Origin of the sequence: Bifidobacterium felsineum, from assembly GCF_002802915.1 — a bacterium.
In the GTDB taxonomy this organism is placed as follows: Bacteria; Actinomycetota; Actinomycetes; order Actinomycetales; family Bifidobacteriaceae; genus Bifidobacterium; species Bifidobacterium felsineum.
In genome coordinates, this window is sequence record NZ_PEBJ01000004.1 from 57,672 (window position 1) to 115,342 (window position 57,671).

Here is a 57,671-nt window from a genome sequence, read left to right on the forward strand (position 1 = left end):
ATCTCACTGTTCGCATTCTTCTGCTCGTTCATTCCCGTGGTGTGCATTTTCATCGCCACGAGGAAGCGCAACGTCACCGATCGTGCATTCCTGATGCTCAACGGCGCGGGATTCAATCTTGGCTGCTTCTGCTTCCCGGTCGTGCAATCATTCTGGGGAGCGGGAGCCGTAGTGCCAGCCGCTATGTTCGATATCGGCAACTGCATTATGGTGGCCGCCGGCACCAATGTGCTCACCCAACAACTGCTGCATATCCAACCCGGCAAGACACTGGCCGAGCAGCACGCCGGCTCAGCGCCAACGCTACCGTACGAAAAGCCCAAGGATCGCGACGCCAAACGACTGGCCCGCCACGCACTTGTGCGCACCATCGCCAAAAGCTTCTTCGGGTCTGTGCCATTCGACACCTATCTGCTGATGATTGCGCTCACGATTGTGAACGTAAAAATTCCGGGATGGATCGCCACCCTCTGCGAGCCTCTCAGTGGCGCAAACGCTCTGATGTCGATGCTGATGGTGGGCATGCTTATGGATCTGCCTCAATCCAAGCACGATGTGCGCGAGGTGTTGGCCGTAGTGGCTTGGCGACTGCCGTTCAGCATCGTCTTCGCCCTTGCCGCATGGTTCCTGCTGCCATTCAGCGCATCCATCCGAGCCGTGGCGGTGATTGCCAGCCTCGCCCCGATCGCCATCTTCTCTACACTGTTCACCGATAAAGTGCTCGGCAACGCCAAACTTGCCGGATTCTCGCTGGCGCTGACGGCGATCATCGCGCTGGTGCTTATGGCTATCGCGCATGCGTTGATGGGCGTGTAAGCATATTCAACTCTGCTCTTCCTTTCGTGCGCACCATCGAAACAGGGGTCTGGTACTTGTCAAAACCGGCAAATACCAGACCCCTGCATAAGCAAATTCAGTCAATCATCGATTCAATAGCTTATGCGCCAAACGGCTCACCGCGCACATGAACGGATTGACGTTCAACGTGAACTCTCCTGGCAGCTCTTCGACATAACCATTGAATCCCTGCTTGAATTCCAGCACACCGCGGCCTTCATCGTCAGGATTATCGAATACGCCGGAGATGCCGTAGAAGTTATAGCGGGTGATGCCCAATTCCAAGCATTGCGTCATTGCCACATGCTGAATCAATGCAGAAGCATAGAACGGCTTATATTTTTCGATGCTTCCCGAGAATAGGTACACGCGCTCCTGCGGATGATCCACGAACATGGATGCCGCTGCGGGGAGGACATCCCCATCCTTCGCGAACTCAGCGGCCTCGGCCAAACGCTTTTCAGCTGCCGCCAGATTGCGCTGCTCCTCACCCAACTGGCGTTCGGTCTTGGTCGTCGGATGCTCATCATATTTGGCCTGCAGATTGGCCACTTTCGCCTGCAATGCTTCACGCTTGTGCTCCATATCGGCCACATATTCAGCGATATGAATCTCAGCCAGCAAATAGTGGACATCATTGCCGAACGCATGCTTGAACTGATGGAAATACTGTTCATCACGGGCAGCGAAATTACGGCGATTCGCAGTCTGACGTTCGATCTCCGAAAACACGTTCAGCTCATCTTCGCCAATCTCGCGAACATGAACGCCCATTGAAGACGCTCGCTTCACGCTCCACTGAGTACGTTTGTCATATGACTTCAGCAATGCTTTCTCATCTGCGATACCCGTAAGATCCTTGACATACACCCAACGATTAATCACAGAACCATAGCCACGCGTAAAACCAGCATGCTGCCAGCCCAGAGCCTTGTAGTTCTTCACCAGAACATCATCAGCATCGGCGACTGGCTTGCCTTCGGAATCACGCTTGCAATATACAGTGCATGGCCAAGCCGTCACCTTGATGGCCTTATGTCTACGAGCCGAATCTCGAATAGCGTCGGTCATGGTTCTCAGCACATCGGAATCATCCGAATCACATAGCGGGCCAAGCCACACGGAGCCTTCCAGACCGAACCGGCTGCGCGTATATACGATTTCGGTCGCGCCAACTAGCTCTTCACCACGCCAAACACCCATATAATCGGCAATTCGGCCAGTGTTAGTCACGTGACGGGCCATATTGAGGGACTGCTGAAAATTACCTTGAGGATACGCGCGCGAGAACGAATCCAACTGTTCACCACTAATGGGCGAGTATCGAAGCGACCCATTATTGTTCGCTGTCATCGACATTGTCCTTTACTTATCTATCTTCACCATTGTTCGAATCGCATCCGATGTTAGGACCACGACCTACTTCAACAGTGCTTCAATCTCAGGCACCAAGGCCTTGAGCGCCTTGCCACGGTGCGAAATCGCGTTCTTTTCGGCCGGGGTCATTTCGGCGCTGGTCAGCGGTTCGCCTTCATGATCAGGCTCGATGCTGGCACGGCCAGCCGGCTGATCATTCGGCACGAACAGCGGATCATAGCCAAAACCATGCTCGCCGCGAGGCTTGCGAATGATGCGACCGACCATATCGCCAAGCTTGACTACTTCGGATTTGATGGCATAACGGCCAGCCACCGGGGCGCCCTGAGCTCCAGCAGCTGCCGACGCAGCCTGATCGCCGCCGGTCACATCGATGCCCGCCTCGGTATCTGGCACAACCAGTGCCGCCGCACAACGGAATCGAGCAGTGCGCTTATCGTCAGGAATATCTTCGATCTGGGCAAGCAGCAGCGCATTGTTGGCCTTGTCATGACCATGCGCGCCGGCCCAGCGAGCAGACAGGATGCCGGGAGCGTTGCCCATTACGTCCACGATCAAGCCGGAATCGTCGGCAATGGCAGGCAAACCGGTACGGCTGGCCACATCGCGTGCTTTGAGCAGCGCATTCTCCTCAAAAGTCACACCGGTTTCCACCGGGTCGGGCAGATGCAGGCTGCCGGCGGAGACCAGCTCGATGTTGGCGGCATCCGCGCCTAGATCCTCTTCAAGGATGCGGCGGATTTCCACCAGCTTGCCTTCGTTATGCGTGGCGACGACGAGTTTCATTGGGTGTTCTCCTTGTGCAATTCGCGAGTTCAGTCGGCGGTCAGTCCAGGGCCAGGGCGGCACGCTGGGCGGCCTGCAGTTCCTTGTTTCCCTTTTCGGCAAGGTCAAGCAGGGTACCGAGTTCGGCGCGGTTGAACGGGCGGTGTTCGGCGGTGCCCTGAATCTCGATAAACGTGCCGGAGCCGGTCATGGCCACATTCATATCGGTCATGGCCTGGCTGTCTTCGATGTACGGCAGGTCGAGCATCGGCGTGCCGTTGATCACGCCCACGGACACAGCGGAGACATAATCCTTCAGCACCTTGGCGGCGGACTTGATGTGATGGTTTTTCTCAGCCCAGTTGACCGCATCGACCAGCGCCACATATGCGCCAGTCACGGAAGCGGTACGGGTGCCGCCATCGGCCTGGAGCACGTCGCAGTCCAGCTGGATCTGGTTCTCGCCCAGCGCCTTCATATCGACGACGCCGCGCAGGCAACGGCCGATGAGTCGGCTGATTTCCATGGTGCGACCACCGAGTTTGCCCTTGACGGATTCGCGATCGGTACGCTCGGAGGTGGCACGCGGCAGCATCGCGTATTCGGCAGTGACCCAGCCGAGACCGGAGTCCTTGCGCCAACGCGGCACTCCCGGGGTGAAGGTGGCGGTGCACATTACGCGCGTGTTGCCGCATTCGATGAGCACTGAGCCTTCCGGGGCGTCGGTGAAGTGACGTGTGATGCGAACCGGGCGCAGCTCGTCCACAGCGCGACCGTCCGCACGAATAATCTGATGATTGGGAATCAAATCTTTAATTTCAGCCATGAGGCCCAGCATACGCCACCCGGTTCACGCATGAACTGCGCAGGCTGAGCGAACCATGCGAATCGTAAGACGCCTAGCCGAGCAGGGCTTTCCTGGGGAGCGCACGGTCAAACACCCACACCACAAAGGAGAGCACCACGAACGCGAGCGCCAGTTTGCCGCAGCTCATCGCGAATCCCTGCCAGCCCAGCGTGTTCAGGTTGATGAATTCGTATGGGTATGGGCTTCCGCCGGCAGCCGGCCCGGAGTTGGGCCACAGCGCGGCCCTTATCAGCACGAATGCCAGATACAGCGGGAAGTACAGCAGCCACGAGAACATGTAATGCCAGCGGAATCGGCGATGCGGATCGAACAGCAGAAAATCAATCACCGCCATAATCGGCGCGATTTTATGCAGCATCGTATTGGTCATGATGCCGATGACTTGCGGCACATAGGCAGGGTTGTCGGGCGGCATCAACAAGAACGCGACCAATGCGGTCACGATGGCGTACAGCGTGACGCAACCTTTGAGCCAAGCGGGCGGCTGTATGCCTTTGAGCAGCGTGGCCGCTCCAGCCCAGAGCATCACAATGCCGAGCACGAAGCCTGTTTGGAAGGTGAAATACACCCAATACTGCGGCTTGGACCAGGCCTCATACGTGCCCACGAAGCAGAATCCCGCAATGGCCAGCCGCCATAATGCCACAATGAATCTCATATTTTCTGAGTCTACCCACTGCGCCAGCCTCGCCGACGGGTATATCGTTGAGCCGATCATGCTGAATTCCCTGAAATGCGTCTGGCATGGTTGCCGCGCAGGACTACACTTATAGTCAGTTTTACCATTAGTAGGAAAACCAACCAGCAGGAAAGGCCCGATTCGATAATGGTCGATTATTCGCCGGCTCTGATGACCGACATGTACGAATACACAATGCTCGATGCCGCGCTTAAGGACGGCACCGCGAATCGCAAGTGCGTGTTTGAAGTGTTTACGCGCCACCTGCCCGAAGGCCGCCGTTATGGCGTGGTGGCTGGCACCGGCCGTATTCTGGATGAGCTTGAACGCTTCCACTTGGACGATGAGGACCTGAAGTTCCTCGCCGACCGCCATGTGGTGAGCCCTGAAACCATCAAGTGGCTGGAGAATTTCCGCTTCTCCGGTTCCATCAAGGGCTACCGCGAAGGCGAGATGTTCTTCCCGAACTCCCCGATTCTGCAGGTCGAGGGCACGTTCGGCGAATGCACACTGCTGGAGACGCTGATCCTGTCGATTCTTAACTATGATTCCGCCGTGGCTTCCGCCGCATCCCGCATGGTGTCCGCCGCCAAGGACCGCCCGTGCATGGATATGGGCGGCCGTCGCACCAACGAATGGGCTGCGGTTGCCGCCGCGCGCGCCGCAGTAGTGGGCGGCTTCAAGGGCACTGCAAACCTGCTCGCCGCGCAGCTCTATGGTTTGAAGGCCATCGGCACTGCCGCGCATTGCTTCACTTTGGTGCATGACTCCGAACGCGATGCGTTCGAATCGCAGATCGCCGCACTCGGCAAGAACACCACACTGCTGGTGGATACCTACAACATCGAGGAAGCCGTCAAGACCGCCGTCGAGGTGGCTGGTCCGGAACTCGGCGGCATTCGCATCGACTCTGGCGATTTGGCTGCGATGGCACAGCGCGTGCGCAATCAGTTGGATGCGCTGGGAGCCACGAACACCACGATTACCGTGACCAATGATCTGGATGAGTATGCACTGGCCGCACTACAGACCGCGCCTGTGGATTCCTATGGCGTGGGTACGATGCTGGTCACCGGTTCCGGCGCACCCACCTGCGCGATGGTGTACAAACTCACCGAACGCGAGGGAGCGGATGGCACGATGCAGCCCGTGGCCAAGAAGTCGAAGGATAAGGCCACGGTACCGGGCCGCAAGCTGGCGTATCGCTCGTATGAATATTCGCTCGCCGAAGCCGAGCATGTGATCTCGGGTTCCGAGGAAAAGCTCGCTGGATTCACGCCGGAACCGGAATGGAAGAACCTGTTGGTGAACTTCGTCGATCACGGCAAGGCCGACTCCCAGTGGCAGGGCCATGACGCCATCATGGCCGCACACGACTACCGCGCCAAGGCTTTGGCCGAGCTGCCGATCACCGCACAGAGCCTGATGAAGGGCGAGCCGGTGATTCCTACGGAAACCACAGTCCTGTGATTTCCGTAGGAATCCGTCGCGGCACAGCCGCTCCCCGGCCGCAACAACGGACAGGCTCCGCCTGAGCACTGTTAGCTCGCTATCGTTCGCACCTCGCCTACAAATAACCCACCGGGTTATTTGCTTTGCGGCTCGGCCATACAGACACCCCACTGGGCTGTCTGCTTAACGGTTCGGCTACTGAAACCACAGTTCTGTGATTTCCGTATGATTCAGCAATCAATCGAATAGACGCGGGTTTTGTAGTTCAGCCAATCCGGCAGGGGCTCACCCGCGTCTATCGCACGCTTGATATCGCCGTAATAATGGAGCTTACGCTGCACGTGGATGGCCGCCTCATTGAGCGCGCGGCGTTGCTCATCCAAGGCTTTACGCCGGGATTCCAAAAGCTCCAAAATCTCATTGATATGCTCCGGCTCATTGGACTCATATACGAAGAACTTCTTCAAATCATCAATGGTCATGCCAGCGTTTTTGAAGCAGCAAATCGCGCGCAGACGGTCAATATGGCAGTCCTCGTACACGCGCTGGCCGGTTTCCGTGCGCCCAACGTTGGTGAGCAATCCCTGATCCTCGTAGTAACGCAGCGTGGACGGCTGCATATGAAACTGTGTGGCCACTTGCCGAATCGTGTATGACATCTGCTTCTCCTTAGCTTTTGCGCAAAACATCTTGGCGACACGCCGACGTACCGCCGAACATTTGCATTCAAGTTCACTTGAACTGGAACCATAATAACCGATAACGAAACCACATGCCCCAAACAGGCATCGGAACAACGCGCCACAGGAGGCACCATGTTCGAACCAACCGCCACTTACCCCCCAAACCCGCATCGCTATGACACGATGACCTACAACCGTGCAGGAAACTCCGGTCTGAAGCTGCCGGCAGTCTCCCTCGGATTCTGGCACAACTTCGGCGACATCACGCCGTTCGAACAGATGAAATCGCTGGTGTTCACCGCGTTCGACAACGGCATCACCCACTTCGACCTGGCCAACAACTACGGCCCTGAACCCGGTCAGGCAGAGAAGAACTGCGGTCTGCTGCTCGCCAAGTATTTCAAGCATCACCGCGATGAACTGATCATCTCCACCAAGGCCGGCTACGAGATGTGGGCCGGACCATACGGCGACCTCGGCAGCCGCAAGTACCTGCTCGCCTCACTTGACCAGTCGCTCGAACGTCTCGGTCTTGATTACGTGGACATCTTCTACCATCACCACCCGGATCCGGAGACCCCGCTCGAGGAGACGATGGGCGCACTGGCCCAGGCCGTGAACTCCGGCAAGGCGCTGTACGTGGGCCTGTCCAACTACGACGGACCGACGATGGAGAAGGCCGCTGCAATCCTCAAGGAATTGCATGTGCCGTTCATCATCAACCAGAACAAGTACAACATCCTCGACCGCACGGTGGAACATAACGGTTTGAAGGAGACCGCATACAAGCTCGGCAAAGGCCTCATCACCTTCTGCCCGCTGGAGCAGGGCCTGTTGACCAACCGTTATCTGAACGGCATCCCCGCCGACAGCCGAATCGCCCACGATCCGCGATTCCTCAACGATTCCGCGCTCACCGACAAGCTGCACAAACAGGTGGTGGATCTGAACAATCTGGCGGCCGAACGCGGCCAGTCGCTTGCAGAGATGAGCCTGGCATGGCTGCTGCACGACGGCAAGGTGACTTCCGTGCTGGCCGGCGCTTCCAAGCCGCAGCAGATCCTGGACAACATCGGCGCGCTGAAGAACACGCATTTCAGCGACGAAGAGCTCAAGCTGATCGACGAAATCTCCGCTCGCTGAAACGCGCACGACCCCACGTAAGGCCGGGTTTTCAGCTCAACCAGCTGTAAATCCGGCAAAATACAGGCTGAAAAGGACGAAAACGCCAATTCGCAGCGCCAAATAGGACAAAGAACGCATTCAAAACGTCCATTTGGCGCTGCGAATTGAGGGAAACGTCCTTTTCGGCCCGTATTTCAGGCCATCATCTCGTCATAGATGCGCTTGCAATCCGGGCAGACCGGGTACTTGGACGGATCATGCTTCGGCACCCACACCTTGCCGCACAGAGCCACGACCGGGCGTCCGGTCGCGCGGGACTCGGCGATACGGTCGCGAGACACGTAATGCGCGAACCGATCGGCGTCACCGCCATCATCGCGGACCGGAGACTCCTCAACCTGCGGGCGCTCCAACACCGAAGTTCCCGCGGACTGATCCGGATTCCTCAGCGGCTCGGCATCATCGACAAAGCTTGCAAAGTTCACACTCAGGCTCATGACGTACTTCTTTCCTTGGCGTACTGTGGCAAACAGCGTCCGTCATCGACGGATATCCGCATTCCATCATAGATTCCCGCTGTTACTGGCTGACGATGTAGTCTAGAAGTCATGACTATCGCAGTATGCCCCGGCTCGTTCGACCCCGTAACCGCCGGCCACTTGGATGTAATCGAGCGCTCGGCGCGATTTTTCGATGAGGTTCACGTAGTGGTGGCTGTCAACGCCGCGAAAACACCGATGTTTTCCGAAGCCACCAGAGTCAATGTGATTCGCCATGCCTTGAAGGAGGCCGGCTGCACCAATGTGGCCGTCGCCTCGACCGAGGGGCTTATCACGGACTATTGCAAGAAGGTTGGCGCCAGCGTCATCGTCAAAGGTCTGCGCCAGAACGGTGATTACGAGGCCGAACTCGGCATGGCTTTGGTCAACCGCAAACTTGCCGGCATCGAAACATTGTTCCTGCCGGCCGACCCGATTCTTGAACATATCTCCAGTTCCATTGTCAAAGACGTGGCACGGCACGGCGGTGACGTGACGGGCATGGTGCCCGATTGCGTCGTTCCGATGCTGGCCGAGGCCTTGGCAGAGGAAAGTCAGAAGAAGGACTGATGACTAGATGACTATGAGTGACGACCACCCCACCGGATACGTTGACCTGACCAAGCCGGAGCAGACCCCGGCTGCAACCAGCGCAGCACCGCAGGAGTCTGACGCCGCAACTGGCGCGGCACCGGCAACGGCAAGCCAGGCCCCTCTGCCTCCCACTGAGGCTGCCTCCATTGTGATGCCGGCCGCCACTTCTCGCGCGCCGCATGCCGACCACCCTGAGACTGCGGCTCCGGCATCAGCCGGCGAGAATGCAGGTTCCGGTAAGTCGCGATTCAACATGGATGCGCTTCCTGATTTGCGCGAAACGCTGAACCCCGATTCTTCCACGGAAAAGAGCCGCGAGGAATTCACCACTGTGTATGACGTCATCGATCAGATTGACGCCATGCTCGCCGAAGCCAAAACCAGCTTTTTGACACCCGGCATGGTGCGCGTGGATCGCGAAGAGCTCACTGCGCAGCTCAACGAATTGAAGAAGCTGCTGCCAGTGCAGCTGGAGCGCGCTTCGGCCTTGATGCGCGAAGCTGAACGCCGCCTGGAATCGGCGCAGACACAGGCCAACGCCGTAGTGGCATCCGCGCAAAGCCGTGCGGCGGACATGATCAAGGAAGCCAACGAGCAGGCGCAATTCCTGGCCGGCCAGGAGAACGTGACCGAACTGGCCCGTCAGAAGGCCCGCACGATTCTGGAGCAGGCACAGAATAAGTCAGACCACCTGACCCAAGGCGCCGACCAGTACTGCACCACTGTGATGGAAGGCCTCTCCCAGCAGCTCACAAAGCTCAATCAGGACGTTCAGGCTGGGCTTAACGTACTGAATGAGCGCCAGCGCGCGGCATCCGAAAAGATGCCGAACATCACGCTGAATGATTATCCTGAAGCGCAGTAAGCAGTAACGTACAGCAGCACAGCACGAAAGGCATACAACCATATGGCACGAGTTGAGGATTCCCCGTGGGCGATTTCGGTGGCGCAGATCGCCTCCCGAGCCGGCCAGTCCAAGTCGGTTGACGCCGACTTCCCGGCACCGAGCGGCATCGGCGACAATATCGTCGGCATCAAGGAAGGCGCACCTGTCCACGTCACAGGCCAGTTCGATTCGATTGTGGATGGTCTGATTTTCACCGGCCGGCTCGTCGCACCGTTCGTCAGCGAATGCACCCGCTGTTTGAAACCGATTGACGAGGATTGGCCGGTGAATGTCACCGTGTTCTTCCCGTACGAATCCGCAGCGGACAAGAATACGGCTCGCGGAGGCAAGGGTAAGGGCGGCAAGGCCGCCAAGGATGAGGAAGTGGAGATCCTGGCCGGCGAGGATGAGTCCGAAGATACCTATCCGCTGCTGGAAAACGGCGCTTTTGCGGACATCGAGGCGATGATTCGCGACACGCTGGTGGAATCTCTGCCGCTGCAGCCGCTGTGCAAGCCGGATTGCAAGGGATTATGCTCCCAGTGCGGCGTGGATCTGAACGAAAATCCCGACCACCATCATGAGTCCACGGATATTCGTTTCGCCGGCCTGGCGGCGCTGAAAGCCCAGCTGGAGGCTGAACAAGGCAAGTAGTAAAGCCTGTACTACCTAAAAACAGGCGTGTTTGGTGTTTGTACGAGCCATGCGTTAAAATAACGGACGCTTAAGCTCAATTGTTCGAACGAAACAGAGGATACTCAAATGGCACTGCCTAAGTACAAGACCTCTCGCGCCAACACGCACTCGCGTCGCGCGAACTGGAAGGCCACCGCTGCTGCAACCGTGAACTGCCCGAACTGTGGCGCTCCGGCCCTGCCGCACATGGCTTGCCCGGCATGCGGCAACTACCGTGGCCGCACCTACCGCTCCGCCATCCAGCCGGCTCACACCAAGTGAACCCTGCGATAACGGCTTAATGAAGACCCTGCCATCGACGGGTGGCAGGGTCTTCGCATATCAATCATCGCGAAGGATTGCGCATCACTATGACTGGAACATCAACTGAAGCATCAGCCGAACATCATGTGCGAGTAAGCACTCAGGATGCCGACTACACGCCGGCCAGCGAATTGCTGGAGGCCCTAGGCACCACCATTAGCCCCGATCTGCTCGTGCAAGCTTTGACCCACCGCTCCTTCTCCCACGAAAACCCGGGCGCGCTCAACTACGAACGTCTCGAATTCCTAGGCGACGCCGTACTGGAGCTCGTCTCCACCGAAACATTGTTCAAAATCCACCCGGATATGACCGAAGGCCAGCTGGCCAAAATGCGCGCCAAGGCCGTTTCCGAGGACGCGCTGAGCGCCATCGCCAAAACCAAGCTCAAGGTCGGCCCCTACATTCTGCTGGGCCACGGCGAGGCCGAGCAGGGCGGCGCCGAGAAGAACTCCATTCTATGCGACATCGTCGAGTCGCTGATCGGCGCCACCTTCCTGGAGCACGGCATTGACGAGGCGCGCAAGGTGGTGCACCGACTGATCGACGATACGCTTGCCGAAGTGGCCACCGAAGGCCCGGCATTGGATTGGAAGACCTCCCTGACCGTCAAGGCGCATGAAATCGGCAAGCCAGAGCCGATTTACCACATGGAAGTCTCCGGCCCGGAATACGCCCAGGTGTTCACCGCCAAAGTCAGCCTTGGTGATAATGACCAGATCATCGGTATCGGCAAAGGCTCCAGCAAGCGCAAGGCGCAGCTGGCTGCCGCGGAAGCCGGCTGGAAGGCGCTTGACGCTCTCAAGAAGCGGACTAAGTAAGCCCGCTGTCAGCGATACGAATAGACTGATACCAACTAAATACCACAACATGAGCAGCGAGCCGCATGCTGAGCCACAAGCCCAGAAATCGGCCGGAATCAGATGAGCTCGACCCCGGCTCATTCCACTGCCGAGCGGTTCGACGCGGTTAATCGCGGTTAATTATGAGGTGAGAGGAATCATGGCTTTACCCACGCCTTTGCAGGCTTTCAGCGGTGTGCCCAAAACCACTGCGGCCACGGATAAGCAGACCATTGTCGACGGCGAAAAGATGACCGGTGCAGAGGCACTGGTTCGCTCGCTGGAGGACTTGGGCGTTGAAGATGTGTTCGGCATCCCCGGCGGCGCGATTCTGCCGGTCTACCATCAGATCAACGCCAACACGAAGTTCCGTTTCGTGCTGATGCGCCATGAGCAGGCCGCCGGCCATGCCGCCGAAGGCTATGCGATCGCCACTGGCAAGGTGGGCGTGTGCATTGTGACGTCCGGCCCGGGTGCCACCAACGTGGTCACCGCCATTGCGGACGCCAACATGGATTCCATACCGATGGTGGTCATCACCGGTCAGGTGGGCGTGAATGCCATCGGCACCGACGCCTTCCAGGAAGCCGATATCGTGGGTATCACCTACCCGGTGTCCAAGCATTCCTTCCTGGTGACCCGCGCTCAGGATATTCCGCGTGTGCTCTCCGAGGCCTACCACATCGCCAGCACCGGCCGCCCTGGCCCGGTTGTGGTCGATCTGACCAAGACCGCCCAGACCGGTGAGATGTATTATTCCTGGCCGCAGCGCATGATTCTGCCCGGCTACAATCCCACTACCAAGGCGCATGGCCGTGTGCTCTCGGATGCGGCGAAGCTGTTCTCCAAGTCCTATCGCCCGGTGCTGTATGTGGGCGGCGGCGCGGCCCGCTCCAACGCCGGCGCACAGGTCAAGGCTCTGGCCGATCTGACCGGCGCCCCTGTGGTCACCACCTTGCCTGCCCGCGGCATCATTCCGGACACTGATCCGAAGAACCTCGGCATGCTGGGTATGCACGGTACGATTGCAGCCACCGGCGCTGTGCAGCGCGCTGATCTTTTGGTGGCCATCGGTGCTCGCTTTGATGATCGCGTGACCGGTAAGCTTGATGCCTTCGCACCGACCGCGCGCGTGATTCACATTGATATCGATCCGGCTGAAATCGGCAAGAACCGTCAGCCTGACGTACCGATCGTGGGCGATGTTGCCACGGTACTCGATGATCTGATTCCGGAGATCGAACGTACGCAGGCCATTGTGGGCAAGCCGAACCTGAAGCCATGGTGGGATGCCATCGACGGCTGGCGTGAGAAGTACCCGATGACTTGGGATGAGCCTACCGATGGCTCCCTGGCTCCGCAGTGGGTGATCAAGCAACTGTCCGAGCTTGCGGATCCCTCCACCATCTGGGTCACCGGCGTGGGCCAGCACCAGATGTGGGCCTCCCAGTTCATCGATTTCGAGAACCAGCATTCCTGGATTTCCTCCGGCGGCCTCGGCACGATGGGATACGGCCTGCCGGCCGCCATCGGTGCTTCCGTGGGTTCCGCCCGCGAGTTCGACGGCAAGAAGCCGGTGTGGCTGATTGATGGCGATGGCTCATTCCAGATGACTTCCGAAGAGCTGGCCGCCGCATTCCTCGACCACGCTCCGGTGAAGATCGCAATCCTCAACAATTCCGTGTATGGCATGGTCCGCCAGTGGCAGACGCTGTTCTACAACCATCACTATTCACAGACCAACCTGAAGGATGGCGAGGCTCACGGCACCGAAGGCGAGGCACAGCTGACTGCCGGAGACGCTCCGCTCGAGGTTCCGGACTTCATCAAGCTGGCCGAGGCCTACGGCTGCGTTGGCATCCGCGCCTTTACCGAGGATGAGGCGATCGCCGCCATCAAGAAGGCCAACGAGATCAACGATCGCCCGGTGCTGATTGACTTCCGCGTGTGGAAGGACGCCATGGTCTGGCCGATGGTCGCCGCTGGCGCTTCTAACGACGAAGTGACCTATATGCCCGGTATCAAGCCGCTGATCGGCGGCACGCCGGCTCCGGGAACCGGTGCCGATGATGCCGATTCCGCTGACTCTGCTGTGAACGAGCACTGAGGGGAGAAGATTTACGATGGCCATTTATCCTGCATCCCAGCCGGGTTCTGAGCGTCATACCCTGTCCGTGCTGGTGGAGAACCGCCCGGGCGTGCTGGCTCGTATCGCCGGCCTGTTCGCCCGCCGTGCGTTCAACATCAATTCCCTATCCGTCTCCCCCACCGAGCGCCCGGATATCTCCCGCGTGACCGTGACTGCTGACGTGGAGGCTGTGCCACTGGAGCAGATCATCAAGCAGCTCAACAAGCTGCTGCATGTGCTGAAGATCGTGGAGCTGGATCCAAATTCCACCGTGGAGCGTGAACTGGTGCTCATCAAGGTGGCGGCGAACCAGTCCAACCGTTCCGACGTGCTCGAAATCGTGCGCCTGTTCCGCGTGCGCGTGGTGGATGTGAACCCTGAGTCGCTGACCATTGAGGCCACCGGCGCTGAGGGCAAGATCGACGCGTTGCTGGGTCTTTTGGAGCACTACGGCGTCATTGAGCTCGTGCGTTCCGGTGCCGTGGCCGTGACCCGCGGCCCGCGCGCCCTAAGCGAAAAGGTGATCGGCTCCGAAGTCACCGGTCGCTGATTCGGTCAGTCAGACACAGGCCAATACGAATCAATAACCTCACGAAACTTACGCCGACAAGGAATTAGCGTAAGTTTCGTGAGGTTTTTCTATTGTTTGATCTGCTTGCATTATGCATGCAGACTATGCTATCATAATGACAGCAACAAGGAGGTTCATCATGGCAACCCTGACCATTCGAAAGATTCCCGACGAACAAATTCACCAACTCAAAGAGGTGGCTGAAAAGAACAATCGCTCCATGGAATCTCAGGTTCGATCCATTCTCGAAGAATGGCTGGCCGGCACAGTCGCACACGAGATGACAAGAAAAACCAATTTCTATGATGAAATCCGCGAATTCATGGACCGTATAGATTTCGAAGGGCTCAAAGAAGGAGAGCTCTCATTGCCTGAGCGAAATCCCGATGATTCTCGGCCGCCAGTGTCTTTTAAAGAGTATTAGCCATGATTATCCTAGACACCAACGTCATCAGCGAAATCATCAAAAAGCAACCAGACGAACACGTTGCCGCTTGGCTAAAGAATCAGGATACAAGCAATTTGGCAACCACCGCCATTACCGTCGCCGAACTGTTAGCCGGGGTAAAACATATGACTGAAGGAAGAAGACGAAAGTACACAGACATAACCATCAAAATGGAGCTCATGACATTAGCGGATCGAACATTCGCGTTTGATACACAAGCAGCCACCAACTATGCTTCTGTTCTCATCAAACGCGAACATATGGGCAGGCCTACAAGCATTCAAGATGCCATGATTGCTGCGATTGCTCACTCCTGGGGAGCCGCTGTGGCCACTCGCAATACCAAGGATTTCGAAGGCACCGGCGTCGAACTCATCAATCCTTGGGAATACACCAAGTAATGCCTCGCTCAACGTACGCTAGCGAGCGCGTGTGGTCGCGCGCAGCCGCTCGCGACCACATCATTGCGTATTGAACCCTGCTCAGATGAGTCCCGGGCTGGCATTGTCGGCTTGGCTTATGCAGCCATCGACCAAAGGCTGATGCCGCTGGATATGCTGCAAGACTTCGCCAATCGGCAGAATCGATAGGCTATTCCCCGAAAAATGTACACTGAGTCGCTATCAGCGTACGTTTTTCAGGAAATAGCTGCGCGCTAGCCTAATTGTTCGGAGAGTTCCATCCACTCTGCAGTCAGGTCATCGGATTCAGTGTTGATGGCGTTGAGCTGCTCGTTGAGCTTGTTGAGGCCCTCGTAGTCGGACGGATCATGGGCGGCCATCTTCGCCTCGAGATCAGCCTTCTGCTCTTCAAGCTTGGCGAGCTTGCGCTCGATGGCATTCACGCGCTTGGATGCCTCATGGAAGGCCTTGCCGGTGAGCTTCGGCGTGGAATCCTCACCGTTATTGGCTCCCTCTGATGAGGGAGCTGTCTGCACAGCAGACTGAGGGAGAGAAGCAGAAGAATTGACGGCAGTCGCCTTGTTCTTTCCGGACTTCGCCGAACCGCTGCCCGTGCCCGCGAAACCGGGATTGTCAGCGGGCAATCCCTTGCCGTTCTTGATGTCCTCGACCATATCGAGGTAATCCTGCACGCCACCAGGCAGGTGACGCACTTTGCCGCCGAGCAGGGCGAACTGCTGGTCGGTGACGCGTTCGAGCAGATAGCGGTCATGGGAGACCACGATTAGCGTGCCCGGCCAGGTATCCAGCAGATCCTCCATCACGGCGAGCATATCGGTGTCCAGATCGTTGCCGGGCTCGTCCATGATGAGTACATTCGGTTCGTCAAGCAGAATCAGCAGCAGTTGCATGCGGCGCTTCTGGCCACCGGAGAGATCGCGGATCGGCGTCATGAGTTGGGCGGATTCGAAGCCGAGACGCTCCATCAGCTGGCCCGGCGTCACTTCCTTGCCGTCCACGATGTAGCTCGGCTTATAGCGGGAGAGCACTTCCTTGATCTTGTACTTGCCGAGCTTCTCCAGCTCATCGAGACGCTGCGAAAGCACCGCGAACTTCACCGTTTTGCCGATGTTCACATGGCCTGCGGTCGGAGTGAGCGTACCATCGATCAACTTGAGCAGCGTAGATTTGCCGGCACCATTCGCACCGACGATGCCGAAACGGTCGCCCGGGCCAATCAGCCACGTCACATCGTCCAAGATCTCACGGCCGGAAACCGTCACCTTGCGAGCTGCCGAGGTTGCGCTGTCTGCAGCAGTGTCATCATCCGCATCCGCTCCGCCGATGGTCTCGCCACCGGTGTTCATACGGCGAACCTCACGATCGTCAGTGAGCTGCGGATTAGTGCCCTCAGCCTCGGCCTTCTTGCGTGCTTCCTCCGCAGCCTCGACGGCTTCCGGCACGCCGGCATCCACCAGGCGCGGGTCGGTCATGTCGGTGACCGCCACCTCAACGGAACCGTGCAGCTGCGGCTCGGCGTACATGGCGTTGACCACGTCCACGCGGGAGGCGGATGCGGAAAGCGCCGCAACATCAGGGTCGATATCGGCCATGCCCTGCGGCTTTTCGAAGATCTGCGTTACATCGACCAGATCGACCACCTGCTTGCCAAGGCGGGAAGTGGCCATCTGCTTCAACTCAAGCGTGTTACGCATCGGCGGCACATCGGCGATCAACTCACGCGCGGCCTTCACATGGAATTTCTGTTTGGTGGAGCGGGCGCGAGCGCCGCGGGAGAGCCATGCGAGCTCCTTACGGGCCAGATTGCGACGCTTGGTTTCGCGCACGTCGGCCTGACGATCACGCTCCACACGCTGGAGCATGTATGCGGAATAGCCGCCCTCGAATGGTTCGATCACACCGTCGTGGACCTCCCACATCGATTCACAGACTTCGTCCAGGAACCAGCGATCGTGGGTGACGAGCAACAGCGCCCCCTGGCCTTTGGACCAACGGTTCTTCAGATGTTCGGCCAGCCAGTGGATGGTGACCACATCGAGATGGTTGGTGGGCTCGTCGAGCGCGAGGATGTCCCAATCCTTGAGCAGCAGGCGGGCCAAATCGGCGCGGCGGCGCTGACCACCGGACAGTGAGCCGACCTTGGCGTCAAGGCTCATGCCGCCGAGCAGCGCTTCGACGATTTCGCGAGAGGTATTATCGGATGCCCATTCGTAATCCGCGCGGCCTTCGAGAGCGGCTTCGCGAATGGTGGCGTTATCGTCAAGCGGATCGCGCTGGTCGAGCATACCGAACGTCAAACCGCCACGCTTGGTCACGCGGCCGGAATCCGGCTCTTGCGTACCGCGGAACAGGTGCAACAATGTGGACTTGCCGTCGCCATTTCGGCCGACGATGCCGATGCGGTCACCTTCGAAAACACCTTGTGTGACATCAGTAAAGATGGTTTTGGTGGCGAAAGCAAGCGAAACGTGTTCAAGTCCAATATCGTAAGTCGGCATGATTCACCAATGTAGCGTCATGCTTGCCCAGCGGCGGGCTTCTTACCGACGCAAACTACTTAGCCAGCGTTTGTGCGTACGAGTTGCAGCGGGCTGCGAAGCTGGAGAATACCTGCTCAGCGAGCGGCTGCAGCAGCGGATCATATTGGGCGAACTGCTCGCGCAGCTCGGATTTCGAGCCGCCGGCGGCCTTCAAATCCTTGACCATACTGGGCTCTTCCAGCCATTCATCCAGCAGAGAGCCGCACACTTCGAGATGGAATTGCAATCCCAACGCCGAGCCGAGGCGGAATGCCTGCACCTTAGTACCGGCCGAACGGGCGAGTAACTCGCCGCCTTCCGGCAATCCCACCACATCGTTATGCCAGTGCAGCACGTTCAGCTGCTTATCCCACATGGAGAAGTAATCATGCTTTTCCACGCGCTTGATTGGCGCGAAACCGATTTCAGGCGCATCGCCTTTGCGCAGCTGCGCGCCCAGCGCCGTCGCGATGATCTGATGGCCAAGGCACACGCCGAGCAGCGGTTTGCCGGAGGCCACGGCGGCTTTGGCGAGTTTGGCCTCGGTTTTGAGCCCTGGATACTTGTCGTAGTCGAGCGCGCCCATCGGCCCACCCATAATCACCACGCCTGCAAGTTCGCCGAAATCAGGGAGGTCGGGCTTCTTCTTTTTGGTGATGTTCATCGTCACCGTTTGGATGCCGAGATCCTCGAGGTTCGACAGGATACGCCCGGGGCGTTCCCACGGAACATGTTGCAAAATGAGCACTTGTGGTGTGACCATGACTCCCATTGTGGCACGAGCGTTTCCCGTTTACGTTAATTCGGTGGTGTCGGCTACGTATTATCGCGCGTGTATCCGCTTAGCATTCAGTCCATTTTTGTAGCTGATGCAGCCGCCATGTCTGGCTTGTTCCCTACGCTTGGAGGCTATGGGAAACAGCCAAGAACCGCATGATTTCAACATTTCCGTTATGCCTTCGAGCCTTACGCCCGTACACGTGGCCAAGGCCGCCGAGGGCTTGAACCTGTACGACACCGCTTCGCATCAGGTCAGCCACTTCGTGCCGCTCAAGCCCGGCCGCGTGGGCATCTACGTGTGTGGCGCCACCGTGCAGTCTTCCCCGCACATTGGTCATATTCGTGCTGCGGTGGCATTCGATGTGATTCGCCGCTGGTTCCTGAAGCTCGGCTATCAGGTGACGTTTGTGCGCAACGTGACCGATATCGACGACAAGATTCTTGACAAGGCCGCTGCGGCGGGCCAGCGCTGGTGGGCCCGCGCCTACTACTACGAGCGCGAATTCACTGAGGCGTACAACACGCTGGGCGTGCTGCCACCTACTGTTGAGCCGCGCGCGACCGGCCACATGTCGGACATGATCGATCTGATTCAGCGCATCATCGACAATGGCCACGGCTATGTTGTGCTGGATGATGAAGGCAAGCCCACCGGCAACGTGTACTTCGATGTGGCTTCCTGGCCGCATTACGGCGAGCTGACCCACCAGAAGCAGACCGCCGAGGTGGATGAGGCTGCAGCCGTGGCCGATCGCATGGGCCCGTCCGTGGATGCCACCGGTGCCGACAAGTACAACCCGGTCGATCCGGCCGACGCCTCGCCTGACAAGCATGATCCGCGCGACTTCGCCCTGTGGAAGGCCCCGAAGGACACCGATCCCGAGGACGCCCGCTGGTCCACGCCGTTCGGCGTTGGCCGCCCGGGCTGGCATATCGAATGCTCTGCCATGTCTCACCGTTATTTGGGCGATGGCTTCGATATTCACGGCGGCGGCTTGGATTTGCGCTTCCCGCATCACGAGAATGAGATGGCGCAGACCCGCGCTGCCGGCTACCCGTCCGCGGCTCGTTGGATGCATTCCGCTTGGGTGACCGCCAAGGGCGAGAAGATGTCGAAGTCGCTGGGCACCGGCCTGTCCGTGCCTTCCGTACTGGCTGAGCATTCCGCTTGGGTGGTTCGTTATGCCCTTGGTTCCATGCAGTACCGTTCAATGCTGGAATGGTCCGACCAGGCGCTGGTCGAAGCCCAAGCCGCATATGACCGTGTTTCGAACTTCATCGAGCGCGCAGGCGTGGTACTCGGCGAGCAGCCGACCCGCAACGAGGTCGTGGCCGTGTCCGCCGACGAACTGCCGGCTGATTTTGTGGCTGCGCTGAATGACGATATCAACGTTTCCGGCGCCACTGCCGCGATCTTCACCGCCATTCGCTCCGGCAATACGCTGCTTTCCAAGCTGGCCGACCGTGTGGATTCCGAGGCCGCCAAGGCCGAAGTGCGTGAAACTCTGGTTTCCGTGCGTGCCATGCTCGATACTTTGGGTTTGGATCCGCTGGCCGAGCCGTGGCTGTCCGATGGCGCTGCGGGCGGCGCTGGGGCCGGGGCCGGTGAATCTCCTGAGCACACGGCGCTTGAGGCGTTGATCTCCGAGCAGCTTGAGGCACGTCAGGCAGCACGCAAGGCGCGCGACTTCGCCAAGGCTGATGCGATTCGCGACGCACTGAGCGCCGCCGGCATCGCCATCGAGGACGGCCCACAGGGTTCTACGTGGAGCCTGAAGTAGTTTCCGGCGCTATCTTGTGGATGTCCTATGGCGGGACGTGGTACGTTGTCGCAAAATAAACGATTCTGCGACAACGTACCACCAGATTTTGCCACAACAGTGCGGCACCTCTCGTTTTTATGATGACGTACCACACTTTTTGGCTCAAGATGGAAAGCCACCAAAAAAACGAAGTGGTACGTCATCACACAATAAGCAATATTGCGATGACGTACCACAATAATCAATAAATCAACCAGCAATCAGTCGAATACGAAGTCCACATCGACGATATGCAGACGCTTGGTGAGTGCTTTCTCCAGCGAGCGCTTGCATCCCACGAGATTCGCCACGTCAATGGTCTCTCCAGTGCCGGCCAAGTACACATCGACCGTGTAGTTCATGCCGGTTTTGAAAATCAGCGTCTGCTCATATTCGGTATTGGCCGGCAAATGCTGCTGCGCGGTCGCTTCCACGAACGCATTGGTCTCGTCGTCATCATGGATGCCGCCGATTAGCTCGATGAATGCATCCTTCAGCACACTGAACGGCTCTTTGATGGTAAGCGCCACCAAGACCACGGTGATGAAGAAATCACCGGTGTAGTGCAGGAAGTCCAGCGGACCGCCAGCAGGCAGCACCATCAGGAATACCGCCACCGCACCGATGCCGAATGACATCGCGCCATCAACCAGCGTGCTTTTGCATTCCGCGGTGAGCATGGTGCTGGCGTTGCGAATCGCCCGGTTCTCCCGGCGGTAGTACATAAACAGGCCGAAGCAGATCAGCACGGTCACGACTTCATAAATCACTACCGGTCCGGTGACGATGCGTTCGCCGTCGCCAAGCACGAAGTAGTCGTAGGCCACTTGGCAGACGTCAATCAGCGAATACACCAGCAAGGACATGGTAAAGATGGCTTTGCAAATCGCGTAGATCGGCTCCAACGCGAACATGCCATTGGGGAACCGTTCAGTGGTGCGCACGGTTCGAGTGGAAAGATAGACCGCCACAAGACCCGAAAGCACGGATATGGCGGTGAAGGAGAAATCGAGAAACATGGCCTTCAGGCCGGTCATGAAGAACACGGCCATACCGGCGGCGACCTGAATGATGTTGACGACAATGCCAACAATCAGGGCTTTGCGTTCGATGGTTTTCGTTTGGGGCATCGGTGGTCCTTCCGTATTGCACGGCATGTCTGCGTTGGCCCGCTACTTCACTGGCCGATCTGAGAGCTTGAGCTCGCTCATGTCAGTCGGCTCGATTCGCGAGGGCGCACGGCAGTCTGCGTATAGGGCGGTGTCCAAGGATTTTCAAAACTGCATAAGCATTCCAAAAAACACTGGATTTTTGCCATTCCATAGTACCGGACACCCCTCGATCGGCATGGGACCAGTTGTGCCGTGAGCGGACGGATCTCCCGCCCTGTTTCCCGGCGCCTCCCCGAGCGTACTTTTGCACGAAAAGAACGTATACAAGCAATAAAAGGGCCTTTTAGCACCCGTTTCGCGCGAAAAGAACGTATGAGCGTCTCAAACAAGCCTATCTGCGTACTTTTCGCACGAAAAGTGTGTATGTATGCGCGGCAGGATTGCGGCACGGCGCAATTTCCCGCGTGACGGCTAGACTGTTGCCCATTATGGCAGCTTTTTCTTCTTTAACTGACAGGCTCTCGAATGCGTTCAAGCATTTGAAGAGCAAGGGCAAACTTTCCGAAGCGGACATCGACGGCACCATCCGCGAAATCCGCCGCGCACTGCTCGACGCCGATGTGGCGCTCGAAGTGGTCCGTTCGTTTACTGGCAAGGTGCGTGAGCGTGCGCTCGGCACCGAGGTTTCCGAGGCGCTGAATCCTGCACAGCAGGTGGTGAAGATCGTCAACGAAGAGCTCACCGATGTGCTCGGCCAGGGCGTGGATCGCCCGTTGAACTTCGCCAAGAACCCGCCGACGATTATCATGCTCGCTGGTCTTCAGGGCGCTGGTAAGACCACGCTGGCCGGCAAGCTCGGCTATTGGCTGAAGGATTCCGGCCATACGCCGCTGCTGGTGGCCGCCGATTTGCAGCGTCCGAATGCCGTGACCCAGCTGCAGGTGGTTGGCGAGCGCGCCGGTGTGCCGGTGTATGCGCCTGAGAAGGGCGTGCAGTCCGATGGCGGCGAGGCTGTCGCCGCTCCGGGCCAGGTGTCCGGCGACCCGGTGAAGGTGGCACGCGACTCCATCGCCTTCGCCAAGCAGAAGCTGTATGACACGGTGATCATCGATACCGCAGGTCGTTTGGGCGTTGACGAAGAGCTGATGAAGCAGGCCCGCGATATTCGCGACGCCGTGCAGCCGAACGAGATCTTGTTCGTCATCGACGCGATGATTGGCCAGGACGCCGTCAAGACCGCCAAGGCCTTCGATGAAGGCGTGGACTTCACCGGCGTGGTGCTCTCCAAGCTCGATGGCGACGCCCGCGGTGGTGCAGCCTTGTCCGTGGCGTCCGTGATCGGCAAGCCGATCCTGTTCGCCTCCACCGGCGAAGGCCTGAAGGACTTTGAGGTCTTCCACCCGGATCGTATGGCTTCCCGCATCCTCGACATGGGTGACATCATGACCCTGATCGAGCAGGCGCAGAAGCAGTTCGACGAGGAGGAGGCCCGCAAGGCCGCCGAGAAGATCTCCGAAGGCTCCTTCGGTCTCGATGACTTCCTCGCTCAGCTGCAGCAGGTGCGCAAGCTCGGTTCGATGAAGTCGCTGCTCGGCATGATTCCGGGCATGGCTCAGCATCGCAAGGAGCTGGAGCAGTTCGATGAGAAAGAAATCGACCGCACCGAGGCCATCATCCGCTCGATGACCCCGGCCGAGCGCCGCGATCCGTCGATCATCAACGGTTCTCGCCGCGCCCGCATCGCCTACGGTTCCGGCGTTACGGTTTCCCAGGTCAATGCTTTGCTGCAGCGCTTCGAGCAGGCCGCGAAAATGATGAAGCGCATGGCCAACCGCTCCGGCATGGGCGGCGGCATCCCAGGCTTCGGCGGCCCGGCCATGGGCGGCAACAAGAAGAAGGGCAAGGGCAAGAACAAGAAGAAGGGCGGCAGGTCCGGCAACCCGATGAAGCGCGAGGCCGAGGAGAAGGCATTGCGCGATAAGCTGGCCGGCAAGTCCTCCGGCTCCGGTTCCACCGGCGGCTCGGCGTTCGCCAAGAAGCCGCAGAATCCGGCCCTGCCCGCAGGCCTTGAGCAGATGATGAACAATGCCGAGGGCGACGGCATGGAACTGCCGCCGAATCTTGGTGGCGGCCTCAGCGGTCTGTTCGGTCGCTGATTCTCAGCTGATTCCCGGCTCCCTTCCACGGAGGGGAGCCTATTTTTGTACTTCAGTAATTCGGTACGTCAGTTCAGTACTTAAGGAGTTGATCCATGACTACATGGTTCGCGGTGGTAGTCATCCTCGCATGGCTATGGCTGGGATTGTCCGCGCTGCCGGCAGGGCTTGAAGCGCACATGCCAATGCCGTATATGATTGCGCTCACGCCATTCCTGTGGATTCCGCTGGTGGCTTTGGCTGGTGTGGCGGCATGGCAGCACCATTGGGGAGCTGTTTGCCTGTTGCTGGTCACTGCTCTGATGACCAGTTCCCAGCGCATCAGCTATTGGGGTACCGGGCTCAAGGCCACCGACTCAAAGCGTGAAACATCACGTGAAACAGACTGGGCTAACCATGAAACCTCCCGTGAAACATTGCCGAACCAGTTCACAGTGATGACATTGAACTGCCGATACGGGCGTGCGGACGCCAAGAGCATCGTGGCTGCAGTGCGCGAAAGCCGTATCGCTGTGTTGGCGCTGCAGGAAGTTTCCGACGATCTCATCTCCCGTTTGGATGCCGCGGGCATCGCTGATCTGCTCCCCTACCGTCAATCCGGCGAACCTCAGGACACGGATAATGGCGGCTACAATGTGCTGTTTTCCCGTTACGAACCGGCTGCGGCAGTACCGAATGTGGTGTCGATTCCTGCTGCCGACGTGCCGGCGATGACGCTGAAACTCGCCGATGATTCCGAGGCGGCTGCCAAGACCGACGATTCGCAAGCGCGACATTCCAACCGCACGGTCACATTCTGCTCGGCACATCCGAAGTCCCCGATGCGCGGCTGCGCTGATTGGTCCGCCGGAATCCTGGGACTCGGCGCACTGGCTCAGGCCTCATCCATCGGCGACCGCAATATCGCCGTGGTGCTGGGTGACTTGAACTCCAGCACCGATCATCCAAGCTTCCGCGCACTGCTCAAGGCCGGTTTCAAAGATGCGAGCCTGACCCAGGCAGCAGGCCCGACCCTGACTTTCCCCCGCTGGATCAAATGGCCGCGCATCGAACTGGATCATGTACTGTTCACCGCTGGACTGAAACCCTCCAACGTGAAGGCGTTCGAAATCAAAGACACCGACCATCTCGCCCTCACCGCCACGCTCACTGTGCGCTGATGCGACGCGACAAATTCAGGCGTGTTTCCCGTCCGGGGCTTGGCGCTATAATGGGCCAGTTATTCACGCGCGCGTGGCGCCCTCTACACCCCGCACCGTGAGGACACGTGGGTTCCGGCGAGCCGTGCCCCACACAGCACACCGAGAAACCACAAACCTAGCATTTACAAGGAGAGCCATTTTGGCAACCAAGATTCGTCTGAAGCGAATGGGCAAGAAGTTCTACGCCTTCTACCGCGTGGTGGTCGTTGATTCCCGCAAGAAGCGCGACGGCAAGGTCATCGAGGAGATCGGTACCTACAACCCGAACACCCAGCCCTCCACCATCGAGATCAAGTCTGAGCGTGCTCAGTACTGGCTCGGCGTCGGCGCTCAGCCGTCTGAGCCGGTCTTCAAGCTGCTGAACATCACTGGCGACTGGCAGAAGTTCAAGGGCCTCGAAGGTGCTGAAGGCACCCTGAAGACCGTTGAGGCTGGCCCGGACGCCGCTGCTCGCGTTGAGGCTGTGGAGAACGAAGCTCAGAAGCTGAAGGCTGCAAAGTCTGAAGCTGAAGCCAAGGCTAAGGCCGAGGCTGAAGCCGCTGCCGCCGCTGAGGAGGCCCCGGCCGAGGACGCCGCTGCTGAAGAAGCTCCGGCTGAAGCCTGATTCGAGAAAGGCTCGCAATGCTTGCACAGGCTGTGGAACACCTCATCAAGAACATCGTTGATTTTCCGGACGATGTTTCCGTCAAGTCCCATGAGAATGCGCGCGGCGAACTGCTTCGCGTGCGCGTGAATCCGGAGGACATTGGCCGTGTGATTGGCCGTTCCGGCCGCACCGCCAATGCGATTCGCACGGTGATTCAGGCACTGTCTGACCACAAGGTGCGCGTCGATATCATGGACGTCCGTCGATAAGGAATAGTTCACAGCATGGCACAGCAAGACATGCACGACGACCCTCAGCAGCTCGAGTTGCTGAGGGTCGCTCGTATTGGTAAGGCACAAGGCTTGAAGGGCGAGGTCACCGTTCGCCTGTACACCGACGATCCGGAATGGCGGTTTGAGCCGGGTTCCGTGCTCTACGATCAGAGCGGCGAAACCGAGTACGTCGTCGAGAACTCCCGCACGTTCAAGGACCGTTGGATCATCAAGTTCGAAGGTGCCGACGATCGTACCGCCGCCGAAGCGTTGAACGGCATCGAACTCTATGGCGAGGCCGATGACCCGGATGAGATGCTGGAGGCCGACGAATGGTATCCGAAGGACCTCATCGGTCTTGAGGCCCGTCTGGCTGAAGACAATGGCTTGGGGCTCCCGGCCGGCCAGGTGGTCGGCAAGGTGGTCGACGTGGTCGACTCCCCCGCCCAGTCATTGTTGAAGATTCGTTTGACTGAGCCGGTGGTGACCGGGCAGAACTCAAAGGGCGAGGATGTGGTCGAGAAGACCGCACTGGTCCCCTTCGTGGAGCAGCTGGTTCCTGACATCGACCTGGATGAGCAGTACCTCACGCTCGATCCGCCTGGCGGTCTGATTCCTGGACTATGAAAAGTAAGGCTGGAAGGAAGTGTTTTGATCACTTCCTTCCAGCCTTATTTTTCGGCGAAAAGGGCACGCCACCGCTGCAATGGTGTGCCCCGAATTATTTAGGCCGCAGGAAAATCTTCCTCGGCAATCATGCGCATCCAGATATTCAGATGCCAGTCCTGATCATTGGCCAGTGGATCGGCCTGATGCATGGCCCTCCCGTCCACATTGGAGGGGAACACGTACGCGCAGGTGGCAGAACCATCCTCTCCATAGTTCGCCATATTCGCTTCGAAAATGGCTTTGGCCAGCGCATCGGTTTCCTTGCTGCGATGCGATTGCGGCAGTCGCGCCAGTACCTCCGCAGTCAACGTGGACCAGTAATGCGGGAATACATCGCCAAATTGACGATTGATTCCGAACCAGTAACCATCCCAATGACGGATAGACACACCATAGAGACGCGAATCCGGTTGGGGGCCGCTGAACGAGAGCAGCCACTGCAAACGCTCCAATGCTCCATCCAGATATTCCACACGGCCGGTGATGCGGTGAGCCTCCAACAGCAGGCTCACCAACGGAGCGGTGATGGATTGCTCATAGGAGACCTCATGGTAAGGCAGATTGCTACCAAGCTTGAGGAAGTAATCGGCACTGGCCACCACACGGGAACGCAACCGTCCGGCATCCTCGCTTCGGCCCATGCCATCCAACACACGAGCCAGCGCGGCACTACTCTCGGCAAATTCAATGCTGAGGAAGTGCTCACCCCCGATTTCGGCCGCACGGTCGAGAATCTTCAGCGCCATGTCGATATCATGCTCATCGTGGGTCGCGTGGTAATGCTCAGTGTAGAAGCTCACCATCCACGGGCAGTCATAGAGACGGCCACCGAACTCGGATTTCGGCAATCCCGATCCGCGGCGAATTGCACCGGTTCCATCGATAAGCTCCGCTTCGGCGAAATCCCGCCAATGATCCGCTGCCTGCTGGGCCAGTTCACGCAAAGACTCATCCAAGAGCCCAAGGTTCAGCGAGCGCTGCAGCAGCACCGGCATCGCGATACGTTCGGAGCCGTCCGACCAGTCGTTCCAGCTGGCATCGATGAAATGCAGACCGTTGCGCACATCGGTGGCCACGATAGCTCCAGCAAGCGCACCTTCACGCTCACTGGCCACTTGATGCTTCAGAATGTAACGTGCACGGTCATTGACTGTGTCTCTGAGCGACTTGTGGAACAACACTTCCGTATGAGCGCGGGCGTCACCATCCACAAGCGCCAACTGATAGGTTCCTGCATGGTCTGCGGTAAGCGTGGCACCGGTTGGCGTTTTCTGCACGATAAGCCCGGCACTGATGGCCTCGACCGTACGATCAGTGGTCACGGTGACAGGTTGGCCGATGGTGGCGCTCATCGACGAGAATGCAGCCGGAGCGTCAGTATCATTCAGGAACGACTGCTCGTCCGCATACCATCCCAGTTCCCAAGACAGCACATAGGATTCGCCAGGTTCAAGAACAATGCTGGGCTGCCCGCCAAAAGAATCCGGATTGATGGCTCGGTCGGTGACTTGCAACACAATATGCCCACGAATATCCGAATAGGTGACTTGGTTACGCGATTGAATGGAGTAGGCATTAATCGCACCTTCGCGCACCACCAATCCAAGGCAATTGCCCTGCCCGTTCATCGGCTTGGCCAGCACCCAGCTCCAGTCGCCTCCTGCGAATATATGCGTATTCACGCATTCATGCAGAGATTTTGAGGCCCCCGGATACCGGTCGTTGAACGGTGTCTGAATGCCAAGACCAGTGATCACTACCGTCTGGTTGGTCACATTTCGCCATTCATAGCGCTCAACCAGTCGTTCGCCGCCAATGCGAGTCACGTCCAGAGCCAGACCGGTGCCGATAATGGCGAAAATCTGATGCTCTTCACCACCGGAGACCTCATACTGGTGCGGTTTGTTCCATTGTGCGCCACCTAATGAAGTGATGGCGTAGCCACTGCCCCAATACTGGTCTGAGGTATGCCATGAGACGCTGTCATCCAAAAGGTAATGGCGTTGAGGGTTATCGTCGTTGACGAAAGCCACTGGAGCTCCTGTTGCCTGATCGAGCAACACACGTCCGTTGCCCAATTTCAACGCGGTTCCAGCGTATCCAGTCACCAAGGAGGCAGCTTGGGCCTCCATCTTCGAACGTTCTATCGCAGCTTGCTGCGCTACGGTCAATGTTGCAGACATAACGAGCTATTCCTTTCAGCCCTTGACGGAGCCTGCGACAAGTCCGGATACGATCCACTTCTGGCAGAAGCAGAAGAAGATGAATACCGGGACCAACGCAATCACCGTAATGGTCATAAACAGCGGCCAATTGGTGGAGAATTGCTGTACGGCGTTGTATACCTGCAACACCACAGTCTGGTTTTCCGTGGAGCTCAGGAACACGCTCGGCAGAAGGAAGTCATTCCACGTACCCATCACCTGGAACACGACCACCGTGGTCAGAATCGGGGTTATGAGCGGCAGCACAATCCGGTAATAGATGCGCCAGGGGCCGGCACCATCGATTTTCGCGGCTTCAAACAGCTCCTGCGGCAGCGACTTCATGTATCCGACGATGAGGAAGTAGCAGAACACGCTGGAGCCCATGTACAGCACAATCAAGCCGAGCAGTGAATCCACAAGGCCGAAATCGGATTCCATGCGGTACAAGGGCAGCATGGTGGCCTGTGCTGGGATGGCGAAAGTGACCATCAGCACACCGCCGACGATGGCAGTGAATTTCGACTTCTTATAAATCACACCGAAGGCGGCCATGGAGCCGATAAGCACCTGCAGTGCCACAGCGACCACAGTGACGATCAACGTATTGATGAATGCACGGACGATGGTGCCGTCCGCAAAAGCTTCTTTATAGTTGTCGAATGTCCATTGTGCAGGGAATCCAAGCGGATTCTTAATCATATCGATTGAGGTTTTGAACGAGCTGATCAGCACGTAGTACAGCGGCACTGCGCAAATCAAGGCCAGCGCAAGAACCACGATGGTACGAACGATTTTCTTGGCGAGTTCACGCTGAGACGGTGTCATTGGAACCTCTTTTCCACGGCGTTAGCGATGCCGGTCTGCGCGGCGATGACAAGAATGCAGGCAAGAGTGAAGAGCACGGAGAGTGCGGAGCCTAGACCATATTGGCTTTGGCCGATACCCTTGAGAATGATGGCCTGAGACAGGGTGTTCGTGGAGTATCCGGGGCCGCCGCCGGTCAATGTGTACGGCAGATCGTAAATCTTCAGGCCACCGGTCATCAGCAGGAACATGGAGACCACGATGCCGGGGATAAGCTGCGGCAGCGTGATGTGGAAGAACTGCTGACGGCTGTTGGCTCCATCCACACGAGCCTGCTCGTACAGGTCAGCGGGAATGGTTTGCAGGTAGGCGAGATACAGGGTGGCATGCCAGCCGACTTGCATCCATACAGCTACGAAAATCACACAGAATCGAGCCCAATTATCGTCAGCCAGCCATGGCACATTCGGAATACCGAATACGGCGAGCACCTTGTTCATCACGCCGGAGCCGAGCGGAGAGAAAATGTACTGCCAGATCAGACCGATGATGGCCTGAGCCGGAACACCGAGGAAGAAGAACAGGGAGCGGGCGAAGCTGCGACCCCACATGGCTTTGTTCAGCGTTACCGCCAGCGGAATGGCAAAGCATGTGACCAGAAGTGTGGTGGCGAAGGCATACAGCAAGGTGAATCCAAGAGCGGAGAGCAGGGATGGATCCTTAAAGATCGCCACATAATTGCTTGCGCCGACAAAGTTGAATGTTGTGGAGTAGCCGTCGTAATCGGTGAGCGAATAGAAGAACGACTGTACCAGCGGAATAAGTGTCAGAATCGCGAAAACGATGATGATTGGCAGAAGGAACCAGAATGAGGATAGGTTTTCTGCCCAAAGGGATGACGATGCATGCTTGTGTTTCGTGGTTGCGGTGGAAGCATGCCCTATGGTTGCAGCGGTCATGGGAATCCTTTGGAAGCAAGACAAATGAATCGAAGAGGCCGTGCCTACCGCCGAATCGGCAATCGGCACGGCCTTACTGAAGGAGAGAGGAGATGAAGAAGAGAAATCGATACGATCAGTGGCTGGGATTTACTTCAACGTCGCCCACTTTGCGTCCAGAGCCTTGGCGGCGTCCTTGGCGGAAATCTGCCCCTGAACCAGCTTCTGCTGCTGAGCGATATCCTCAGTGGACATCACAGTCGGGGACTTCGGCCAGTTGACCCAGTAGAACTTGTTCTTCTTGAAGTAGTTATCGACAACATCCTTCAGGGCGTCTGGAGTCTCCGCAGTGTACTTGCTGGAGAGGGAGAGCGTGCCTGCGGCGGTGGTGAATGCCTTCAGGCCTTCTTCGCTGTTCAGGTAGGCGAGGAACTTCTTGGCTGCGGCCTTCTCCTGATCAGAAGCCTTGGCGGAGATGGCGAAGCCCTGATCAGGGCCACCATTGATCCACTGGCCATCTTCCTTGCTGTAAGCCGGGAACGGGGCAACACCGAAGTTGATGCCGGACTTCTCAAGATCAGGCAGATCCCATGGGCCTGAACGCATCACACCAAGGTTGCCGCTGACGAACTCCTGCTTGACTTGATCGGCAGACAAGCCAACGGACTTCTGCGGAATCACGCCAGCTTTGGCGGCATCTTCCCACTTCTTGAAGACCGGGGTCCAATCCTTGGCAAAGGTGGACTTGCCGTTCCAGATGTCTTCGTCCAGATCGCCGGTCTTGCCCTGTTCACCGTAGTAGCTGGCCAGCAGACCGGTGAAGGAGCCGGCAATCTGGGTATTGAAGTCTTCCAGGAATGCGGTGCTGCCGGAATCGTTAATCTTCTTGCCCATTTCGATGAATTCGTCCCATGTCTTCGGGAATTCATCGTATCCGGCCTTCTTCAGAATGTCCTTGTTGTAGAAGAATGCGCCCACCCATGCGGAGACGGGCATGCCGTAGGTCTTGCCATCCTGCTGGAACAGCGCGAAGTTGGTCTCATCAATGCCATCCAGGAAGTCCTCGCCGGTAAGGTCCATCGCAGCACCGGACTTCATGACATCGGTACGATTATCCATCGTCAGATTGAAGATGGTCGGCGGCTTGCCACCGGCAAGACGGGTTTGCAACGTGGAAATGTACTGGGCTGGATCCTGACCGTACTGAATATCGAGCTTGATATCCGGGTTCTTCTTCTCGAAGCCCTTGACGACTTCGCCGATCTGAGAATCTTTAAAGTATGAGTAGAACGTGATCTTGGTTTTGCCGGAGCCACCCGCGGTACCGGAACCACATGCCGCCATCGGCACCACCATAGCTGCCGCAGCCGTCAGCGCCACTGCCGTTTTCAGGGCAACCTTCTTTGTGAAACCCTTCATAACCTTTTCCTTTCAATCGGTTATACGCTTCAACATTGATGCGTATAAATAAAGATATCACCGATATCCGCAGTGGCAACTTCGGCGTGTTGAAGCGCATAAACTATAGTTCGGCACAATAAAAGGCGGCACATGACATGCCGCCTTGAGTATTACGACCCCAGCCGTCGGTCATGCCGCCGGCACAGGCCTTACGCCTTGCGTCTCTACGAGCGAACGGTGATCCTCGGAGCAACAAATCGCGAACCGGTCACCACTTGGCCATCGATCTGATCGAACAACATGGCCACCGCCTGACGAGACACCAAGTCAGGCACCGGATCGATGTTATCCACCGGAATGCGCAGCGTATCTTCAAAACCATCCACATACACTGCGACCAAATAGAAATCCTTGCCGGGGCGAATGCCCAATTCAACGCACAGCTCCAGCAGCGACTGCAACGCATGAGGGGTACGCACCGCCACACCACCGTGGCATTTCGCGATATCAAGCAGTATGTCTTTCACCGCCCATATGCCACGCCATCCCCGCTCGGGAGGTATGAATAGCTCAAACCCCACTCCGAGAACCTGAGCGACCACACGCGCTTCGCTGCCAAACAGCTTCGAGAAGGCGAAACGATCGGAACTCCTGCCCCAATCGCCGATCACCGCGATTTTATGCGCACCTTCCTCCACCAAACGATTGACCGCCAGCTGGGCTACGCGACGATAATCCACGTCAATACATGGCAGACCATAGGAATTTTCCGTGGTGCCAATCAGCACCACCGGTATCTTCAAATCAGCGATACCTTCCAGACGGTCGTCATGCCATTCGATATCGAACACCAGCACGCCATCCACCAAACCCTGACGAGCCATGCGCCGAAGGCCCTCGATACCTTCATCAGCCGGTACCAACATCACGCTGGATCCACGTTTGCGCGCCTCCTCCATAATCACCACAAGGAACGGCCGGAGCTCGGCGAGATCAGTGTTCTCGTCCATGCGCACCAGCACGCCGATAACCCCAACCTTGCCACCCGCAAGAGAACGAGCGTTGATATTGGGCACATAACCAAGCTCATCCATCGCCTCGCGAACGCGTTTTTTAGTGGCTTCGGAAATAGGACGGCTACCGCTCATCACATATGAGACCGTGGCTTGGGAGACCCCAGCTCGCTTGGCCACATCTTTCGCGGTAACCATACACACCCCACTGTTCACATCGATGGTTATTGAATAATTCAATAACCAGTTTATTGAAGCGCATAAACAAATATTGCAGGCAACACGCTTCATATAGATATTTCAAAGCCACTAATAGAGCAAAAGGGCGTGCTGAACCACTGTCAGCATACCCTTTTGCAGAAAAATAAACTATCCGAATCAGCCGAGCTTGGCGAGCTCTTCGGGGCTGAGCTCCAATTGGTCGGCCTTCAGGGAATCAAGGATGGTTTCGGGGCGGTGGGCGCCCGGAATCACGAACATGTGGTTGCCCTTGGCAAGTTCCCAAGCCAATACCACCTGCTGATAGCTCACGCCGTGGGCGGCGGCCACTTCGCGGAATGGGTCGAACTTGGACTCATCGTAAGGGTGGCGGTATCCGCCGAGCGGGCTCCAGCACACGAAGGCGAGACCGAGCTTGGCGCAGTAGTCGAGCGTGTCCTGAGTCTCCAGGTGAATCGGCGAGTACTGGTTCTGCACGGCCACCAACTTGTCACCCAAAATCGAACGTGCGATATCAATCTGCTCAATCGAGGCGTTGGATACGCCGGCCACTCGGGCCACACCCTCATCCACCAGCTGCTTCAGGGCTTCAATGGACTCGTTGTACGGCACTTCCGGATCATGGCGGTGCAGGTACAGCAGATCGATGGTATCCACGCCGAGCGCCATGGCGGACTGCTTGCCGTATTCGATTAGATGCTCGGGCTTACCGTCACGCGGCCACAACGGCTCGCCATTCTCACCCCACACGCGGCGCAGGCCGATCTTGGTGGCCACGGTGACTTCATTGCGAGGCCCCTTCCACGTGGCCAAAGCCTCGCGCACCAACTTCTCACCGGTCTGCTCCTCCTCGCCCGGCGTGTAGTAGGCCCAGGCGGTGTCGATGTGGCGGCAACCGGCATCCAATGAAGCATGCAGGGTTTCGAGGCCCACTTCATGACCACGATTGTTTTCGATGGTCAGCGGCATTTCACCGTGCCCAATGGCGGTGGTGGAGAACGGACCAAGATTACGGAACAATGCCATGATGACTCCTTCAATCTATGCGACGGATAATGCAGGTTCTACTGGTAACTATAAGCCGTAAGCTTCTTCTCACAAGCATTCCAATGTGAATATGTCAATGCGACATATTCCGTAACGGCCGCACAATATGCTTCACCACCCACGCTTTGGCCCGATGCAGCAGTCTGAACAACGGATCCATATGGCCACGCCACCGATAGCGCAACCCGGCGAATGCCATATAAACCTTTACATGGCGGCACAGCAATGCACAGTATGCCGCTATACATGACGAGATATAGGGTCGAATACGCGGCAGCAAATCATCCAACTCGGCCAATAGCCAGTTCACGCGTTGCGGGTACGCCTCTCTGCTTTCCTCTTTCCGCTGCCGATACACCGTTCCTATCAGTTTCAGGAACAGTTCCGTTAGAGTATTGGCATATCCCCGTAATATCGAGTCATATCCATGATCCAGATAAAAACGAATCTCCGTGAGATATACCTGCGCAAGGTCTAATTTGCGGACATCATTAATGGCGTGGGTTATGCCATCGGGATTATTGTCATAGCAATACAGCGATTTTCCCAATCCAACGACGATATTCGCTTCATGGAAGAAACGGAAAAACGTATACCGATCTTCATATAAAAGATTGTCGGGGAAACGCACTGTTCTGCATAAATCGATGCGATACAGACGATTCCAGGCGACTGTATATACGCTGTTGATAATGTCCGCATGATTAAGATATTCACGGCCATTGCACACGCCACCATACGGTAATGATTGCGATGTATTACCGCTCATTGAGACATTGGAATATCCGCAAATCACCATATCGGCTTGATACCGCACAGCGGCATCAACCATGCTGCCCACATATTCCGGCATAAGCCAATCATCGCTATCGACAAAACAAACAAACACCCCATGCGCGTGATCGACGCCGACATTCCGCGCGGCGGATAGCCCCTGATTACGCTGATGAATCACCTTGATGCGTGGATCACGAGCATCCAATGCATCGCACAGCCGCGATGAACCATCAGTTGATCCATCATCGATAAGAATGATTTCCAAGTGCTGATATGTCTGATGCAGAATACTGTTCACGCAACGGTCAAGCGTGCGCGCCACGTTGTAGACCGGCACAATGACACTGACCACCGGCGCGGCCGCGTCAGCATTGCAATACGTTCCTCCGTCAGCACCGTTACTCATGATCGCCCTTTCGCCATGCACAAACGCTGCTGAAGCATCGCAATCACACGACGGCGCTCATCAGAGCGAAGCAGAACAAGCCAATCGGCAACGGCAACAAGCGCCATGCACACCATGCTCATTACCGCAAACGTCACCCATCCGCGTACCGAAAACCATTGCCCCACAATCAACCGGAATAAGGCGGCCACCACCAAAGCCAACGCCGTGGCCCCGAATTGGCGAATATACAACGGAATAAAATATCCGCGTTGAAGCTCAAGACATCGAGCCGCATAGCCTGCCACGAATATCACATTCGTACCGATATCGAATACCGGTTGCATAACGGCAATCGCGATAATCGCCCATCGAGGAAGCAGCAGCGCAAAGCCACACATCGACATCAGGCAGAGCACCCCGGAGGCAAGCCATACCAACGAATAGGTACGTAGCTTATTGAGCATGAGCGGCAGATTCTGCAAGGTCATGGAGATGCCGGACGTAAGGAATCCGGCGGATGAACACACCATCAGCACATAGAGCAGCGAGTCATCCTGCCCCGGCTGCCAAAGCCGGAGAAAATCCCATCCCATAACCACCGTGGTCACAAAAGCGAGGTCGGCGAAAAATCCGCAGATATGCATGCAATACACTAATTCGCGAATCAGCAGATCGATGCGACGCTGCGCATAATATTGCATCTGCGGTGCCGAAAAAATATAAGAGATACGGCCTATAAGCCCATTCAGCACTGATGGAATTGTTTGCGCGACAGACAGCATGCCCATCAAATACGGGCCGGTGATGAGATTCGCAATGAGCAGTCGTACGCCGCTGCTCATGATCTGCTGCATTTTGATCACAACATTCCATATGCCGGCGGCAATCATTTCCGTTAACGGTTTCCAGGAAACGAAACGTATATTGAATTTCAGATCAGGCAGAATGCGGCGCTTACCGTACCAGGAGAGCACTGCAACCGTAAGGCTCATAACGCATCCGGCCACTCCAACATACACGATATTCGCCGGGAATAATCCAAACAATGCGAGCAGCATTGCCAGACGGGCAAGCGTGCCTATGAGATTAATCAGGCTGGTGATATACAACCTGTTGCCGATGAACATGGCCACGCCATACACGGAACTTACCGCGGAAACGACGAATACGAGAAGCGAGCAGGCAAACAATGCCTTGACATCACCAAGAAGAGCGGAGGGAATGCGGATGAACAGCTCCAACATGGTCAGCGGCGGAATCGTCACAGCGATTACCACTAAGGACATGGCTATATTTGCGATAATCGTCGATGAATAATAGCGCAACGCCTGCTTGGCATCGCCTCGATGGTAGGCGACGGTGATGAATCGCGAAGCGACTGAATTCAGGGCTATGGTCAGCAGAGACGCGTAATCCATAAGGCTATTGACCAGGCCCGTGAACCCGTAGGCCTCCACTCCCACTTTGGCGACCACATATGGAGGCAGCACCATTCCGATGGCGATACTCACGGCAAATGTGGCAATGGTAGCCGACATGTTCAGCATGGTCTGCCAATGAGTATTCTGGCCCGTCATGATTGCGCCTTACTTGGCAGAAGACCTAGCCGATGAATGCAGATAGTTCATCAGTTGCGCCACTGTTTCCTCATCGCTGTGCGCGATGGTCTTCAGATGCTCACTGATCTTCTCCCTCCGCTCCGGTGATGAGGCCAACGAAAGTATTGCTTCAGCGAAGGCCTCGGGATTCAATGGGCATAATACGCCGGTCACGCCATGTTCGATCTGTTCGCTCATTGCCGGTATATCCGTAGCGATTACCGGTTTATGCAGCACCAACGCCTCTTGCACGGCGAGCCCGAATCCTTCGCTTCTGGAAGGTTGCACATAGAGGTCCGCATGTTTGACATATGGCATGGGGTTTGCCATATCGCCGCACAGTATAAAGGAATCTTCCAGATGCAACCGATGTATTCTGCGTTCCAGCGGTTTTCTGTAGTATCCTCCTCCTATCACATACCAGGTGAAAGCAAGACCACGGTCACGCAGCAACGCTGCTGCATCAATCGCGATATCCAATCCTTTGATTTTGTCCAGTCTGGCAACGGTCACGATATGCAAATCATTCGCATCGCGCCACCGAGGCGTATATTGGGTTGCCCGTTGCCTAATGCCGTCCGCGTCAATGAGGTTGTACAGCACTTGGGTCTTATTGGCATATTGAGGCCATTTCGTATCGACGGCCTCTTTCAACTCATGTGAAACGCAGAATATGGTGTCGAAATCCGGAATTAAATCGCGAAATGCAAAGCCCAAACGGAGATGTGCATGAAGCCATATCGCTTTTAATGGAGCTGATAGAGACGATGCAACAGTCATCGATATGCCCGGTCCCGTAAAACCCAATACAGCATCAAAAGCATCCTGTGGCAGTCCCGTTACATGACGCATGGCATAGGCGTCTGACCACCACGATGGCCGAACGCCGAATAGCATTGCCGCTGCTTTAATGCAACGACGAATCAGTATGAAGGTCCGCGGCGTTGCCTGCCAATTGAGCCCGGACATCATGCCGGAAAACCATGTATCGGAGTGCAGGTAGTGTACTTGCACTCCCTCCGGTATCAGATCCCGAACTGCATGCTGCTCATCGGTGCATATGATCACATCAATCTTGTGACCATAGTCACGCAGGATTTTCAGCAGCCGGGACAAAGCGGATTCGGCGCCGCCTCTAACGTTCAGCGTGCAGCATACTGCGATACGCATGGCATCACCTTGTGCTGCATTGAAAGGGGCGCTAAGCGATACCCCCCCCCGATAGATTTGAACGTCACTGTTCATAACAACCACCATCCCGAATAAGGGGTAAGAAAATCATTATACCTTACCCCCCTTCAACCGTTATAGTACGGGGGTGTTAACAGTAATGGGTGCCCTCCCGTCAGAGAAGGCACCCATTACTTACTCTCGCGGCTTATGCGCGGTCTATCGGGTTACTTGCAATGCTGGCCGTGGAAGGCGGCCTTACTGGTCACCATACCCCCTTCGCGCTTGCGCCGAATGGCGACGAGCATCAGACCACCGCCAAGCAGAACCAATGCAAATGCCGCAATGGTCGCCGTATCGGAACCGGTATCAGACAGCGGTGGCGTGTAGGTGTTCTCGAATGCCGGAGCCGCATGGTTGAGGCCAAGCAGGCCGGAGGAATATGCAACCGCAGCGGTCAGCGTGCCGTTCAGATCGTCGACCACAGTGACCTTGGCTGTGTACACGGTCTTGTCGTACGAGATGCCTTGTGCATCGCCGGCGGTTTCGCGAATCGTGTACTGGTACTCTCCGGCCTTATCGAACGCAATCGGAGCGAAGGCGATGGTGCCGTGAGCGGTGTTCTTCACCTGCTGGAGCGTCTTGCCATCGGCGTCGCGCAGTTCGAACGTGAACTCGCCGTCCTTCAGAGCACGGCCCTTCAGCGTCTTGGTGGCGTTGAAGGTGAACTTGGCGGGAGCAGGCGTATAGACGTTGGCGAATACCGCGTCCTTATCGCTCACTTCAGTCAAGCCCGGCTGGCCAGTGCCGTCAGCAGGTGTAGTGCGCACGATCCGATGTGTGGCGCTCATCGTGCCGTCGTGGTTGTCCACCACGGTGACGGCGACCGCATAGACCGTATCGTCATAGGTCACGCCTCCCAGGTTGCCGGCAGCCTCGCGCACGGTGTACGCGTAGGTGCCAGGCTTGGCATAGGTGATCTTGCCGAATGCGATCTTGCCATCCTTGCCGTTCGTCACGGTCTCGACGCCGTTCTTCGCGCCTTCCGGCATCGGGGCACCAGCAGCACCTGCGAGGGCGAAGGTGAATTCGCCATCGTTCAGGTTGCGACCGGTCAGCGTCTTCGTGAAGTTGAAGGAGTCGGTCGCCTTGCCTGCGGCATAGGTGTTCGCAAAGTCGAACAACGCGCCTGAGGCTGGGTCGGTGGTGGCGCTCATCGTGCCATCGCCGTTGTCCTTGATGGTTACGGTGAAGGTGCGAGTGAGGTTGGCATCGTTGGTGACACCTGCCACCTTGCCGGATTCGGTGACTGTGTAGGTGAACTTGCGTTCGGCCTGACCGTTCAGGTCGGCGAACTTGTATGTCACCTTGCCGAAGTCAACATTGCCGGCTGCGTCATTAGTGACTTCCGCCTTGCCTGGCAGCGGAGCCGGCTTGGAGGAATCCGCGGCATCCACGCCGGTGAGGGCAAAGGTGAACTTGCCCTTGAGCTGGGCAAGCGTGGTGGCGTAGTCACCGGCATCGAGCAGCTTCACGCCCTTGAACTCAATCGGAGCGGAGTCCGTGGTGGTGTAGTTGTTCTCGAAGGTGAGACCGTTGTTCTGGTCAAGACCGTTTGTGGTGAGCGTGAGCTTGCCGTTGTGGTCCTTGTCTTCCACGTTCACAGTGAACGTGCTGGTGCGGGTCACGGCACTCACGCCACCGGGCAAATCGGTTTCGGATTCGACGACCGTGTACGTGTGGTTGCCGAGGTTGGCGAGCGTGTAGCTCAGCGGTTTGTCGAAGGTGATCTTGCCAGAGGCGTCATTGGTGCCAGTGGCGACTGGAGTACCAGTGGCATCAGTGCCTTCGTAGACGTTGAAGGTGAACACATCGTTGGCGGTCAGCGCACGACCTTCAAGTGTCTTGGTGCCGGTGAGCGTGAGCTGGGCCGCGGCGGCATACGCGTTCTCGAAGGAGAACAGCTTCGCTGCATCACCTGGCTCAGTGGTCACCTTGAGAGTGCCGGTACCGTTGTCGGTCACCGTGACTGCGAAGGTCTTGGTTGTGGCAGCATCATTGGTAACGCCATCCGCAGCGCCGCTTTCCGCAACCTCATAGGTGAAGGTCTTGGAACGGGTACCGTCGGCCGTCGGCGTGGCATTGGCCAAATCGGCAAGCGTGTAGTGCAGCGCGCCAAAGTTCACAGTGCCAGCCGTGGTGTTCTTCGTTACCAGCGAATCCTTAGTCTCAAGCTTTCCGGAATCGCCTGCAACGCGGATGGGAGCACCATCCTTGCCGGTGAGCGTGAACGAGAACCTGCCGCCGAATTCGGCCGTGTAGTCCTTATCGTCGTCGCCCTTCACCAGCTTCGTACCAGCGATGGCAATCGAACCGACTGCGTCATAGGAATTGGTGAATATGGCCACCGGATCGCCGCCGGCATTCACCGTCTTCGCACTTCCATTTTGCTGGGAGACCAATTCCATGACAACCGCGGAGTGCAGCTTCCCCTTGCCGTTATCGGTTACGGTGACCGTGGCACGATACCAGTCAGTGGAGTAGGAGATGCCAGACAGCGGATGCTCAGGCGTGACTTCGCTGATGTTGTACCTGTAGACGCCAGCCTTCTCGTAAGTCATTTGGCCGAAACCGAATGCATTACCATCAGTGACGTCATGCGTGAGTACACCATTCTGGGCACCGGCAGGCATTGGCACATCATTCTTGGTCACGCTCGTGCCGCTGTCGGTGAGCGTACCGTCCACTGCCTCGAGCTTGAACGTGAATGCATCACCGTTTCGCCAGTCGCGGCCTTCGAGCTGCTTCTGAGCACGCAGCTCGGCCGTGCCACGCGTAACAGTCGGTGACGGTGGCGTGTATGTGTTGGTGAACGCCGCGTCCTTGTCTTTCACCGGAGTGGAACCAGTTGCTGTTGTGCGCATGATTTGATGCGTGGCGCTCATCGTGCCGTCGTGGTTGTCCACCACGGTGACGGCAACGGCGTACACGGTATCGTCATAGGTCACGCCGTTCAGATTGCCGGCGACTTCACGCACGGTGTACGCGTAGGTGCCGGGCTTGGCATAGGTGATCTTGCCGAATGCGACCTTGCCATCCTTGCCGTTCGCGACGGTCTTCACACCATTCTCCGCACCTTCCGGCATCGGGGCACCAGCAGCGCCTGTGAGGGTGAACGAGAATTCACCGTCGTTCAGGTTGCGGCCGGTCAGCGTCTTCGTGAAGTTGAAGGAGTCGGTCGCAGTGCCGCCGGAGTATGTATTCGTGAAGGAGAACAGTGCTCCGGAAGCCGGGTCGGTTGTGGCGCTTAGGGTGCCATCGCCGTTGTCGTGCAGGGTCACGGTGAACGTGCACGTGGTCTTCGCGTCGTTCGTTACGCCCGCGACATCACCGGATTCGGTGACGACATACGTGAACGTGCGTTCGGCCTGTCCACCAAGATCGGCGAAGTGGTACACCATCTTGCCGAAGTCGACATTGCCGGCCTCATCGTTCTTCGCGGTCAGCTCGGTCTTATTTGCAGAGGTCTGCCCATCCTCGCTGAGCACATGAAGTGGCGCACCATCCTGCCCCTTGAGCGTGAAGGTGAACTTGCCCTTGAGCTGGGCGAGCGTGGTGGCGTAATCACCATCGTCGAGCAGCTTCACGCCCTTGAACTCAATCGGAGTGGAGTCCGTAGTGGCGTAGTTGTTCTCGAAGGTAAGGCTGTCGTCTGCGCCGAGACCAGACGCCTTCACATCCAGCGTGCCGTTGTGTTTCGTGTCTGCAACGTTCACGGTGAACGTGTGGGTACGGGTCACAGCGCTCACACCACCGGGCAGGTCGGTTTCGGATTCGATGACCGTGTATGTGTGGTTGCCGAGATCCTTGAGTGTGTAACTCAGCGGCTTGTCGAAAGTAATCTTGCCGGAGGCGTCATTGGTACCAGTGGCGACTGGAGTACCAGTGGCATCAGTGCCTTCGTAGACGTTGAACGTGAACTTGTCGTTCTCGTTCAGAGCACGGCCCGTGAGCTTCTTGATGCCGGTGAGCGTGAACTGGGCCGCAGCGGCATACGTGTTCTCAAAGGAGAACAATTTCGCTGCATTACCCGGCTCGGTGGTCACCTTGAGCGCTCCGGTACCATTGTCTGCCACGGTAACCGTGAAGGTCTTGGTCGCGGCAGCATCATTGGTAACGCCATTCGCAGTACCGCTTTCCGCAACCTCATAGGTGAAGGTCTTGGAACGTGTGCCGTTGGCGTCGGCAGCGGCATCCTTCAGATCAGTCAGCGTGTAGTGGAGGCTGCCGAAGGATACTGTACCGTCCGCATTGTTGGTAGCGGTCAGCTCGTTCTTGTTCTGAAGCTTGCCCGCATCCTCGACGCGAATCGGGGCACCATCCTTGCCAGTGAGCGTGAACGTGAACTTCTTCGCGAAGTTCGCGGTTTGGTCGCTGCCATCATCACCAGTGACCTTCTTGGCACCGGCGACAGCGGTCTGACCGTCTGCATCATTGTAGGTGTTGGTGATTCGAGCTAATGGCTCGCCATTCTGAGCCTTGGTTTCGACGGCCTTACCCTGTTTGGCGGCAGGATCGACCTTGGAAACCAGTTCCATGGCAACCTTGGAGCTCAGCTGACCCTTGCCATTATCGGTTACGGTGACCGTGGCACGGTAGAGATCGGTGGAGTAGGACACGCCGGGCAATGGATTGCCAGGCGTGACCTCGCTGATGTTGTACACATAGGTGCCGGCCTTGGTGTACGTGATATCGCCGAAGTTGAACTCATTGCCGTTAGTTACGGTCTTGGTAAGTTCTCCATTCGTCGCACCGGCAGGCATTGGAATGCCGGCCTTGGCCACATCAGCCTTGTTTGCAGCAATCTTGCCGCTGACGGCTTCGAGCTTGAAATCGAAGCTGTCAGAGCCATCCGTGGCCCAATCGCGACCGTCGAGCACCTTTTGCGCGTACAGGTCAGCCGTTGCAGGAGCTGGCGTGTACACGTTGTTGAAGGCGGCTTCCTCGGAGTCGGCGTCGGTGGATGTATTCGGATTGCCGTCACTAACCTTATAGCTGACCGCAAGAGAGCCCTTGCCCGTATCGGTTACGGTCACTTCGACTGTGCGAGTGGTGGCATCGTAGGTGATGCCATCCTTTGTGTAGCCTGCAGCAACCGGGTTACCGTCAGCATCCAGCTCGGCAACCGTATAGGTCAGGTTCCAAGTCTTGGTGGCGGCAGTGTAGATCGCATAACCATCGTTCACGGCTTGTGCAAGCGAGGCAGGCGTGTAGTTGATGCGGTCGAAGGTGATGTGACCAGCAGTGTCGCCACTGAGCGGGGCAATGTTCTTCTTGGTCTGGATTGGCGTGCCGGTAGCGTTACCGCCTTGGTACAGGCCGAAGCTGAACTTGCCAGCGGTGAGCTTTGGCGCGGCAACACCGTCTGCGGCAGTGAGCTTCTTGTGCAGCTGGAAGAACGTGTAGCCAGCTGGCGCATAGATGTTGGTGAAGGTTGACTTATCTGTAGCTGCCTTGTCCGAATCGGTCAGAGCATCGGCATTGTCATAAGCAGGGGTGGCAGTAAGCGTACCGTCACCATTGTCCTTCACCGTAACGGTCACATAACCGACGTGCTCGTCCTTCTGCGTTCCGGTCTTGACGTTGCCCGTCTCGGTGACCGCGAACTTGAAGGTTCCCGGCTTGGTGAAGCGAACGCCATCGAAGTTGAAAGCGGCAGGCTGACTATCCTGTGCCTTCGCAACAGTAGTTTCCAACTCGTCAGCAGACGGGTCCGAACCAAGGACAATGGAATCGTCCTTGAGACCGGCACGAGCAGCCTTAGCCTCGGTAGTATCGTCTTGTGCGGCGGCAAGACGGAACGTGAACGTCTCGTTCGAATCTATGTCGCGGCCGGTCAGCGTCTTCTGTCCAGCAATATTTGCCTCAACTGGAGCGAGCTCATAGGTGTTGGAGAACACCGGGCGGCCGCTATCAAGCTTGGAAGCATCGATCTTGCTACCGTTTTCGTCCAGCACGTTGACCTGGTATCCCAGTACCTGCTTGCCGTCCTTGTCGGTGGTCATGGCCACAGGAACCTGCACGATGTAGGTGGTGCGATCATAGGTCATGCCGTTCAACGTGGCGGTCTTGCCATCGGCACTTGGCACGGCACCAACCGGTACGTTTTCGTTCAGGATGTACGTGTAGGTCTTGCCGTCATCGCGAGCGCTGGTGAGCTTGATTTCAGGGAATGAAGCAACACCGGCCTTGGTCACGTTGGCGACCACGGAATTACCTGTAGCACTCGTCGGGAGCGGGGCACCGTCCTTTGCAGTAAGCGTGAAGGAGAACTTGCCATTGATCAGTGGGTTGGAGCCCGTCTTATCCATGTACTTCTTCATGACCAGTAGGCCGAAGTTGGCCTCTTCCGGCTTGAAGATATTGGTCACCGCGGCCACATTGCTCTTGACTACTGCATTGTCTGCCGCAGTACCGTTATCGTTCTGCGCCTTGGTCATGGTGACGCCATCATTGCTGAGCTTGCCGTTGCCATCATCCTTAATAGTGACGGTAACGTTATACAGCGCGTTGGAGTAATCCACACCGGGCAAAGCCTGCTCGCCATTGTTGCCGGTAGGCGTGTATTCGAACACGGTGTAGTGGTATTCGCCGGCCTTGGTGTAAGTGATACTGCCGAATGCGTGTTCGTTGGCATCAGTCACATTGAGTTTGGCGTAGCCATTGGTTACGCCGGCTGGAAGCGGAGCATCTTCGGTTGGCGCTGCGGGCTGCAGACGGAATTCGAACGAATCACCGTCACGCCACGGGCGTCCGTCAAGCGTCTTTTTCACCTTGATGGCATTGCTGACCGTGGTTTCGGTGGGCTTATAGATGTTTTCGAACGTCCAGTCACCGTGATTTTCAGTGATGCCGGACACTTCAGCCTGGCCGCCCTTGATTTCAAGGACGCCAGTCGCCTTCCGATCCACGGTGAATTTCACGTTGGCAGTGCGGGTATCAACGGTCACGCCGTTGCCGCCCTTGCTGGTTTCCTTCACCGTGTAGGCGTAGGTGCCGGGCTCGGAGAACGTGAAGTCGCCGAACGTGAACTTGGAGATGCTGCCGTCTGCACCATCGCCGGTTTTCTTGGCGGTGGCAGTGGTGGCCTTCGGCATGGCTGCCTTGAGCTCGTCAGCAGTCACATCCTTGCTGTTCGTCGTATCCGGGGACAGCTGGAATCCGAACGCATCAGCATCAGTCCATGCGCGGCCGGTCAGCTGCTTGCCGAGGGTTACGGATCCCTTCACTGCAACGGGCTTGCGCTCATCGTACACGTTGAACGAAGTGCTGTCTGAAACCGGCAGACCGAATCCCCTGGCCCTGGCGAGCGCAGCAGCAGCCTCATTATCATCAGTACCGGGAAGCATGAAGTAATGCGGGCTAGCGTCCAGCTTGTATTCGGTGACCGTGCCGTCGTCGGCTTTGAAGGTCGGAGCCTTGGTTTCCACGAAGTAGTAGAGCGTATTGGTTTCCAACGGCTGGTCAGTCGAGCCAAACTGAGCATGTCCGGAAGTGTCGGTGGTGACATTGCCACCGACCTGGGCTGACGCCTTTTGCACCTGTTCGAACGCGACTGCGTTGCCGGAAAGCTTGTTCATATCCACCTTGTACAGCGCGAATTTCGCGCCGGACAGATAGCGGGACAGGTCCGCGGAATCAGCCTTGGTGATGGAAATCGAGCCCGCGGCGCCGTCGGTGCCGGAGGTCGGGTTGGTAACCTCCCAGTCATTCTTGTTGATGTCTTGCCCGTTGACAACACCTTCAAGCGTGACGGTATTGGTGAGATTCACCTTGTCGCCAGGCTTGCCGTTTGGCTTCACATCGTACGTTACGGTAACGGGCGTGGAGTCCGGCAGGGTGAGTGTGAGCTTGCTGGAGGGCTTGCCTTCCACGGTCACGTTCTCTACCTTGGCGGGCACAATGAGCGTGGCACCAGTGTTGGAGTCCGTAATCTTGAGCGACGCCGGAATGAACGTGCCTTCAGGATCCATCACATCAGACAGAGTGACGGTATCGGAATCCTTGATAAGATCAGCGCTTTCCGGATTCACCTTGATGGTGTAACGCACGCGGTTGAGGTCCTTGACCTGCGCTGCGGACTTGTCGATAACCTTGCTGCTGCCGCTGACGGTGTCGGAATCTTCACCGAAATGAATGCTACCGGAATCAGCTGCGGCCTTATTCGTAAAGGAGACCTCGCTACCGGTGCCCTTGGCCGCGGTCTGGTAGGTGAGCTTGGCATACGCCTTGTCGGAACCGTCTTGCTGCTCAACAGCATTCGTAGGAATGGTAAAGGTGAGTTGGCCATTGGCGTTCATTACGCCATCAAGTTCACCCTTCTTTGAGCCAGGCTTACTGCCGGCCTTCACTGTATACTCGCCGGATCCGGGTACATAACTCATACCTTGCGGCAAAGTATCGGTCACGACAATCGGATTGCCAAGTGTATCGACCTTGCCGATACCGCCATCGCCCTTATTGACATCGACCTGCCAGTCGGCCACCCAAGCACCCTTGGTGTGTCGGCAGGGTCAATCTGGCTCCAGTCGAAGTCCTTGTCCCACTTCATCGAGCCGGTCTTATTGACCAGATTCGTGTTCTCGATGTCGTAGGAGTTGCTGGCTGAAGTGGTTTTGCCGTTGTACTTCACTTTGGCGGTGTTCTTATAGACGCCCGGCGTCTTGTCGCTTACGGTCCAGTACTTCACCTGCACATCGGACTTACCAATGGCAGCCTTGATGGCATTGCTGGACTTGAATGTGATTTTGAATGCGTCCGCACCGTACTTATCGAGCGAATAGTCGGTACCTTCGGTGAGCGTCTTGTCGCCAATAGTGAGCACAGGTTTACGGTCCTGATCGAAACCAAAACCACCGTCCTTGGACCCATCGGCGTTCGACGCCTTGTCAAATTCAAGCTTTTCGTCAGTAAACTGCACACTGGTTGGATCAGTATTTGCAGCCATTAGCGAGAACTTCACCAAAGAGGTCCATTCGGCCTTGCCGTCCGTGGCAGCTGTGGAGGAATCCACGTCTTTGGTGACGTATGTGTTTTTGTCTTCCGGCTGTTCCGGGCCCTTTGGGGTGTAGGAACCATCGTCACTGCCACCGGGGTGGTTCTCGTCTGGAGGCGTGACTTCAGCGTGGTTGTTCACCTTGGCAGTGGAATTCTCATCATTGAGCGCAGTGTGGTATTCGATGGTGTATTGCTGCGCGCCGGCATCGTCCGGGAATGTGTAATTGAAGCTATCGGCCGAGCCATTCAGCTCACCAGTGGCTACAACCTTGCCCTTGGCATCCTTCACGGTGTACGAGCCAATGTAATGCTGGCCGCCCTGCAGTTGATCCGTGAACTTATAGCCGCCCATGTCGGCTTTGAGACTGCCGGTGTTGAGCTTGACGGTCCACTTGATATCGGAAGCAGTGCCGGAGCCGTTGGACTTCTGCACCATCTTGTAGCTGAAGTTCGGGGTGACGTCGGCCTCACCAGGATTATCGGAGCCATCCCAGGTCCAGTTAGCAACGTTCTGAGCGTTATCAAGCTTCTTGCCCTGGGCGAGCAGTTGCTTCGCGGCATCGGTGAGCTGCGCCTTGTAAGTGAGCTGGTAGCCGTCCTTATCCGCTTTAGCCAGATCGCCAAGGGTAATGGTAGCCTTCTGGCCACTGACGACCGCATTCACAGGCTTGCCGTCAAGTTGGAAGGAGCCATCGACAAACGTGAAGTTGGAGCCCATCGTATCGGTGACAACCATGTTCTGCACGGCGAACTGCGGCTTCAACGTCACAGTGAAGGTCACGGTACCGTCATCGTTCAGTTCGTAATCCTTCTGACCGCTCACCTTGGACTTGTCGATGGTGATGGTGATATCACCGCCACCACCCGGGAACGTGATGTGCTCCTTGTTGTCATTTCCACCAGCATCTTCGTTGAGCGTGAAATCAAAGCTCACAAATGATGTGATGTTAGAGGGATGCTGCGTCAGCCAGTCTTCATTCCAGGTAGCGGTAACCTCGCCATTGTTAATCGACCACGTGCCGGCCACATTGCCTTCACTGTCATACAGCGTGGAGCTCTTCACATCTTTGACGTTGATGTTATCGGGGAACTTGTAGGAACGCGTTGGGCTGTCAAGCGTAGGCTTCTCGGCGTCGGAGAAGTCGAAGCTGATTTGCCCGTAGAACGTCTGGCCAATCGCGACAGGCTGATTCGGATCATACAGCTGTGTATGGTTCTTGTCTTTGTACACCTTGACTGTCACGCCGCTGGTAACCTGCACGGCCGGGGCGTCCGGGTTATATGCAGTTTCAGCCGCATTGGCCACAGGAGTGAGATTCACACCCGTTACCAACATGGCTATTGTGGCCAATATAGCCACCAGCACTCGTCCGATTGCATTATTCGACAGGCGAAGCATTCTGATCCCCTTGTTTCTCCTCCAACAAGTAGGTCCGCCGAGATGAACCGCCATCCTGTGACACGCACGTATCGCGCACAGAACTCCCTTCAGGCCTCATAGGGCGCAGAATACCCCCGACCACGGAACAAATCGCCGACTGCAAACGTTGCAAAATCAACGATGCAAACGATTGCAAATCGTTAACCGAGTTAAAGCACACCCCCGTTTGCCTTATCGCAGTACGGAATCACACCATTATGTGAACGAACTCGCTACTGTGATGAATCTGACATAACTACGCAGCCAAGTACGACACGCCATCAAGATGAGGGAATAGGCAGGCCCTCTGCGCGCATTTGCAATGGTGTTCCTCAGAAACGAAACGCTGAAAATATCGCAGGCGTCTTAACGGCCCCCGAAGCTGCCGCCACCGGAACCTCCGGAAGAACCACCGAAGCCCCCGCCACCAGAGAAGCTGCCACTGGAGCTGAAATCACCACTGCTCGACGAACTTGAAGGCGCGGCGGCATCGATGGTGGAAGTGATGTCCGCGAATCCGGAGGAAAGTTGCGAGCCAAGGTCGCTGAAGCTCGGCACATACGAGGAGCCGCCAAACTGACCAGCGAGACCACCGCCCTGTATACCGGCCTGGGTTCCATAGCCATAGCGGGCATCGTCATCCCAGCTGTGTGAACGATAGGACCAGTAGAGCGTGGAATCGGAGGCGTTGTCGTCGAGCCAACGCGGATCGGTCACCTGCGGATACGCCTTGGCCAGCTCGGCGGCCACGCGGTCGCTGATGCCGAATGCGGCGGCGTACACCATATACCAATCCCACATGGCCAAGTCGGCGGTACCGCGGTCGGTAAAGCTGGAGAAATCCTGCATGTAATGCTTGAGACCCAGGCATTTACCGGCGATTTCCTGGCCCTGTGCAGTCAGTTCCTTTGCCGCACTGCCTGCTATGGAGAACATGCCGACGAAGAAAATCGGCATACCGATGATTACACCGACCATCGCATAGCCCAAAATCGCATTGCTCATCATAGAGCCGAAACCGATGAGTCCCGCGAAAATACCAGCCACAATCGCCTGCCAGCCGCGCGAACGCGAGGCGTTCAGACGCGCGTATTCGATATCGCAAGCGCCAGTGAACTTGTCGAGCTCCAGATAGCCGTCTTCCCAATCCTTGCAGGCCCGCTTCATTTGACCGAAGTCGAATACCGGGGAGCCGACGCGTTTGGAGATTACAATCATGAGGTTCAGCAGCGCATTCTCGGACTCGCTTAAACCCAGCTGCCCGACGTTCGGCACGCCATCGATGGATTCCGGCAGAATCACAACGGTGCGCGTAATGCGAGCGGCTCGGCGTTTGCCTGCATCGGCATCAATCATGTGGCTCAGCCCAGCCGGCGTGGCTTTGCTCATATCGATGCCGCGATACATGTCTGAAGGTCCCGGGTAGATGGCGATGGCTTTCTTGACGGCGAGCGACAGCATTGTTGCCGTAAGCTCGCGGTTCATTGGGCGCGAATGCTTAGGCGGCTCCACCACTTCGATGAGTCGAGCAGCCGAAGCCGGGCTGATGCCAGGCTGGTCGCGCCAGTACTCAATAGGTCCGCGGTATTTCGAGTTCCTATTGCTTCTGATCACGGCCACAATGCCCCATGCGCAGAAGATGAGACCGAGCACCACCGTCGCAATCCAAATGCCCAGACGCACGCGAGCCATCGTGCGCTGCTTATCGCGCCACTGCTGCTCCTGCTGATATTCGCTTTGCTTCAACGCGTCCAAGTGGTCTCCGGATAGATGGCGGGCGATGCCGGTGTCGTTTGGGGTCGCTTTGAATGCGGCGACCACGTCAAGATAGTCACCGGAGTGCACATTGTAGGCTTTAAATTTCAGGCTACCATCTGCTGCTCGGCGGGTTTCCGACGTGCGTTCGGTGTGCAGCCAGCCCCATGAAGTGTCTGAGGTGATGCCGTCCGGGAAATACACGGTGCCGCTCACTGTGCCAATCGGCACAGGATTGGATTTACCGAACGGCTCCCACTGCAAGCTTGCGATGTCATCCCACTGAGTAGCCACATCATGCAACGTAAAGGAAACATCGAATTTCAGCGAATCCGCGGACTCGGTGGCGGGGATGTTCCAACCGATTTCCACGGTTTTCTGGGTGGCGTCGGCACTGCCCGGCGTGGTGACGGTGAGCGCATCTTCTCCAGGGGTGTAGGGGTGGGCGTTGTTCTCGCCAGCGGTTACGTCCGCGATGTACCAATGGCCGGCGTAATCGGAATTCCATGCGTCATCGCTCGGCACCTCGTTCGGCATCGTCAATTCGGACTGTTCCTGGTATGTGGTGCCATCAGTGACATTGCGTACGTAGATATCACTGATATCGGTGAGATTGTCGCTACGCAGCGTGTATTGCTGATAGAGCTGCTTCCAAGGCTTGGTGTCGCCGTTATCGTCTTTGCGCTTCAGCAGCTTCATATCGATATGCTGCGTAACTTTGAGGTCGCCTTCAGTGGTGAAGGTGGCGTCATAGTCAAGTGTGCGATAGCTCAGGTCGGAGACGACTCCAGCGGCCATGGTCGTGCCGAAGGCGAACACTATGAACATGCCACTGACCATCAGCGTGATAACCACACTGATGATAGTGGCCCGAATCAATCTCTTTCTCATCAGAACTTCACCTGTGGCGCCTCGCGTGCAGACTCATCAACCTGGAAGTACTGCGCCTGTTCGAAATGGAACAGGCCAGCGATAATGTTGGTCGGCACGGTTTCGATGGCGGTGTTGAGCTTCAACACTACATCGTTATAGAACTGACGGGCGTATGCGATCTTATTCTCCAGTTCCTTGAGCTGACCCTGCAGATTCATGAAGTTCTGATTGGCTTGCAGCTGCGGGTAGGCCTCTGCAGTGGCCTGCAGATTGAGCAATGCGTGGGAAAGCTGGTTTTCCGCGGCGGTACGCTGCGCAATCGTAGCATTCGGATCATTCGCGGCAGCCACGGCACCGGCTCGAGCCTGAGTCACCTGCGTGAACACTTGGGATTCATGTGAAGCGTATCCCTTAACGGTTTCCACCAAATTCGGAATCAGATCGGCGCGCTGCTTCAACTGCACATCAATTTGCGCCCAGCCGTTCTTCACACGGTTCTTCAGTGTCACCAATCCGTTGTAGGCGCTGATACCCCAACCAATCACGCCCACGATAAGAACGACAATAACAATGCCAATGATTGCTCCAATGCTCATAACTGCCCCCTTGCTGGCCCGGGCGGGCTTTGCGATCTTGACTGCCATTCTTCCACTACCTCGCACAAAAAGCGAGGACGACAGATGAACTTTTGAAGGCGAAGACGGGGATTGTTGATTCAGCAAGCATTCAGGAACGTTCCAGTCAAGTGCAACGTAGTTTGTCAGTAGCGCCCAGCCTCACACCAGCGCGCAATCATCATGGACGCCGATAGTTAGGGGCAGAAGTTCCGCGCGAGGCCGGCTGCCTTGCGGGGAACTTGCGAACAAAACACAGTTCCGCGGCGCTGGATTTTTCGGTGCCGCGCAATCTTTCAAGGACCTCTTATGTTTGTGTTGAACAACGCCTGGAAAACCGTGATACGGAACAAAGGCCGCAATATTTTGATTGTGCTGATCGTGGCGATCATCGCCGCAGCAGCCACCATCGGACTCGCCATTCGCAACGCGGCAAGCACCGCGCGCGAAACCGGATTGGCGAACACCTCCGTGACCGCCACCATCAGCGTGGACCGCAGCAAGCTGATGGAGCAGGCGCGCGAATCGCAATCCAGTTCTTCGGATTCTTCCGATTCCTCAGATTCTTCGGATTCTGGGGATTCCGCACCTGATTTTGACTCGATGCGCAGCGCCTTGGAGGGCAGCAGCCTGACGTTGGCCGACTATCAGAAGTATGAGAAGGCCTCCAGCGTTTCGGTGAGCTCGTATTACTCCGAAAGCACCGGCGTCTCCGGCACCGATTCGTTTCAGCCGGTGGAGTCCAGCACGGCGAATGCCGCGAATTCCTCTTCTTCTAATTCGTCGTCTTCGTCCTCCTCCGATTCCTCCACTTCCGGAGACGGCCAGCAAGGTCCCGGCGGCGGTCAAGGAGGCGGCATGGGCGGCGGTCCCGGCAACATGATGACCTCCGGCGACTTCACCCTGACCGGCTTCTCCTCGGATACCGCCATCGCCAACGCATCCAACGGTTCGTTCACGATGTCCAGCGGCGAGGTGTTCGGCTACGGCGAGTCCGATAACGGCAAAGTCATCATCTCCAAAACCCTGGCCGACTTCAACAATCTCTCCGTGGGCGACACCATCACCGTGACCAATCCAAGCGACACCTCGCTCACCTACACGCTGACCATCTGCGGCATCTACGAGAACTCCACCTCCAGCAACACCAACGCGATGGGCCCGATGGGTGGCACTTCGCAGGACGCGGATAATGCGATCTACACCTCTGTTTCTACGCTGAAGTCGCTGGGGCTCGACTCCGACACCACCGCGAACGACGACAACGACAACACCGCAACCCAGCTCAACTACACCTACGTGCTCGCCAATGCAGATGATTACGAGACCTTCGCCTCCGATGTGAAGGCCGCTGGCTTGGACGACACCTACACCGTGCAGTCCGCGGACGTGGAACAGTACGAATCCAGCCTGGTGCCGCTCGATAATCTCGCGAAGTTCGCACTGACCTTGCTGATTGTGGTGCTCGTGGTGGGTGCCGTGGTGCTCGTGGTGCTCAATTTGTTCAATATCCGCGAGCGCAAGTATGAGGTCGGCGTGCTGACCGCCATCGGCGTGAAGAAAGCCAAGGTCGCGGCACAGTTCGTGATTGAGCTGCTGATCGTGACGATGTGCGGCATCGCACTTGGCGTAGCCGGCGGCGCGGTGGCTTCCGTACCGGTGTCGAACCAACTGCTGGCATCGCAGGTTTCCGCGCAGGAATCCGAGGCATCGAGCCAACAGCAGCAGTTTGGCCGCGCGGCGGATATGGGCGGCGGACCGAGCGGCGAGCAGTCCGACTCGAGCTCTTCGGATTCGAACAGCTCGTCCTCCTCTGACTCCAATTCCACAGACGCCACCAAGAGCAATAACACTCAACCTTCGCAGCAGGGCGGACCGGGCGGCATGCGTCAGGCCGTTGACTATGTCAGCGAAATCAACGCCACCGTGAACTTGGCGGTGGTCGGGCAGCTGATTCTCATCGGCCTTGGCCTGACGCTTATCTCCGCACTGGTCGGCATCGTGTTCGTTATGCGCTACGAACCGCTGCAGATTCTTGCCGATCGTTCGTGAACCTGAAGGAAATCATCATGGATACTGCAATTGAAACCACTACTGAATCTGCGACTTCCGCAGAAGTCCCCGCTACCAAACCTGCCTTGGAGCTGGAGCACGTCTCCTACTCGTACACCAAGGGCGGTAAGCGCGTGCTCATCGACAAGAACTACGTGTTCCGCACCGGTCGGGTCATTTCGATTACCGGCCCGTCCGGCGCAGGCAAGACCACGCTGCTCTCGCTGCTGTCCGGACTGACCACACCGACCAAGGGCCGCGTGCTGCACAATGGTGAAGATCTGGCCAAGGCGGACCGTTATCGTTTCCGCAGTCACGATATCGGCGTGATCTTCCAGAGCTTCAATCTCTTGCCGGCGCTGACCGTGGCGGAGAACATCATTCTCTCGATGGACGCCTCCGGCAAGACCTTCGATAAGCCAAAGAAGGAAATCGCCGCCGAGCTCATTGAAAAAGTGCGACTGCAGCCGGAGTACTTGAACGAACGCATCCTGCATCTTTCCGGCGGCGAGCAGCAACGCGTGGCCATTGCACGCGCACTGAGCTACGACCCGCAGATCATTCTGGCTGACGAGCCCACCGGTAATCTCGACCTTGCCACGCAGGACGACATTATGGCAATTTTCAAGGATTTGGCGCATAACGAGGGCAAATGCGTGATTATCGTGACGCACAGCCCTGAAGTCGCCGCCCAATCCGACGAAGTCTTCCAGCTCGCCCCGCTTCGCGAGCGGTGACATGCGCATCGTTGAGTGGGATGGAACCGCAATTTTGCCCATATTGCGGTTGTATCCCACTGAGCACTGGGACGCAACTGGATTCCATCCCCTATTGCAATTGCGTCCCAATCCTTCAAATCACAAATCCTTGAAATTCCGCCATTTTGGGTGGAAGGCCCAAATCCACACTCGAAAGGCGAATGGGATGGAACCGCAAAATCGTCTTCTTTGCAGTTCCATCCCGCTATTTCCTCGCTTCCAATTCTCGCCAATCAATAGTCCGAGGCAATGGAGCCAACTGATCCAAAGACAACGCCTTTAAGCGGAACGTAAATTGAGCCCCACGCAAAGCCAGTGCACGACCTACACGAAAAGCGAATTCGGCTTTTGCATAATCATCCGCAAGGCTGGCGGCTGTCGCCACGAATACAATCCAACCACGTCCTTGTAGTTTTCCTCGCTTTTCTTGATCTCGCCGCCATTGCACCTTGTCGGTTCGATGATGATCACCGTCGTATTCGACGGCAACTTTATATTGAGGCCAAGCGAGGTCCAAAGTAATTGGAGAGCCGGAAGTAAACAAAATCTTGGGAACAACATAGTTGACTGATGCTTTGGGAATGCCATGGGACTGAAGCGACAGCCTCTTCTCGGATTCCTTTGGCGAATCCGCGCCGGGGCTCATCAGCATCAAAGCGCGCACGCATGACATCCGCCCGCTGAATTTCGGCATACGTTCCACTGACAATACAAAATCCCGATATATCGAAGAGCCGTCGCGATTTTGCGCCAAAAGAGGCTGACGGTGGACGGCAGTAATAATGGCATCACCGAGAATTATCAGCGACCGCAAGGAAACATGACTTGCGAGTTGTGCCCAGACATGGAAAAGATCCAGTGCTAGTACATGCTGATTAATCCGCACCTTTTTGGCTTGCGGGATTGGTTTCCATATATGCGAGCACAATGTGGAGGCATGTGCCCGGACTCTTCGGGTCTTCATGCTGGATACCGTATGCAATTTGGACATATCAAGGTCACAATCTTCGGGCAAAGGCACGGACTGCAACATCAATGACGTCGTCATGCCAAATAGCAGCGTGCGTCCTAGTTGCTGCGCTTCGCTAGTGCAGCGTTCAATTATTGCTTGCCGGCGTTCGGTAAGATCACTCTGCATCGAGGATGAAGGCATTACGGTATTCATATCGCAACGGTAACGATTGTCATCGTGCAAGGAAAGCTAAATCAAGGTATGTGGTTCGAGCTTCTTCGACATGCCGTGGGTTATGCACAACAAATGTGGATAAGTGATTATTTGTGGCAGGGTGGTAGCGCAGTAGGTGCAGTAGCTCAGTAGGTGCGGACAGTAGCGCGGCGGTGCAGTAGGACAGTAGCGCGGTGGTGTAGTAGGCGCTGATCAAATCCGCTCATCAAAGGCCTCTCGATATGGTGAGTGGGCACGATACGCGTGCGCTGCTATGGAAACAGTGGGACGCAACTGCAATTTTGCCCTTATTACGGTTACATCCCAATGGGGTCGGGGATGCAACCGCAATTCATCCCTTATTGCAATTGCGTCCCAATCCTTCAAATAACAAATCCTTGAAATTCCGCCATTTTTGGCGAAAGACCCAAATCCGCATTCGAAAGGCAAATGGGATGGAACCGCAAAATCGCTTCTTTTGCAGTTGCGTCCCTGGGGGCAAGAGTCGCCTCTGTCACAAGGCTGAAACGCGAAGGGGACAGCCCAATCAGGCTGTCCCCTAGCTGAGACGAGTACGCATCAACATGCGTGAGTGATTTCAGCGGATGCCGTAATCACTGCGAAAGGTCTTTCCGAGGATCTCAGTCCTCGAACGGATCGAAGTCGCGACGGACGCGACGACGCGGACGCTCGGAACGCTCTTCGCGATCGGCGCGGTAGTCGTCGTAGTTGTCGTCGGTGGCGTAGCGCGGGTTGCGGTCGGAGCCGCGGCCACGGCCACCACGGCCGGAGGAACGACGGTCATCGCGATCGAAACGATCACCACGATCGGAGGAGCGACGGCGACGCGGACGATCATCATCACGATCATCACGATCATCGCGATCGAAACCGCGGCCGCGGCCATTACGGCCACCACGACGATCGTCATCACGATCATCATCACGATCGAAGTCGCGATCATCACGGTCAGCGGAGCGACGGCGGCGCGGACGATCATCGTAATCGTCATCGAAGTCGCGGTCATCGTGGTCGACCGGGCGACGGCGGCGCGGACGATCATCATCACGATCGTCACGGTCGAAATCATGGTCATCGCGATCGAAGTCGCGACCGCCACGGCCGCCACGGCGGCGATCATCGCGGGAACCACGGGAGCTGCCACGGCGATCATCACGGTCGCCGCGCTCGGAACGAGAACCGCCGCGGGAACCGGCGTTGTTGTCCTGATCTTCGAAGCCCGGGATGGCTAGGGAAATCTTGCCACGATCGTCGACGCCCTGCACGACGACCTCGACGTTGTCGCCTTCCTTGAGCACGTCCTCCACGGAGTCGATGCGCTCACCGTTGGCGAGGTTGCGGATCTGGGAGATGTGCAGCAGGCCGTCGGTGCCCGGGGTGAGGTTCACGAAAGCACCGAAGGACGTGGTCTTGACGACCTTGCCGTTGTAGGTCTCGCCGGCCTGAGGCACGTGCGGGTTGGCGATGGAGTCGATGATCTGCTTGGCCTTCTCAGCGGCCTCGCCACCCTCGGAGGAGATGAAGACGGTACCGTCATCCTCAATGGCGATCTCAGCACCAGTATCTTCCTGGATCTGGTTGATCATCTTGCCCTTCGGGCCGATGACCTCACCGATCTTCTCAACCGGAACGGTGGTGGTGATGATGCGCGGAGCGTATTCGCTCATCTCAGCCGGACCGTCGATGCACTCGTTGATGACCTCGAGGATGGTGGTGCGAGCTTCCTTAGCCTGCTGCAGAGCGGCAGCCAGGATGTCAGCCGGAATACCGTCGAGCTTGGTGTCGAGCTGCAGGGCGGTGATGAACTCGGAGGTGCCAGCCACCTTGAAGTCCATGTCGCCGAAGGCATCCTCAGCGCCCAGAATATCGGTCAGGGTCTTGTAGATGTGCTTGCCATCAACATCACCGGAGACCAGGCCCATGGCGATGCCGGCAACCGGAGCCTTCAGCGGCACACCGGCAGCGAGCAGGGACAGGGTGGAGGCGCACACGGAACCCATGGAGGTGGAACCGTTGGAGCCAATGGCCTCGGAGACCTGGCGAATGGCGTACGGGAACTCTTCGCGGCTCGGGAGCACCGGCAC

Annotated in this window: 43 protein-coding genes and 2 pseudogenes (2 of these 45 cut by a window edge); 20 read left to right on the forward strand and 25 right to left on the reverse strand. The window is 57.1% G+C overall.

The genetic code is table 11. The features are described 5' to 3' along the window. Window positions 1–816: the 3' portion of an AEC family transporter gene (locus CSQ86_RS08035; RefSeq protein WP_100494597.1), read on the forward strand. Its footprint begins 186 nt before the window's first position; the window shows 816 of its 1,002 coding nt (coding positions 187–1,002); its start codon lies beyond the left edge, outside the window; the stop codon is at window positions 814–816. A gap of 105 nt (window positions 817–921) precedes the next feature. Here CSQ86_RS08035 and CSQ86_RS08040 read toward each other — a convergent pair whose 3' ends face one another. The 4 genes from CSQ86_RS08040 to CSQ86_RS08055 all read right to left on the reverse strand — a co-directional run bounded on the left by CSQ86_RS08040 (window position 922) and on the right by CSQ86_RS08055 (window position 4,505). Further along, complete coding sequence (locus CSQ86_RS08040; RefSeq protein ID WP_100494598.1) at window positions 922–2,196, reverse strand: aminoacyltransferase; 1,275 nt, start codon at window positions 2,194–2,196, stop codon at window positions 922–924. A 60-nt stretch (window positions 2,197–2,256) separates the two neighbouring features. Then, a complete protein-coding gene (locus CSQ86_RS08045; protein ID WP_100494599.1) occupies window positions 2,257–3,000 on the reverse strand; it encodes a non-canonical purine NTP pyrophosphatase in 744 nt (247 codons plus the stop codon). A 40-nt stretch (window positions 3,001–3,040) separates the two neighbouring features. Then, window positions 3,041–3,805, reverse strand: coding sequence for a ribonuclease PH (gene rph / locus CSQ86_RS08050; RefSeq protein WP_165773804.1), 765 nt, complete (start codon window positions 3,803–3,805; stop codon window positions 3,041–3,043). A 73-nt stretch (window positions 3,806–3,878) separates the two neighbouring features. Then, entirely contained in the window at window positions 3,879–4,505 is a 627-nt protein-coding gene (locus CSQ86_RS08055) for a Pr6Pr family membrane protein (protein ID WP_165773805.1), read from the reverse strand. A 168-nt stretch (window positions 4,506–4,673) separates the two neighbouring features. Between CSQ86_RS08055 and CSQ86_RS08060 the strand changes: the two genes are divergently transcribed. Continuing rightward, complete coding sequence (locus tag CSQ86_RS08060; protein WP_100494601.1) at window positions 4,674–5,996, forward strand: nicotinate phosphoribosyltransferase; 1,323 nt, start codon at window positions 4,674–4,676, stop codon at window positions 5,994–5,996. 212 nt (window positions 5,997–6,208) lie between these two features. Here CSQ86_RS08060 and CSQ86_RS08065 read toward each other — a convergent pair whose 3' ends face one another. Continuing rightward, window positions 6,209–6,637, reverse strand: a complete 429-nt coding sequence (locus tag CSQ86_RS08065) for a MerR family transcriptional regulator (RefSeq protein ID WP_100494602.1) — start codon at window positions 6,635–6,637, stop codon at window positions 6,209–6,211. Between the two features lie 156 nt (window positions 6,638–6,793). Between CSQ86_RS08065 and CSQ86_RS08070 the strand changes: the two genes are divergently transcribed. Beyond that, window positions 6,794–7,804, forward strand: coding sequence for an aldo/keto reductase (locus tag CSQ86_RS08070; protein WP_100494603.1), 1,011 nt, complete (start codon window positions 6,794–6,796; stop codon window positions 7,802–7,804). A 176-nt stretch (window positions 7,805–7,980) separates the two neighbouring features. On the opposite strand, the gene CSQ86_RS08075 is transcribed toward CSQ86_RS08070, so the two are convergent. Beyond that, window positions 7,981–8,271 carry a DUF3039 domain-containing protein gene (locus CSQ86_RS08075; RefSeq protein WP_100494674.1) on the reverse strand — a complete coding sequence of 97 codons (291 nt, stop codon included), beginning with the start codon at window positions 8,269–8,271 and terminating at the stop codon, window positions 7,981–7,983. A 123-nt stretch (window positions 8,272–8,394) separates the two neighbouring features. On the opposite strand from CSQ86_RS08075, the gene coaD reads away from it, so the two are divergent. From coaD to CSQ86_RS08120, 9 genes are all read left to right on the forward strand, one after another. Then, window positions 8,395–8,895 (forward strand): pantetheine-phosphate adenylyltransferase, encoded by a 501-nt coding sequence (gene coaD, locus CSQ86_RS08080; protein ID WP_100494604.1) that lies wholly within the window; start codon window positions 8,395–8,397, stop codon window positions 8,893–8,895. 13 nt (window positions 8,896–8,908) lie between these two features. Continuing rightward, window positions 8,909–9,784, forward strand: coding sequence for a DivIVA domain-containing protein (locus CSQ86_RS08085; protein ID WP_100494605.1), 876 nt, complete (start codon window positions 8,909–8,911; stop codon window positions 9,782–9,784). Window positions 9,785–9,826: 42 nt separating this feature from the next. Then, window positions 9,827–10,459, forward strand: a complete 633-nt coding sequence (locus CSQ86_RS08090; RefSeq protein WP_100494606.1) for a YceD family protein — start codon at window positions 9,827–9,829, stop codon at window positions 10,457–10,459. 108 nt (window positions 10,460–10,567) lie between these two features. Continuing rightward, window positions 10,568–10,762 carry a 50S ribosomal protein L32 gene (gene rpmF / locus CSQ86_RS08095; RefSeq protein WP_100494607.1) on the forward strand — a complete coding sequence of 65 codons (195 nt, stop codon included), beginning with the start codon at window positions 10,568–10,570 and terminating at the stop codon, window positions 10,760–10,762. Window positions 10,763–10,851: 89 nt separating this feature from the next. After that, on the forward strand, window positions 10,852–11,622 hold the full coding sequence (gene rnc / locus CSQ86_RS08100) for a ribonuclease III (protein WP_240542354.1): 771 nt from the start codon (window positions 10,852–10,854) through the stop codon (window positions 11,620–11,622). A 181-nt stretch (window positions 11,623–11,803) separates the two neighbouring features. Further along, complete coding sequence (locus CSQ86_RS08105; RefSeq protein ID WP_100494608.1) at window positions 11,804–13,750, forward strand: acetolactate synthase large subunit; 1,947 nt, start codon at window positions 11,804–11,806, stop codon at window positions 13,748–13,750. Window positions 13,751–13,766: 16 nt separating this feature from the next. Next, window positions 13,767–14,321: an acetolactate synthase small subunit gene (gene ilvN, locus CSQ86_RS08110; RefSeq protein WP_033891554.1), complete on the forward strand. Its 555-nt coding sequence runs from the start codon at window positions 13,767–13,769 to the stop codon at window positions 14,319–14,321. 160 nt (window positions 14,322–14,481) lie between these two features. After that, window positions 14,482–14,766 (forward strand): FitA-like ribbon-helix-helix domain-containing protein, encoded by a 285-nt coding sequence (locus tag CSQ86_RS08115; protein ID WP_100494609.1) that lies wholly within the window; start codon window positions 14,482–14,484, stop codon window positions 14,764–14,766. A 2-nt stretch (window positions 14,767–14,768) separates the two neighbouring features. Beyond that, complete coding sequence (locus CSQ86_RS08120) at window positions 14,769–15,191, forward strand: type II toxin-antitoxin system VapC family toxin (protein ID WP_100494610.1); 423 nt, start codon at window positions 14,769–14,771, stop codon at window positions 15,189–15,191. A gap of 254 nt (window positions 15,192–15,445) precedes the next feature. Here CSQ86_RS08120 and CSQ86_RS10130 read toward each other — a convergent pair. The 3 genes and pseudogenes from CSQ86_RS10130 to CSQ86_RS08130 all read right to left on the reverse strand — a co-directional run. Then, window positions 15,446–15,682: pseudogene (locus tag CSQ86_RS10130) on the reverse strand (ABC transporter C-terminal domain-containing protein); the annotation flags it as partial. 170 nt (window positions 15,683–15,852) lie between these two features. Further along, window positions 15,853–17,710: pseudogene (locus tag CSQ86_RS08125) on the reverse strand (ABC-F family ATP-binding cassette domain-containing protein); the annotation flags it as partial. 55 nt (window positions 17,711–17,765) lie between these two features. After that, window positions 17,766–18,494: a type 1 glutamine amidotransferase gene (locus tag CSQ86_RS08130; RefSeq protein WP_100494612.1), complete on the reverse strand. Its 729-nt coding sequence runs from the start codon at window positions 18,492–18,494 to the stop codon at window positions 17,766–17,768. A 148-nt stretch (window positions 18,495–18,642) separates the two neighbouring features. Here CSQ86_RS08130 and cysS point away from each other — a divergent pair, with 148 nt between their 5' ends. Then, a complete protein-coding gene (cysS, locus tag CSQ86_RS08135) occupies window positions 18,643–20,292 on the forward strand; it encodes a cysteine--tRNA ligase (RefSeq protein ID WP_100494613.1) in 1,650 nt (549 codons plus the stop codon). Between the two features lie 242 nt (window positions 20,293–20,534). Here the strand turns inward: cysS and CSQ86_RS08140 are convergent, their stop codons facing one another. After that, window positions 20,535–21,443: a cation transporter gene (locus CSQ86_RS08140; protein ID WP_100494614.1), complete on the reverse strand. Its 909-nt coding sequence runs from the start codon at window positions 21,441–21,443 to the stop codon at window positions 20,535–20,537. Between the two features lie 470 nt (window positions 21,444–21,913). On the opposite strand from CSQ86_RS08140, the gene ffh reads away from it, so the two are divergent. The 5 genes from ffh to rimM all read left to right on the forward strand — a co-directional run bounded on the left by ffh (window position 21,914) and on the right by rimM (window position 26,268). After that, the gene (gene ffh, locus CSQ86_RS08145) at window positions 21,914–23,581 is read left to right on the forward strand and encodes a signal recognition particle protein (RefSeq protein WP_165773807.1); all 1,668 of its coding nucleotides are present in this window, start codon (window positions 21,914–21,916) and stop codon (window positions 23,579–23,581) included. 95 nt (window positions 23,582–23,676) lie between these two features. After that, window positions 23,677–24,741, forward strand: coding sequence for an endonuclease/exonuclease/phosphatase family protein (locus tag CSQ86_RS08150; protein WP_100494616.1), 1,065 nt, complete (start codon window positions 23,677–23,679; stop codon window positions 24,739–24,741). A 181-nt stretch (window positions 24,742–24,922) separates the two neighbouring features. Next, on the forward strand, window positions 24,923–25,387 hold the full coding sequence (gene rpsP, locus CSQ86_RS08155) for a 30S ribosomal protein S16 (RefSeq protein WP_033891568.1): 465 nt from the start codon (window positions 24,923–24,925) through the stop codon (window positions 25,385–25,387). Window positions 25,388–25,404: 17 nt separating this feature from the next. Then, window positions 25,405–25,638 carry an RNA-binding protein gene (locus tag CSQ86_RS08160; RefSeq protein ID WP_033891569.1) on the forward strand — a complete coding sequence of 78 codons (234 nt, stop codon included), beginning with the start codon at window positions 25,405–25,407 and terminating at the stop codon, window positions 25,636–25,638. A 15-nt stretch (window positions 25,639–25,653) separates the two neighbouring features. Further along, window positions 25,654–26,268, forward strand: coding sequence for a ribosome maturation factor RimM (gene rimM / locus CSQ86_RS08165; RefSeq protein ID WP_100494617.1), 615 nt, complete (start codon window positions 25,654–25,656; stop codon window positions 26,266–26,268). Window positions 26,269–26,366: 98 nt separating this feature from the next. Here rimM and CSQ86_RS08170 read toward each other — a convergent pair whose 3' ends face one another. The 13 genes from CSQ86_RS08170 to CSQ86_RS08230 form a co-directional block, all read right to left on the reverse strand. Next, entirely contained in the window at window positions 26,367–28,493 is a 2,127-nt protein-coding gene (locus tag CSQ86_RS08170; RefSeq protein WP_100494618.1) for a hypothetical protein, read from the reverse strand. Between the two features lie 15 nt (window positions 28,494–28,508). Further along, window positions 28,509–29,342 (reverse strand): carbohydrate ABC transporter permease, encoded by an 834-nt coding sequence (locus CSQ86_RS08175; RefSeq protein WP_100494619.1) that lies wholly within the window; start codon window positions 29,340–29,342, stop codon window positions 28,509–28,511. Beyond that, window positions 29,339–30,280: a carbohydrate ABC transporter permease gene (locus CSQ86_RS08180; protein WP_100494620.1), complete on the reverse strand. Its 942-nt coding sequence runs from the start codon at window positions 30,278–30,280 to the stop codon at window positions 29,339–29,341. The genes CSQ86_RS08175 and CSQ86_RS08180 overlap by 4 nt, the downstream gene beginning before the upstream one ends. A gap of 129 nt (window positions 30,281–30,409) precedes the next feature. Next, complete coding sequence (locus CSQ86_RS08185; RefSeq protein WP_100494621.1) at window positions 30,410–31,678, reverse strand: ABC transporter substrate-binding protein; 1,269 nt, start codon at window positions 31,676–31,678, stop codon at window positions 30,410–30,412. Between the two features lie 206 nt (window positions 31,679–31,884). Further along, window positions 31,885–32,871: a LacI family DNA-binding transcriptional regulator gene (locus tag CSQ86_RS08190; protein ID WP_100494622.1), complete on the reverse strand. Its 987-nt coding sequence runs from the start codon at window positions 32,869–32,871 to the stop codon at window positions 31,885–31,887. Between the two features lie 180 nt (window positions 32,872–33,051). Beyond that, window positions 33,052–33,918, reverse strand: coding sequence for an aldo/keto reductase (locus CSQ86_RS08195; protein WP_100494623.1), 867 nt, complete (start codon window positions 33,916–33,918; stop codon window positions 33,052–33,054). A 94-nt stretch (window positions 33,919–34,012) separates the two neighbouring features. Further along, on the reverse strand, window positions 34,013–35,122 hold the full coding sequence (locus tag CSQ86_RS08200) for a glycosyltransferase family 2 protein (protein ID WP_100494624.1): 1,110 nt from the start codon (window positions 35,120–35,122) through the stop codon (window positions 34,013–34,015). After that, window positions 35,119–36,681, reverse strand: coding sequence for a polysaccharide biosynthesis protein (locus CSQ86_RS08205; protein WP_100494625.1), 1,563 nt, complete (start codon window positions 36,679–36,681; stop codon window positions 35,119–35,121). Before CSQ86_RS08205 ends, CSQ86_RS08200 begins: the two co-directional genes overlap by 4 nt. Before the next feature lie 9 nt (window positions 36,682–36,690). Continuing rightward, the gene (locus CSQ86_RS08210; protein ID WP_165773808.1) at window positions 36,691–37,872 is read right to left on the reverse strand and encodes a glycosyltransferase; all 1,182 of its coding nucleotides are present in this window, start codon (window positions 37,870–37,872) and stop codon (window positions 36,691–36,693) included. A 227-nt stretch (window positions 37,873–38,099) separates the two neighbouring features. Then, window positions 38,100–46,418: a Spy0128 family protein gene (locus CSQ86_RS08215; protein WP_100494627.1), complete on the reverse strand. Its 8,319-nt coding sequence runs from the start codon at window positions 46,416–46,418 to the stop codon at window positions 38,100–38,102. After that, complete coding sequence (locus CSQ86_RS08220) at window positions 46,337–48,265, reverse strand: isopeptide-forming domain-containing fimbrial protein (protein WP_133119276.1); 1,929 nt, start codon at window positions 48,263–48,265, stop codon at window positions 46,337–46,339. The genes CSQ86_RS08215 and CSQ86_RS08220 overlap by 82 nt, the downstream gene beginning before the upstream one ends. Window positions 48,266–48,715: 450 nt before the next feature. Beyond that, window positions 48,716–50,995 carry a DUF2207 domain-containing protein gene (locus CSQ86_RS08225; RefSeq protein WP_100494630.1) on the reverse strand — a complete coding sequence of 760 codons (2,280 nt, stop codon included), beginning with the start codon at window positions 50,993–50,995 and terminating at the stop codon, window positions 48,716–48,718. Then, a complete protein-coding gene (locus CSQ86_RS08230) occupies window positions 50,995–51,573 on the reverse strand; it encodes a LemA family protein (protein WP_100494631.1) in 579 nt (192 codons plus the stop codon). The genes CSQ86_RS08225 and CSQ86_RS08230 overlap by 1 nt, the downstream gene beginning before the upstream one ends. 357 nt (window positions 51,574–51,930) lie before the next feature. Between CSQ86_RS08230 and CSQ86_RS08235 the strand changes: the two genes are divergently transcribed. Continuing rightward, window positions 51,931–53,643, forward strand: coding sequence for an ABC transporter permease (locus CSQ86_RS08235; RefSeq protein ID WP_243387758.1), 1,713 nt, complete (start codon window positions 51,931–51,933; stop codon window positions 53,641–53,643). A gap of 17 nt (window positions 53,644–53,660) precedes the next feature. After that, the gene (locus CSQ86_RS08240; RefSeq protein ID WP_100494633.1) at window positions 53,661–54,380 is read left to right on the forward strand and encodes an ABC transporter ATP-binding protein; all 720 of its coding nucleotides are present in this window, start codon (window positions 53,661–53,663) and stop codon (window positions 54,378–54,380) included. A gap of 226 nt (window positions 54,381–54,606) precedes the next feature. Here the strand turns inward: CSQ86_RS08240 and CSQ86_RS08245 are convergent, their stop codons facing one another. Further along, window positions 54,607–55,566: a hypothetical protein gene (locus CSQ86_RS08245; protein ID WP_243387760.1), complete on the reverse strand. Its 960-nt coding sequence runs from the start codon at window positions 55,564–55,566 to the stop codon at window positions 54,607–54,609. A 641-nt stretch (window positions 55,567–56,207) separates the two neighbouring features. Further along, window positions 56,208–57,671, reverse strand: the 3' portion of a protein-coding gene (locus CSQ86_RS08250) for a polyribonucleotide nucleotidyltransferase (RefSeq protein WP_100494634.1). The gene runs 1,326 nt beyond the window's last position; only the last 1,464 of its 2,790 coding nucleotides appear in the window; the start codon falls outside the window, past its right edge — the gene reads right to left on this strand; it ends in the stop codon at window positions 56,208–56,210.

Bases quoted from the DNA above. Each gene is read 5' to 3' on its own strand.
- CSQ86_RS08040 (WP_100494598.1), bottom strand. From the start codon at position 2,196: ATGTCGATGACAGCGAACAATAATGGGTCGCTTCGATACTCGCCCATT.
- CSQ86_RS08045 (WP_100494599.1), bottom strand. From the start codon at position 3,000: ATGAAACTCGTCGTCGCCACGCATAACGAAGGCAAGCTGGTGGAAATC.
- rph (WP_165773804.1), bottom strand. From the start codon at position 3,805: ATGGCTGAAATTAAAGATTTGATTCCCAATCATCAGATTATTCGTGCG.
- CSQ86_RS08055 (WP_165773805.1), bottom strand. From the start codon at position 4,505: ATGAGATTCATTGTGGCATTATGGCGGCTGGCCATTGCGGGATTCTGC.
- CSQ86_RS08060 (WP_100494601.1), top strand. From the start codon at position 4,674: ATGGTCGATTATTCGCCGGCTCTGATGACCGACATGTACGAATACACA.
- CSQ86_RS08065 (WP_100494602.1), bottom strand. From the start codon at position 6,637: ATGTCATACACGATTCGGCAAGTGGCCACACAGTTTCATATGCAGCCG.
- CSQ86_RS08070 (WP_100494603.1), top strand. From the start codon at position 6,794: ATGTTCGAACCAACCGCCACTTACCCCCCAAACCCGCATCGCTATGAC.
- coaD (WP_100494604.1), top strand. From the start codon at position 8,395: ATGACTATCGCAGTATGCCCCGGCTCGTTCGACCCCGTAACCGCCGGC.
- CSQ86_RS08085 (WP_100494605.1), top strand. From the start codon at position 8,909: ATGAGTGACGACCACCCCACCGGATACGTTGACCTGACCAAGCCGGAG.
- CSQ86_RS08090 (WP_100494606.1), top strand. From the start codon at position 9,827: ATGGCACGAGTTGAGGATTCCCCGTGGGCGATTTCGGTGGCGCAGATC.
- rpmF (WP_100494607.1), top strand. From the start codon at position 10,568: ATGGCACTGCCTAAGTACAAGACCTCTCGCGCCAACACGCACTCGCGT.
- rnc (WP_240542354.1), top strand. From the start codon at position 10,852: ATGACTGGAACATCAACTGAAGCATCAGCCGAACATCATGTGCGAGTA.
- CSQ86_RS08105 (WP_100494608.1), top strand. From the start codon at position 11,804: ATGGCTTTACCCACGCCTTTGCAGGCTTTCAGCGGTGTGCCCAAAACC.
- ilvN (WP_033891554.1), top strand. From the start codon at position 13,767: ATGGCCATTTATCCTGCATCCCAGCCGGGTTCTGAGCGTCATACCCTG.
- CSQ86_RS08115 (WP_100494609.1), top strand. From the start codon at position 14,482: ATGGCAACCCTGACCATTCGAAAGATTCCCGACGAACAAATTCACCAA.
- CSQ86_RS08120 (WP_100494610.1), top strand. From the start codon at position 14,769: ATGATTATCCTAGACACCAACGTCATCAGCGAAATCATCAAAAAGCAA.
- CSQ86_RS08130 (WP_100494612.1), bottom strand. From the start codon at position 18,494: ATGGTCACACCACAAGTGCTCATTTTGCAACATGTTCCGTGGGAACGC.
- cysS (WP_100494613.1), top strand. From the start codon at position 18,643: ATGGGAAACAGCCAAGAACCGCATGATTTCAACATTTCCGTTATGCCT.
- CSQ86_RS08140 (WP_100494614.1), bottom strand. From the start codon at position 21,443: ATGCCCCAAACGAAAACCATCGAACGCAAAGCCCTGATTGTTGGCATT.
- ffh (WP_165773807.1), top strand. From the start codon at position 21,914: ATGGCAGCTTTTTCTTCTTTAACTGACAGGCTCTCGAATGCGTTCAAG.
- CSQ86_RS08150 (WP_100494616.1), top strand. From the start codon at position 23,677: ATGACTACATGGTTCGCGGTGGTAGTCATCCTCGCATGGCTATGGCTG.
- CSQ86_RS08160 (WP_033891569.1), top strand. From the start codon at position 25,405: ATGCTTGCACAGGCTGTGGAACACCTCATCAAGAACATCGTTGATTTT.
- rimM (WP_100494617.1), top strand. From the start codon at position 25,654: ATGGCACAGCAAGACATGCACGACGACCCTCAGCAGCTCGAGTTGCTG.
- CSQ86_RS08170 (WP_100494618.1), bottom strand. From the start codon at position 28,493: ATGTCTGCAACATTGACCGTAGCGCAGCAAGCTGCGATAGAACGTTCG.
- CSQ86_RS08175 (WP_100494619.1), bottom strand. From the start codon at position 29,342: ATGACACCGTCTCAGCGTGAACTCGCCAAGAAAATCGTTCGTACCATC.
- CSQ86_RS08180 (WP_100494620.1), bottom strand. From the start codon at position 30,280: ATGACCGCTGCAACCATAGGGCATGCTTCCACCGCAACCACGAAACAC.
- CSQ86_RS08185 (WP_100494621.1), bottom strand. From the start codon at position 31,678: ATGAAGGGTTTCACAAAGAAGGTTGCCCTGAAAACGGCAGTGGCGCTG.
- CSQ86_RS08190 (WP_100494622.1), bottom strand. From the start codon at position 32,871: ATGGTTACCGCGAAAGATGTGGCCAAGCGAGCTGGGGTCTCCCAAGCC.
- CSQ86_RS08195 (WP_100494623.1), bottom strand. From the start codon at position 33,918: ATGGCATTGTTCCGTAATCTTGGTCCGTTCTCCACCACCGCCATTGGG.
- CSQ86_RS08200 (WP_100494624.1), bottom strand. From the start codon at position 35,122: ATGAGTAACGGTGCTGACGGAGGAACGTATTGCAATGCTGACGCGGCC.
- CSQ86_RS08205 (WP_100494625.1), bottom strand. From the start codon at position 36,681: ATGACGGGCCAGAATACTCATTGGCAGACCATGCTGAACATGTCGGCT.
- CSQ86_RS08210 (WP_165773808.1), bottom strand. From the start codon at position 37,872: ATGCGTATCGCAGTATGCTGCACGCTGAACGTTAGAGGCGGCGCCGAA.
- CSQ86_RS08220 (WP_133119276.1), bottom strand. From the start codon at position 48,265: ATGTTGGTAACGGGTGTGAATCTCACTCCTGTGGCCAATGCGGCTGAA.
- CSQ86_RS08225 (WP_100494630.1), bottom strand. From the start codon at position 50,995: ATGAGAAAGAGATTGATTCGGGCCACTATCATCAGTGTGGTTATCACG.
- CSQ86_RS08230 (WP_100494631.1), bottom strand. From the start codon at position 51,573: ATGAGCATTGGAGCAATCATTGGCATTGTTATTGTCGTTCTTATCGTG.
- CSQ86_RS08240 (WP_100494633.1), top strand. From the start codon at position 53,661: ATGGATACTGCAATTGAAACCACTACTGAATCTGCGACTTCCGCAGAA.
- CSQ86_RS08245 (WP_243387760.1), bottom strand. From the start codon at position 55,566: ATGAATACCGTAATGCCTTCATCCTCGATGCAGAGTGATCTTACCGAA.